Origin of the sequence: Halomonas hibernica, from assembly GCF_013183775.1 — a bacterium.
GTDB lineage: Bacteria > Pseudomonadota > Gammaproteobacteria > Pseudomonadales > Halomonadaceae > Vreelandella > Vreelandella citrativorans.
Genome location: NZ_VIFN01000004.1, coordinates 115,344 through 173,014 on the forward strand (window position 1 = coordinate 115,344; position 57,671 = coordinate 173,014).

The 57,671-nt window shown below is 54.7% G+C and carries 48 protein-coding genes and 5 tRNA genes (2 of these 53 cut by a window edge); 34 read left to right on the top strand and 19 right to left on the bottom strand.

Going from position 1 to position 57,671, the window contains the following annotated elements:
• Positions 1-713 carry the 3' portion of a phosphoribosylaminoimidazolesuccinocarboxamide synthase gene (gene purC, locus FKN99_RS08215; protein WP_172117407.1) on the top strand. 4 nt of this gene lie to the left of the window's left edge, so 713 of the gene's 717 nt are visible here — the last part of the coding sequence; its start codon lies off the left edge, out of view; its stop codon occupies positions 711-713.
• 9 nt (positions 714-722) lie between these two features.
• Here the strand turns inward: purC and tsaA are convergent, their stop codons facing one another.
• A complete protein-coding gene (tsaA, locus tag FKN99_RS08220) occupies positions 723-1,454 on the bottom strand; it encodes a tRNA (N6-threonylcarbamoyladenosine(37)-N6)-methyltransferase TrmO (protein WP_172117408.1) in 732 nt (243 codons plus the stop codon).
• Between the two features lie 100 nt (positions 1,455-1,554).
• Between tsaA and FKN99_RS08225 the strand changes: the two genes are divergently transcribed.
• A complete protein-coding gene (locus tag FKN99_RS08225) occupies positions 1,555-2,085 on the top strand; it encodes a GNAT family N-acetyltransferase (protein ID WP_172117409.1) in 531 nt (176 codons plus the stop codon).
• A 24-nt stretch (positions 2,086-2,109) separates the two neighbouring features.
• On the opposite strand, the gene nadC is transcribed toward FKN99_RS08225, so the two are convergent.
• Positions 2,110-2,964, bottom strand: a complete 855-nt coding sequence (nadC, locus tag FKN99_RS08230; RefSeq protein WP_172117410.1) for a carboxylating nicotinate-nucleotide diphosphorylase — start codon at positions 2,962-2,964, stop codon at positions 2,110-2,112.
• A 107-nt stretch (positions 2,965-3,071) separates the two neighbouring features.
• Here nadC and ampD point away from each other — a divergent pair, with 107 nt between their 5' ends.
• The 7 genes from ampD (at position 3,072) to FKN99_RS08265 (ending at position 12,451) form a co-directional block, all read left to right on the top strand.
• Positions 3,072-3,656, top strand: coding sequence for a 1,6-anhydro-N-acetylmuramyl-L-alanine amidase AmpD (gene ampD, locus FKN99_RS08235; RefSeq protein WP_172117568.1), 585 nt, complete (start codon positions 3,072-3,074; stop codon positions 3,654-3,656).
• Between the two features lie 382 nt (positions 3,657-4,038).
• Complete coding sequence (aceE, locus tag FKN99_RS08240) at positions 4,039-6,711, top strand: pyruvate dehydrogenase (acetyl-transferring), homodimeric type (protein WP_172117411.1); 2,673 nt, start codon at positions 4,039-4,041, stop codon at positions 6,709-6,711.
• 59 nt (positions 6,712-6,770) lie between these two features.
• A complete protein-coding gene (gene aceF / locus FKN99_RS08245) occupies positions 6,771-8,801 on the top strand; it encodes a pyruvate dehydrogenase complex dihydrolipoyllysine-residue acetyltransferase (protein ID WP_172117412.1) in 2,031 nt (676 codons plus the stop codon).
• Positions 8,802-9,111: 310 nt separating this feature from the next.
• A complete protein-coding gene (gene adk / locus FKN99_RS08250) occupies positions 9,112-9,765 on the top strand; it encodes an adenylate kinase (protein WP_172117413.1) in 654 nt (217 codons plus the stop codon).
• Positions 9,766-9,870: 105 nt separating this feature from the next.
• Positions 9,871-10,569 (top strand): tRNA (adenosine(37)-N6)-threonylcarbamoyltransferase complex dimerization subunit type 1 TsaB, encoded by a 699-nt coding sequence (gene tsaB / locus FKN99_RS08255; RefSeq protein ID WP_172117414.1) that lies wholly within the window; start codon positions 9,871-9,873, stop codon positions 10,567-10,569.
• On the top strand, positions 10,566-11,273 hold the full coding sequence (locus FKN99_RS08260; RefSeq protein WP_172117415.1) for a class I SAM-dependent methyltransferase: 708 nt from the start codon (positions 10,566-10,568) through the stop codon (positions 11,271-11,273). Before tsaB ends, FKN99_RS08260 begins: the two co-directional genes overlap by 4 nt.
• 50 nt (positions 11,274-11,323) lie before the next feature.
• Entirely contained in the window at positions 11,324-12,451 is a 1,128-nt protein-coding gene (locus FKN99_RS08265) for a phospholipase D-like domain-containing protein (protein WP_172117416.1), read from the top strand.
• A 26-nt stretch (positions 12,452-12,477) separates the two neighbouring features.
• Here the strand turns inward: FKN99_RS08265 and FKN99_RS08270 are convergent, their stop codons facing one another.
• Entirely contained in the window at positions 12,478-13,146 is a 669-nt protein-coding gene (locus FKN99_RS08270; protein WP_172117417.1) for a YecA/YgfB family protein, read from the bottom strand.
• A gap of 69 nt (positions 13,147-13,215) precedes the next feature.
• Here FKN99_RS08270 and FKN99_RS08275 point away from each other — a divergent pair, with 69 nt between their 5' ends.
• From FKN99_RS08275 to FKN99_RS08285, 3 genes are all read left to right on the top strand, one after another.
• Positions 13,216-13,797 carry a SprT family zinc-dependent metalloprotease gene (locus FKN99_RS08275; protein ID WP_172117418.1) on the top strand — a complete coding sequence of 194 codons (582 nt, stop codon included), beginning with the start codon at positions 13,216-13,218 and terminating at the stop codon, positions 13,795-13,797.
• Positions 13,798-13,967: 170 nt separating this feature from the next.
• A complete protein-coding gene (acs, locus tag FKN99_RS08280) occupies positions 13,968-15,917 on the top strand; it encodes an acetate--CoA ligase (protein ID WP_172117419.1) in 1,950 nt (649 codons plus the stop codon).
• A 272-nt stretch (positions 15,918-16,189) separates the two neighbouring features.
• On the top strand, positions 16,190-16,852 hold the full coding sequence (locus FKN99_RS08285) for a LuxR C-terminal-related transcriptional regulator (RefSeq protein WP_016916171.1): 663 nt from the start codon (positions 16,190-16,192) through the stop codon (positions 16,850-16,852).
• Positions 16,853-16,925: 73 nt separating this feature from the next.
• On the opposite strand, the gene FKN99_RS08290 is transcribed toward FKN99_RS08285, so the two are convergent.
• From FKN99_RS08290 to FKN99_RS08305, 4 genes are all read right to left on the bottom strand, one after another.
• Complete coding sequence (locus FKN99_RS08290; protein ID WP_172117420.1) at positions 16,926-20,870, bottom strand: hybrid sensor histidine kinase/response regulator; 3,945 nt, start codon at positions 20,868-20,870, stop codon at positions 16,926-16,928.
• Between the two features lie 90 nt (positions 20,871-20,960).
• Complete coding sequence (locus tag FKN99_RS08295) at positions 20,961-21,482, bottom strand: hypothetical protein (RefSeq protein WP_172117421.1); 522 nt, start codon at positions 21,480-21,482, stop codon at positions 20,961-20,963.
• Between the two features lie 102 nt (positions 21,483-21,584).
• Positions 21,585-23,381: a sodium:solute symporter family protein gene (locus FKN99_RS08300; RefSeq protein ID WP_172117422.1), complete on the bottom strand. Its 1,797-nt coding sequence runs from the start codon at positions 23,379-23,381 to the stop codon at positions 21,585-21,587.
• Between the two features lie 6 nt (positions 23,382-23,387).
• On the bottom strand, positions 23,388-23,648 hold the full coding sequence (locus FKN99_RS08305) for a DUF4212 domain-containing protein (RefSeq protein WP_172117423.1): 261 nt from the start codon (positions 23,646-23,648) through the stop codon (positions 23,388-23,390).
• A 734-nt stretch (positions 23,649-24,382) separates the two neighbouring features.
• Between FKN99_RS08305 and FKN99_RS08310 the strand changes: the two genes are divergently transcribed.
• The 3 genes from FKN99_RS08310 (at position 24,383) to ttcA (ending at position 27,939) form a co-directional block, all read left to right on the top strand.
• Complete coding sequence (locus FKN99_RS08310; protein WP_172117424.1) at positions 24,383-26,197, top strand: putative nucleotidyltransferase substrate binding domain-containing protein; 1,815 nt, start codon at positions 24,383-24,385, stop codon at positions 26,195-26,197.
• 8 nt (positions 26,198-26,205) lie between these two features.
• Entirely contained in the window at positions 26,206-26,856 is a 651-nt protein-coding gene (locus FKN99_RS08315) for a 3'-5' exonuclease family protein (protein ID WP_172117425.1), read from the top strand.
• A 171-nt stretch (positions 26,857-27,027) separates the two neighbouring features.
• Positions 27,028-27,939 (top strand): tRNA 2-thiocytidine(32) synthetase TtcA, encoded by a 912-nt coding sequence (ttcA, locus tag FKN99_RS08320; protein WP_172117426.1) that lies wholly within the window; start codon positions 27,028-27,030, stop codon positions 27,937-27,939.
• Here ttcA and fnr read toward each other — a convergent pair.
• From fnr to FKN99_RS08340, 4 genes are all read right to left on the bottom strand, one after another.
• Positions 27,926-28,678, bottom strand: a complete 753-nt coding sequence (gene fnr, locus FKN99_RS08325) for a fumarate/nitrate reduction transcriptional regulator Fnr (protein ID WP_172117427.1) — start codon at positions 28,676-28,678, stop codon at positions 27,926-27,928. The genes ttcA and fnr overlap by 14 nt on opposite strands.
• A 62-nt stretch (positions 28,679-28,740) precedes the next feature.
• Positions 28,741-30,168, bottom strand: a complete 1,428-nt coding sequence (hemN, locus tag FKN99_RS08330; RefSeq protein WP_172117428.1) for an oxygen-independent coproporphyrinogen III oxidase — start codon at positions 30,166-30,168, stop codon at positions 28,741-28,743.
• 84 nt (positions 30,169-30,252) lie between these two features.
• Positions 30,253-30,978 carry a sulfite exporter TauE/SafE family protein gene (locus FKN99_RS08335; RefSeq protein ID WP_172117429.1) on the bottom strand — a complete coding sequence of 242 codons (726 nt, stop codon included), beginning with the start codon at positions 30,976-30,978 and terminating at the stop codon, positions 30,253-30,255.
• Complete coding sequence (locus FKN99_RS08340) at positions 30,975-32,831, bottom strand: heavy metal translocating P-type ATPase metal-binding domain-containing protein (protein ID WP_172117430.1); 1,857 nt, start codon at positions 32,829-32,831, stop codon at positions 30,975-30,977. Before FKN99_RS08340 ends, FKN99_RS08335 begins: the two co-directional genes overlap by 4 nt.
• Before the next feature lie 144 nt (positions 32,832-32,975).
• Here FKN99_RS08340 and FKN99_RS08345 point away from each other — a divergent pair, with 144 nt between their 5' ends.
• From FKN99_RS08345 to FKN99_RS08370, 6 genes are all read left to right on the top strand, one after another.
• On the top strand, positions 32,976-33,713 hold the full coding sequence (locus FKN99_RS08345) for an alpha/beta fold hydrolase (RefSeq protein WP_172117431.1): 738 nt from the start codon (positions 32,976-32,978) through the stop codon (positions 33,711-33,713).
• Positions 33,714-33,801: 88 nt separating this feature from the next.
• A tRNA-Val gene (locus FKN99_RS08350) sits at positions 33,802-33,877 on the top strand.
• A 59-nt stretch (positions 33,878-33,936) separates the two neighbouring features.
• Positions 33,937-34,013, top strand: a tRNA-Asp gene (locus tag FKN99_RS08355).
• A gap of 38 nt (positions 34,014-34,051) precedes the next feature.
• A tRNA-Asp gene (locus FKN99_RS08360) sits at positions 34,052-34,128 on the top strand.
• 39 nt (positions 34,129-34,167) lie between these two features.
• Positions 34,168-34,243: transfer RNA gene (locus FKN99_RS08365), tRNA-Val, on the top strand.
• 56 nt (positions 34,244-34,299) lie between these two features.
• Positions 34,300-34,376: transfer RNA gene (locus tag FKN99_RS08370), tRNA-Asp, on the top strand.
• Between the two features lie 90 nt (positions 34,377-34,466).
• On the opposite strand, the gene FKN99_RS08375 is transcribed toward FKN99_RS08370, so the two are convergent.
• From FKN99_RS08375 to glcD, 4 genes are read right to left on the bottom strand one after another with little or no spacing between them, the layout of a single operon-like run.
• On the bottom strand, positions 34,467-34,868 hold the full coding sequence (locus tag FKN99_RS08375) for a GlcG/HbpS family heme-binding protein (protein ID WP_172117432.1): 402 nt from the start codon (positions 34,866-34,868) through the stop codon (positions 34,467-34,469).
• A 29-nt stretch (positions 34,869-34,897) separates the two neighbouring features.
• On the bottom strand, positions 34,898-36,133 hold the full coding sequence (glcF, locus tag FKN99_RS08380; RefSeq protein ID WP_172117433.1) for a glycolate oxidase subunit GlcF: 1,236 nt from the start codon (positions 36,131-36,133) through the stop codon (positions 34,898-34,900).
• Positions 36,134-36,147: 14 nt separating this feature from the next.
• Positions 36,148-37,248 (bottom strand): glycolate oxidase subunit GlcE, encoded by a 1,101-nt coding sequence (gene glcE, locus FKN99_RS08385; RefSeq protein ID WP_172117434.1) that lies wholly within the window; start codon positions 37,246-37,248, stop codon positions 36,148-36,150.
• A 17-nt stretch (positions 37,249-37,265) separates the two neighbouring features.
• Positions 37,266-38,765: a glycolate oxidase subunit GlcD gene (gene glcD, locus FKN99_RS08390; RefSeq protein WP_172117435.1), complete on the bottom strand. Its 1,500-nt coding sequence runs from the start codon at positions 38,763-38,765 to the stop codon at positions 37,266-37,268.
• 213 nt (positions 38,766-38,978) lie between these two features.
• Here glcD and glcC point away from each other — a divergent pair, with 213 nt between their 5' ends.
• A complete protein-coding gene (glcC, locus tag FKN99_RS08395; protein ID WP_172117436.1) occupies positions 38,979-39,755 on the top strand; it encodes a transcriptional regulator GlcC in 777 nt (258 codons plus the stop codon).
• 131 nt (positions 39,756-39,886) lie between these two features.
• Entirely contained in the window at positions 39,887-40,411 is a 525-nt protein-coding gene (locus FKN99_RS08400; protein ID WP_172117437.1) for a gamma carbonic anhydrase family protein, read from the top strand.
• Positions 40,412-40,539: 128 nt separating this feature from the next.
• Here the strand turns inward: FKN99_RS08400 and FKN99_RS08405 are convergent, their stop codons facing one another.
• Positions 40,540-42,231 carry an L-lactate permease gene (locus FKN99_RS08405; protein ID WP_172117438.1) on the bottom strand — a complete coding sequence of 564 codons (1,692 nt, stop codon included), beginning with the start codon at positions 42,229-42,231 and terminating at the stop codon, positions 40,540-40,542.
• Between the two features lie 489 nt (positions 42,232-42,720).
• On the opposite strand from FKN99_RS08405, the gene FKN99_RS08410 reads away from it, so the two are divergent.
• The 3 genes from FKN99_RS08410 (at position 42,721) to FKN99_RS08420 (ending at position 44,896) form a co-directional block, all read left to right on the top strand.
• Entirely contained in the window at positions 42,721-43,416 is a 696-nt protein-coding gene (locus FKN99_RS08410; protein ID WP_172117439.1) for a glutathione S-transferase family protein, read from the top strand.
• Positions 43,417-43,613: 197 nt separating this feature from the next.
• Complete coding sequence (locus FKN99_RS08415; RefSeq protein WP_172117440.1) at positions 43,614-44,012, top strand: phasin family protein; 399 nt, start codon at positions 43,614-43,616, stop codon at positions 44,010-44,012.
• A 167-nt stretch (positions 44,013-44,179) separates the two neighbouring features.
• Positions 44,180-44,896, top strand: a complete 717-nt coding sequence (locus FKN99_RS08420) for a GntR family transcriptional regulator (RefSeq protein WP_087111895.1) — start codon at positions 44,180-44,182, stop codon at positions 44,894-44,896.
• A 33-nt stretch (positions 44,897-44,929) separates the two neighbouring features.
• Here the strand turns inward: FKN99_RS08420 and ilvY are convergent, their stop codons facing one another.
• The gene (ilvY, locus tag FKN99_RS08425; RefSeq protein ID WP_172117441.1) at positions 44,930-45,808 is read right to left on the bottom strand and encodes an HTH-type transcriptional activator IlvY; all 879 of its coding nucleotides are present in this window, start codon (positions 45,806-45,808) and stop codon (positions 44,930-44,932) included.
• A 195-nt stretch (positions 45,809-46,003) separates the two neighbouring features.
• Here ilvY and ilvC point away from each other — a divergent pair, with 195 nt between their 5' ends.
• Both ilvC and modF read left to right on the top strand, forming a co-directional pair.
• Positions 46,004-47,476 (top strand): ketol-acid reductoisomerase, encoded by a 1,473-nt coding sequence (ilvC, locus tag FKN99_RS08430; RefSeq protein WP_172117442.1) that lies wholly within the window; start codon positions 46,004-46,006, stop codon positions 47,474-47,476.
• A 125-nt stretch (positions 47,477-47,601) separates the two neighbouring features.
• Positions 47,602-49,104, top strand: a complete 1,503-nt coding sequence (gene modF / locus FKN99_RS08435; protein ID WP_172117443.1) for a molybdate ABC transporter ATP-binding protein ModF — start codon at positions 47,602-47,604, stop codon at positions 49,102-49,104.
• 199 nt (positions 49,105-49,303) lie between these two features.
• On the opposite strand, the gene FKN99_RS08440 is transcribed toward modF, so the two are convergent.
• Both FKN99_RS08440 and FKN99_RS08445 read right to left on the bottom strand, forming a co-directional pair.
• Positions 49,304-50,662, bottom strand: coding sequence for an NCS1 family transporter (locus FKN99_RS08440; protein WP_172117444.1), 1,359 nt, complete (start codon positions 50,660-50,662; stop codon positions 49,304-49,306).
• A gap of 136 nt (positions 50,663-50,798) precedes the next feature.
• Positions 50,799-51,551 (bottom strand): aspartate/glutamate racemase family protein, encoded by a 753-nt coding sequence (locus tag FKN99_RS08445; protein WP_172117445.1) that lies wholly within the window; start codon positions 51,549-51,551, stop codon positions 50,799-50,801.
• Between the two features lie 271 nt (positions 51,552-51,822).
• On the opposite strand from FKN99_RS08445, the gene puuE reads away from it, so the two are divergent.
• The 6 genes from puuE to FKN99_RS08475 form a co-directional block, all read left to right on the top strand.
• Positions 51,823-52,761, top strand: coding sequence for an allantoinase PuuE (puuE, locus tag FKN99_RS08450; protein WP_172117446.1), 939 nt, complete (start codon positions 51,823-51,825; stop codon positions 52,759-52,761).
• Between the two features lie 11 nt (positions 52,762-52,772).
• Complete coding sequence (locus FKN99_RS08455; RefSeq protein WP_172117447.1) at positions 52,773-53,603, top strand: bifunctional allantoicase/(S)-ureidoglycine aminohydrolase; 831 nt, start codon at positions 52,773-52,775, stop codon at positions 53,601-53,603.
• A gap of 30 nt (positions 53,604-53,633) precedes the next feature.
• Complete coding sequence (locus FKN99_RS08460; RefSeq protein WP_172117448.1) at positions 53,634-54,125, top strand: ureidoglycolate lyase; 492 nt, start codon at positions 53,634-53,636, stop codon at positions 54,123-54,125.
• Between the two features lie 84 nt (positions 54,126-54,209).
• Positions 54,210-55,679: a pyruvate kinase gene (gene pyk / locus FKN99_RS08465; protein WP_172117449.1), complete on the top strand. Its 1,470-nt coding sequence runs from the start codon at positions 54,210-54,212 to the stop codon at positions 55,677-55,679.
• A 13-nt stretch (positions 55,680-55,692) separates the two neighbouring features.
• Positions 55,693-56,229, top strand: a complete 537-nt coding sequence (locus tag FKN99_RS08470) for a DUF192 domain-containing protein (RefSeq protein ID WP_172117450.1) — start codon at positions 55,693-55,695, stop codon at positions 56,227-56,229.
• Positions 56,230-56,751: 522 nt separating this feature from the next.
• On the top strand, positions 56,752-57,671 hold the 5' portion of the coding sequence (locus FKN99_RS08475) for a TAXI family TRAP transporter solute-binding subunit (RefSeq protein ID WP_172117451.1). Its footprint extends 61 nt past the window's final position; 920 of the gene's 981 nt are visible here — the first part of the coding sequence; its start codon is at positions 56,752-56,754; its stop codon lies off the right edge, out of view.

Genomic DNA, 57,671 nt, shown 5'->3' on the forward strand with positions numbered 1-57,671 from the left:
AAAAGCGCCAAGAACTTTATGCCGGTAAGGCAAAATCTGTATATCACACCGATGATCCGGATCTGCTGGTGCTGCAGTTTCGTGATGACACCAGCGCTTTTGATGGTAAGAAGAAAGAAGCGCTGGCCCGTAAAGGGATGGTCAATAACGTCTTCAACGCATTTATTATGGAGCGTTTGCAAGAGGCCGGTATCCCTACGCATTTTGAAAAACAACTCTCCGATACCGAGAGCCTTGTTAAGAAAATGCAGATGATTCCGGTCGAGTGCGTGGTACGCAACATCGCTGCGGGTGGGCTGGTAAAACGTCTGGGCGTTGAAGAAGGTGTTGCACTTACGCCGCCTACCTTTGAGCTGTTCTTGAAGAACGACGAAAAAGGCGACCCGATGATCAACGAGTCGTTGGCAGAAACCTTTGGTTGGGCAACGCCCGAGCAGCTGGCCAAGATGAAAACGCTGACCTTCAAGGTTAACCACGTGTTAAAGCAACTGTTTGCCGAAGGCGATATGCTGCTGGTGGACTACAAGCTTGAGTTTGGCGTGTTCAAAGGCGAAGTGGTGCTGGGCGATGAGTTCTCTCCGGATGGCTGCCGCCTGTGGGATGCCAATACCCGAGAGAAGCTGGATAAAGACCGCTTCCGCCAAGGCCTGGGCGGCGTGATCGAAGCCTACGAAGAAGTAGGTCGGCGTCTGGGAATCACCTTTCCTGCCTGATCGCCCGTACTAGCCAGTCATGATGTCGATAGCCACCACTTCTAACGTGGTGGCTTCGTCGTTGTGTAGGGCTCGAAACTTCACATCGACATCGCGCAGCCTAACGCCGTAGACACGCCCAGGCACCTCGCTTTGCTTGTAAGCGGGGCGTGGGTCTTGCCCAAGCACTTGCTCGATCAAGGCATACAAGCTTGCGCTATCAACGCGGCGTGCCAAGGTATCCAGCGCATCGTGGCTGAACGTGACGGGCAGCAACACGGGGGCTTGCGGTGCAAAACCGGCGACAGCTTCAGGGCGTGCTTCGGCCCAGGGCAGGTAGGGCTTGATATCGACCACCGGGGTGCCGCTCACCAAATCGCAGCCTTCGAGTCTTAAACGAACCCCTTGGTGTGTGTCGATACCGGCCAGCGTTACCAGCGAGAGGCCCAGCCGGTTAGGTCGATGGGTACTGCGGCTGGCAAATACGCCTACCTTGCGGTTGCCCCCAAGCCGTGGTGGGCGTACTAATGGCGTCCAACGCTCTGGGCTTTGATGAAAAATAAATGACACCCAAAGATGGCTAAAATCCTCCAGTCCACGCACCGTTAAGGGGTCGTTATAGGGTGCCGTTAGCACGAGACTGGCGTTGGCCGCCTGCGCCAGGCCCGGTTGGCGGGGGATGCCAAACTTGTCCGGGTAGTCGCTAACAACGTAACCGATAGGCGTCAGCGTAAAGGACGCACTTTCAGGGGCATTGTGCATGCTACTGCCTTATGCTGAGATAGGCGGCCAAGTATAAAGCAGGCTGACGTTATACGCCGAATGCTTGATCCCCATTTCGATAACTGCTTAGAGGTGATGCATGCCAACGACCGAGGAGCTTTCTGCGCCAAAAGCCCCGGCGGCGAGGGTGACCTACCGCGCTGCTTTAGCGCGCGACGCCGCCGACCAGGCAGAAGTGTTTTACCATGCGGTCATGCAAGGCGCAGCCAGCCACTATGAGCTTAGCCAGCGGCGCGCCTGGGCCAATGCGCTGCCCCGTGAAGCCAGCGCCTGGGCGGTTCGCCACGCGCTTTACACTACACTGGTGGCGGTGTGCGACGGGCGCTGTGTGGGCTTCCTTGAGCTTGATGTGAAGGAAGGGCGTATCGAAACGCTGTATGTGTGGCCCTCGCTGACCGGGCGTGGTATTGGCACCACACTGTTGATTCATGCTGAGCGTATGCTGTTGGAGCAGGGAGTTGATCGCATAGAGATTGAGGCGAGCCTGATGCTTTATGACCGCCTGCTGCGCCGAGGCTGGGAAAACCTGGGCGAGCAGTGGGTTGAACGAAGCGGTGAGTCACTTCAGCGCTATCGGATGGAAAAGCGCCTGAGTGCGATTGAAACCTGAGCTTGAGACTAACTCTGACCCTGGCTATACGCTATAGCTGCGGGTAATTCGCATGGAGAGATCAATGGACTGGATATCTTTGGTCAGCGCGCCGCTGGAAATACAGTCGATCCCCGTATCGGCAATCGCTTTGAGCGTAGCCGCATCGACATTGCCTGAGGCCTCAAGCGTGGCGCGCCCGCCGTTCAGTTCGACTGCTACGTACAAATCTTCAAGTGCGAAATTATCCAGCATGATGATGTCAGCCCCGGCCGCCAATGCCTGGTCAAGCTCTTCAAAGGTCTCTACTTCCACCTCTACCGGCACATCCTTGGCAAGTGCCCTTGCATGACTCACCGCGGCCTTGATGCCGCCGCATGCCGAAATGTGGTTCTCCTTGATTAAGAATGCATCCCAAAGACCTATTCGATGATTGTGGCCTCCGCCACACGTAACAGCGTATTTTTGCGCCAAACGCAGGCCGGGAAGCGTTTTGCGGGTATCGAGCAGGCGAACGCCGGTACCCTCAATCAAGTTGACGTAGCGGCGCGTTGCGGTTGCCGTGGCAGACAGCGTTTGTAACATGTTGAGCGCCGCGCGCTCCCCGGTTAACAAACTACGTGCCGGGCCTTCCAGTTCCAAAAAGCCTTGGCCTTTATCCAGCAAGTCGCCGTCAGCGGCTAGCCAGCGAAGCGTGACGCGCGCATCCAACTGCTGAAAAATTTCATCGACCCACGCAGTCCCACACAGCACCGCAGACTCACGGGTAATCACCGTCGCCGTTGCCCACTGGTCCTCGGGAATTAGCTGGGCAGTAATATCGCCTGAGCCTATATCTTCGTTAAGCAGGCGAGTCACGCAGGTGCTGATCTCTTCAGCTAGCGCATTTTGGTTATTCATGGCGGTGAGCTCTCTGGGCATGATCAAATGAGACCGGCATTATAGTAAAAGAGAGCCGCTAATGAGAGCAGTGAAAAGAGCGCGACGTAAAGGAGACTTTGTGGGTGATTAATGACCAGACACACGACGGCTGGTGGGGCAGGGCGCGCAGGGTTGACTCGCCCAATTATGATGCGCGACCTACTGATGACGTATCGTTATTGGTACTGCATGCGATCAGTTTACCTCCTGGGCAATTTAGTGGTGATGCGATAGAGGCGCTGTTCACTAATCAACTGGCAACGGACCAGCACCCTTTTTTTGCCGAGATTGCCCATTTACGCGTTTCAGCGCACCTGCTTATCCGGCGTGATGGTGAGTGCGTGCAGTTCGTGAATACGGATCAGCGCGCCTGGCACGCTGGGCGTTCACGCTGGTGGGATAGCCACGCCATGCAGTGGCGGCAGGCATTGAATGACATTTCACTGGGCATTGAGTTGGAAGGTGATGACATAACGCCCTTTACCAAGGCGCAGTACCACGCGCTGGCAGAAGTCACTCAGTGGTTAATGGTTCGCTACCCAGCGCTTGATGCGTCACGAATGACGGGCCATGCGCATATCGCGCCGCTGCGTAAAACGGACCCAGGGCCCGCCTTTGATTGGGCCTACTTTTACCAGTGTTTGGCGAAAACCCACCTTGATACGCTTTAAAAAGAGCGATTAAGTTGTTCAACGACAAGAAAATAAAACGGTAGTTTAGCTACACTGCCTACGCATAAAGAGTAATAGGAAGCACTGTCGAAGCGTCTATGTTGCAGTGCAATAGTTTGTTTTCGATACGCTTTTCCACTACTCCGGAATTGGCAGCGTGGCGACTTTGCGGTATCTTCCTATATACAAAAGGCTAACTTTTACGACATTTATGTAGCTTTACTACATTCAGTGGTCTGTAGCTCGTTGAATATAGAGCTAAAAAAACATTAGCGTTACCGCGCAAATGCTTTTCTGCGGTGGCCATCAATCACCGCAGCTGCCCCAAACCCGTACGGGTTGGCGGGGCTCATGTCATTTATCGTCATTCGGAGAGACCTCTATGAGTCTGGAGACAAGAGAAGATCTCGATCCGGTCGAAACCACGGAGTGGCTGGAATCCCTGGAATCGGTGCTGGATCGTGAGGGCGAAGATCGCGCCCGTTACCTGATGACCCGCCTGGCGGATCGATTGCGCCGGGATGGGATGAAGGTGCCCTTCTCGGTGACAACCCCGCACCGCAACACGATTCCGCTGCATCGTGAAGCGCGGATGCCTGGTGATCTGTTCATGGAGCGGCGCATTCGCTCCTTGATTCGCTACAACGCGATCGCCCAGGTCATTCGTAATAACCGGGCCAACCCCGGGCTTGGCGGCCACATTGCCAGCTTTATGTCATCGGCAACCCTTTATGATGTGGGCTTTAACCACTTCTTCCGTGCGCCTAAAGATGACTTCGCTGGCGACCTGATCTACATCCAGGGTCACGTAGCGCCGGGCATTTACGCACGCTCCTTCCTGGAAGGTCGTCTGTCTGAAGATCAGATGGATAGATTCCGTCAGGAAGTAGATGGCGATGGCTTGTCATCGTATCCGCACCCTTGGCTGATGCCGGATTACTGGCAGTTCCCGACCGTCTCCATGGGCCTTGGCCCAATCCAGGCGATCTACCAGGCCCACGTGATGAAGTACCTGCATCATCGTGAAATGAAAGACATGTACGATCGCAAGATCTGGTGTTTCATGGGCGATGGCGAGTGTGATGAGCCGGAATCCTTGGGTGCCATCTCACTGGCAGGTCGTGAGAACCTGGATAACCTGATCTTCGTTATCAACTGTAACTTGCAGCGTCTGGACGGCCCTGTACGCGGTAACTCTCGCGTTATGGACGAGTTTGAAGGCGTTTTCCGCGGTGCCGGTTGGAACGTAATTAAAGTCGTTTGGGGTCGTCACTGGGATCCGTTGTTTGAGAAGGATAGTAAAGGCGTCCTTCAAAAACGTATGGATGAAGCGGTCGACGGTGAGTACCAGAACTACAAGGCTAACGGCGGCTCTTACACCCGTGAGCACTTCTTTGGTAAGTATCCTGAAACCGAAGAAATGGTTAAAGATCTTTCCGATGATGATATCTGGAAGCTCAATCGCGGTGGCCACGACCCGTTCAAGGTCTATGCGGCCTATCATGAAGCCGTTAACTCCACTAACGGTAAGCCGACGGTTATCCTGGCGCATACGGTAAAAGGTTACGGTATGGGTAGCGGCGATGGCGAAGCAGCCAACGAAGCGCACCAGGTGAAAAGCATGGAGTACGAAGCACTGCGGACCTTCCGCGACCGCTTCGGTATTCCGCTTTCCGATGAGCAGCTCAAGGAAGTGCCTTACTACAAGCCAGAAGATGATTCGCCCGAGCTTAAGTATATGCACCTGCAACGCGAGCGCTTAAACGGCTACCTGCCGAGCCGCAAAAGCGATTTTGAAGCGTTGGAAATCCCCACGCTTGAAGACAAAACCTTCGCCACGCAAATGGCGGGTTCAAAAGGTCGTGAAGTATCGACCACCATGTCCTTTGTGCGTGTGCTCAATGGCTTGGTTAAAGACAAGAAGCTTGGCAAGCTGGTCGTTCCGATTATCCCTGATGAAGCGCGTACCTTCGGTATGGAAGGTATGTTCCGTCAGCTCGGCATTTATACCGCCGAAGGCCAGAAGTATGAGCCGATGGATAAAGGCCAAATCATGTACTACCGCGAGGACCAGAAAGGCCAGGTTCTCGAAGAAGGTATTACGGAAGCCGGCGCGATGTCCGCGTGGATGGCGGCTGCCACGTCTTACAGCAATAACCACCTGACGCTGTTGCCGTTCTACATCTACTACTCGATGTTTGGCTTCCAGCGCATTGGCGACTTGGCTTGGGCCGCAGGTGACCTGCAGGCACGTGGCTTTATGGTCGGTGGTACCGCCGGGCGTACGACGCTTAATGGCGAAGGTTTGCAGCACCAGGATGGCCACAGCTTAATCCAGGCGTCGACCATTCCTAACTGCCGTAGCTACGACCCCACGTACGGTCACGAAGTCGCTGTCATCGTTCAGGATGGTTTGAAGCGCATGTTCACTGATAAAGAGAACTGCTTCTACTACCTGACCGTGATGAACGAGAACTACGAGCATCCGGAGCTTGAAAACGTACCGGTCGACGATATCGTCAAAGGCATGTACCTGCTGCGTGAGACGAAGGGCGACAAGGGCCGCGTTCAGCTGATGGGGTCTGGCACCATTCTGCGTGAAGTGGAAGCCGCCGCTGAGCTGCTCGAACAAGACTGGGGTGTTGGCGCTGACATCTGGAGCGTGACCAGCTTTAACGAACTGCGTCGTGAAGCGCTGCTGCTTGAGCGTGAATCCTTCCTGAATCCGGACGCTGAGGCCAATAAGCCGCACGTGACGAAATGCCTGGAAGGCCGTGACGGTCCGGTCATTGCTTCGACGGACTACATGAAGCTCTATGCGGATCAGGTCCGTGCATGGGTACCAGGCGACTATACTGTTCTGGGTACCGATGGCTATGGTCGTTCGGACACGCGTAAGAAGCTGCGTTACTTCTTCGAGGTGGATCGCTACTTCGTTGTTGTAGCGGCCCTGCGTGCACTGGCTGAGCGTGGCGAGATTGAACGTAAGCAGGTTGGCGAAGCCATGAACAAATATGGCATCGACGCTAACAAGCCGAACCCGCTGACCAGCTAAACCGCTGCCCGGCGGGTTAAGTACCCGCCGGCTCGATCCGATTTGAAAGGAGCGCGACCTTGAGTAGCGAAATCATCAAAGTGCCCGACATCGGCGGTAGCGAAGGTGTCGAAATCATCGAGATCGCGGTGTCGGAAGGCGACGTCATTGCAGCGGAAGACACCCTGATCACGCTGGAGTCTGATAAAGCCAGCATGGATATACCGGCCCCGAAGGGCGGTAAAGTCGTTAAAGTGCTGGTTAAAGAAGGCGATACCGTTTCCGAAGGTGACGATATCGTTGAGCTGGAAGCGGAAGGCAGCGGCGATGCCGAGGAAGAGGTCGACAAGCAAGCGTCCGAACCCGAGCAGAAAGAAGCCCCTGCGGCCGAAGAGAAGCCCAAGTCCGAGCAGAAAAGCGCCAGGAAATCCGGTGGCGGTAAGCAAACCGTGGATATCAAAGTGCCGGACCTAGGCGGCTCTGACAACGTTGAGATCATCGAAGTTGCGGTGAGTGAAGGCGATAGTATCGATGCTGAAGATACGCTGATCACCCTGGAGTCTGATAAAGCCTCCATGGATGTGCCGAGCCCGCATACCGGCAAAATTGTCGCGTTTACCGTTAAAGAAGGCGACACGGTTTCTGAAGGCGATGTTATCGGCCAGATGGAAATCGAAGGTGAAGGTAGCGACGAGGCCGACGATGAAGCGCCTGCTGAGGAAGAGGCGAGCGCCTCCAGCAGCGAGCCTGAAGATACCCGCAGCGACGACAGCGAAGACGACGCGGCCAGCGGCGAGCCAGAGCGCAAGGAGATCCGCGTTCCGGATATTTCCGGCTCTACCGACGTACCGATTATTGAGATCGGTGTGGCAGTAGGCGATGAGATCAGCGAAGAAGATCCGTTGATTACGCTGGAATCTGATAAAGCCTCCATGGACGTCCCCAGCCCCTATAAAGGCAAGCTCCTTGAGCTGACCGTTAAAGAGGGTGATACCGTTTCTGAAGGCGATATCATTGGTTATATGGAAGTAGCGGGCGCGAAGAAAGCCGCTTCCAAGCCAGCGCCGAAGAAGGAGACTGCTCAGAAAACCGCTGAGAAGAGCACTGCCAAGCAGGGCGCATCAACCGTAGGCGGTACGCCCAGCCCTGAAGCGCAAATGGCCGCGCACAAGCCGCGTGATGGCAAGTTGGTACACGCAGGCCCAGCCGTGCGTATGCTGGCCCGCGAGTTTGGCGTCGACATTGGCCTGGTTAAGCCCAGCGGCCCCAAAGAGCGCGTGCTCAAAGAGGACGTTCAGGCCTATGTGAAGCAGGTCATTGCGAACCAGGGCAAGGCGCAAGCATCGGGCGGAGCAGCTGCCGCCACGGGTGGCGCCGGTATTCCGCCGATTCCGGACGTCGATTTCAGCCAGTTCGGTGAAGTGGAAGAGAAGCCGATGGGCCGCCTGTTGAAAATGGGCGCGACCAATCTGCATCGTAGCTGGCTCAACGTGCCCCACGTGACCCAGTTTGACGAAGCGGATATCACCGAGCTTGAGAACTTCCGTAAGTCGATGAAAGCCGAAGCTGAAGCGCAGGGGGCCAAGTTAACCCCGCTGCCCTTCCTGGTGAAAGCGTGTGCTTTTGCGCTGCGTAAGTTCCCGCAGTTTAACGTCAGCTTAAAAGGCGACGGCGAAACGCTGGTATGGAAGAACTACGTTCATATCGGTATTGCTGTTGATACCCCTGATGGCTTGATGGTGCCGGTACTGCGTGATGCCGATAAGAAGTCCTTGATCGAGATTGCCAAGGACATGGCAGAGCTGGGTAAAAAGGCACAAACCAAGAAGCTCAAGCGGGAAGAGATGACCGGTGGCTGTTTCACTATTTCGAGCCTGGGTTCGATTGGTGGCACGGCGTTTACGCCGATCGTGAATGCGCCTGAGGTGGCTATTTTGGGTGTTTCCAAAGCCCAAATGAAGCCGGTTTGGGATGGCGGTGCCTTCCAACCGCGCTTGATGATGCCGCTGTCGCTTTCCTATGATCACCGGGCAATTAACGGTGCGGATGCTGCGCGTTTCACGGCATTCCTGGCGGATGTGTTGACCGATATTCGCCGCTTGTTGCTGTAATCAGGTTGTCGGCATGATGTGGATTGTCGTGGCGCCGTTTGATGCGGTATCACGGCAATCCACGCAGCAGTATATGAGAAAGTAGCTGCAAATTAGGTTTAGTCAACGGCGCCCAGTGATGGGCGCCGTTTGCGTTTAGCGCTTCAAACGAGGCGGTCGGTGCGCCTGGCGTGCATCACTTGGCTGTTTTATTTAAAAAAATCTTACAAAAATACCCTTCTCAGGCTTTTGGGGAGTTGTGCCGCATGAGTGGCCCGGTTATTGTCGGTTAATTCATTTTATTGCGTTTTACTTTCAAGGAGCAGTGGCCATGCGTTTAATCCTGTTGGGTGCCCCCGGCGCGGGGAAAGGGACTCAAGCTCAATATATTTGCGAGCAGTTCAAGATTCCTCAGATTTCCACCGGGGATATGCTACGCGCGGCAATCAAAGACGGCACCGAGCTGGGGCTAAAAGTTAAAGAGATAATGAACAGTGGTGGCCTGGTGTCTGATCAGATCATTATTGACTTGGTGAAAGAGCGTATCAGCCAGCCAGATTGCGAGAATGGGTTCCTGTTTGACGGGTTCCCGCGGACCATCCCTCAGGCCGATGCCATGAAAGAGGGTGGCGTGAAGATTGACCACGTGCTTGAGATCGCTGTCCCGGATGAAGAAATTGTCAACCGCTTGGCGGGTCGCCGCGTTCACCCGGCGTCCGGGCGTGTTTACCACGTCGATCATAATCCGCCTAAAGAGCCTGGCAAAGACGATGTAACGGGCGAGCAGCTTATTCAGCGTGAAGATGACCAGGAATCAACCGTGCGTAACCGCTTGTCGGTTTATCACGATCAAACGGCACCGCTGGTGGATTACTACCAGCAGTGGGCAAACAAGGACGCTGAAGCAGCGCCCCAGTACCACCGTGTTGAAGGCGTAGGCAGCGTTGCCGATATTACGCGCCAGGTAAAAGAAGCCCTTGGCTGATGACACGATGCTCGCTAAGCCGATGGCCCGCCAAGCGCGGGCCATCGTCGTATGGGCGCACTAAAGGTATAATGTTCGACTACTTATCACGAGTGCGGAATTGCTATGTCGTTACACCTTCTTGCGCTAGATGCCTCATCCAGCGCCTGCTCGGTAGCACTGCTACGTCAGAACGGCGCTGACCGCGAATGTCTAGCGCGCTACGAGATGACGCCGCGTGCGCATACTCGGCGGTTAATGCCGATGGTGGACGAGCTGTTAGCGCAAGCGCAGATTACACCGGCGGCGCTCGACGCCATTGCCTTTGGACAAGGGCCGGGCTCATTTACCGGGCTGAGAATCGCTACCGGAACGGCACAAGGCCTGGCCTTTGGTTTGGACCGGCCATTACTCGGCGTCTCAACGCTCAAGGCGTTGGCTCTCCAGGCCCACCGGCGCTTTCACTTTCGCTATATCGTCACTGCTCTGGATGCGCGTATGGGCGAGATCTACGCGGCCACATGGCACTGTTTGAACGATAGCGTGAGTCTGGAACAAGCTGAAGCCGTGTTGGCCCCGGAAGCGTTTTCGCTACCTGAAGCTGAAACTGACTGGGTCGGCGTAGGCTCAGGTTTTACGCTTTGGGAGCGCTTTGCAGCCACGGTGCAAGTGAGCATGAGCCAGCACCTGGTTGATATGGAACCTCGTGCTGAAGAGATGGCCTGGTTGGGTGCCGATGATTTAGCGGCAGGGTTAGGTCAGCCGGCGCATCTGGCTCAGCCGGTGTATTTGCGCAATAACGTTGCCTGGAAAAAGCCGGCATGAGCCTGCCTGAAAAGGCCGTACTCCCAGAAGGACTGGCGCTTACGTATTGCGAGGGACGTTTAGTGCTGGCAGGGGATGAAAAACGCTATGGTAAACCGCTAAGCGTTGATTTCGTGACGGGTAAAGCAGCCCATCGGCGTCAGTTTGGCGGTGGGCGAGGCCAACTGGTTGCCAAGGCGTGCGGGCTTGCTAAAGGCGTGACGCCAAGCGTTGTCGATGCGACGGCAGGGCTTGGGCGGGATGCCTTTGTACTGGCTGCACTGGGCGCTCATGTGCTGCTGGTTGAGCGTGTCAGCGCGATTGCCGCGCTGTTGGAAGACGGCCTGCTGAGAGCCGCTAAAGCGCATGATATCGCTGATATCATCGCTCGCATGACCTTACGCCATGGCGACGCGGCTCAGTCGCTTGAAGCGTTGGTTGCCAAGGCCGCGTTTGATCCACAGGTCGTGCACCTGGACCCGATGTTTCCGCATCGGGAAAAGTCGGCGCTGGTCAAAAAAGAGATGCGCCTGTTTCGCGAATTGGCGGGCGATGACGATGATGCGCCGCGTTTGTTGGAAGCCGCTCTGGAGGTAGCGACACACCGGGTGGTGGTAAAACGTCCCCGTAAAGCCCCTCCGATTGCAGGCCCCGCGCCTCAGCATGTGTTGGAGGGAAAGACCAGCCGCTATGATCTCTATGTTAAGCAGTCGCTTCATCGTTGAGTCGATACCCATTACGCATTAACGAGGTATTTCATCAGGAGCAGAGCGCTATGAAGTATCAGCCCCTGACATGGCATGCGGGCAATCGATTTACCCTGCTGCCAGAGGCGTCTCGCTTTCTACCCGCCATGCTTGAAGCCATCAACCACGCCAATCACTATGTGTTGGTTGAGCTTTACTTGATGGAGTCGGGAGCGCTTGCTGACCAGGTGATACAAGCACTAACAACGGCAGCCCAGCGGGGTGTAAGGGTGTATCTGCTGTTGGATGGCTTTGGTTCCAAGGGGCTTGCTAGCAGCGACCGCGAGCGGCTTCTTGACGCGGGCGTGGCGCTGCGCTTTTTCAATCCGGTGGGGCTCCACTCACTGGCCCGGAACCTTAGTCGTGACCACCGCAAAATTATAGTGGTCGATGGACAAATAGCCTTTACCGGTGGGTTTGGCGCCGTCGATGAATTTTTAGAGGCATGGTACGACATTGCCGTGCGTATTGAAGGCCCGGTCATCGCCGACTGGGAGATGCTTTTTCGCACCCTTTGGCGTTCGCGCTTAACACGCGCAGAGGATAAGCGTCCTCCGGCGCCTCTTCCTCAACAGCGCCAGGCAGAGGCGTTTGAAGGCGGGGCAATCGGCCGAGCCATACAGGGCCGAGGCTACCGGTATCAGGCGATTCGTCACTCGCTTTACCGCCGGGTGCAGGGCGTTCAAGGGCGCCTTTGGCTCTGTACGCCCTATTTCGTGCCTACGTTTACACTGCGCCGTCGCTTGGCGCGGGCTGCAAAGCGGGGCGTGGATGTACGCCTTTTGCTGCCCGGCGCGAAGCATGACCACCCCAGCGTGCGTTACGCAGGACAACGTTTTTATCAGTCGATGCTTAAAGCGGGCGTACGCATTTACGAATTCCAGCCGACGTTTATTCATGCCAAATTTGTACTCGCGGATGACTGGGTGAGTATTGGCTCGTGTAACTTCGATCACTGGAATCTGCACTGGAACCTGGAGGCCAATCAGGAAGTGATGGACGAGCGGCTTGCTCAGGATGTGTGCGCTATGTTTGAGCGTAATTTTTCGGCCAGCAAGGAAGTGCTGGCCGAGGAGTGGGCCGCGCGCTCCTGGAAGCAGCGCGCCTTTGAATGGATATTTGGTACGCTGGATTCAGTGATTACCCGGCTTAAGTAACGATACCGGGTTGAATGAACACTGACTTAGCGACGCTTGCGGTTCTTGGCAGGCGTTTTTTTGCGCGGCTTGGGTTTGGGCGTTTCCGGTGGAACGCGGTAATGCAAATACAAATCAAGCACGAGCTCTGGCAATTGCGCTACCAGGCTTTCCTGGTGTGCCGTGTCGCTTGCCATCTCGGCCATGTCGGGCTCATCATCAAATAGCCCGGAAAGCAGCATAAAGGGCAAAAGCAGTGTTGCCGCGGCTTCTTCATCCTCCTGGAACCACGCGCTTTCATCGCTGAAGACGCCTTCCATAAAGCCCGCGCACCAGTCGCCAATCGGTGTTTCTTCCGCAGGCAGCCCATCCAGGGTTAAATCAAAAGGCAGTTCAGGAAGTCCGCCTTGCTCCAGCACGGCCATTGCATTGTTGCGCAGCAGGGTTAGCAGATTAACAATTTCATTGCGCTCGTTATCATCGGCATAGCGCGGTTCGCCTTGAAACAGCTCAACGAGCCACTGGGCCGGTGATACTTCGCTGGGGGCTACCGCGAGTGCCACGAGAAAGCCGTGGGCGGAGATCACGTCCAGCGCGTCTTCATCGACCTGGTCTGAGTCGAGGAAATCATCCAGCCTGTCGAGCTGCTCATCGGTCAGCAGTGGCTGCGGAGGGACAGTCTCTGGCGCGTTTGCATCGTCGGGGCGCTCTGCCATAGCAAGCCTCATGAGTTGGGTCGTTTAAAAAATGATACTAATGGGTAACCATCATTTAGGCATTCATTAATGACAAGTTTATCACTAATAGGCGCATCGCTAACGGGTACATTGCCGCTGCCGCCCTGGCCGGAAGATGAATTGGCGGCGCTGTCACCCGAGGCGCTACAAAAAGCGGCATTAAGCCGGGTCGAGCAAGCGTGGCAGCGCTGCCTGGAAGTGTATCCGCAGTTGCCGCGGCCCCGGGTATGGTTTGATTTAAAGGGCGCTTCAGCGGGGCAAGCCCATTGGGGGCGCGGTGGCCTGAGGTTTAATTTTATTTTGCTTAGTGACAATCGTACTGCGTTTTTTAACGATGTGATTCCGCATGAGATGGCGCATTGGCTGGTGTTTCATCTACGTGACGGGCGACGCTTAAAACCACACGGGCAAGAGTGGAAAACCGTGATGCGGGACTTGTTTGGGCTAGCCCCTCACGTTACCCACCGCTTCGACGTTCATAAGGCTCAGCCTGCACCTTACCGCTATCAGTGCGCTTGCCGTGAACACCTGTTGACGGCCAGGCGCCATGCGCTAGTTAACAAGGGGCGCCGCTATCGTTGTCGTCATTGCCAGGAGACGTTGGTCTATATCGCTTACGATAATCGTTGAAAGTCATCCAGGTTGCTGTTTTTTAAATAAAAAATGTTAATACCAATGTCTAAGAGGAAGCCGCCTAAGGGAGGTTTATGCTAGGGGAACATTCAGTGGTGTCGGGGCAACAAAGAATAATACCGACTACATTCCTATTGAGAGTGCGTTTCTACGGACATGAGGCAACTATGAGCGAACATCAAAACGTCTATCCGGTGCGCGATGCTATCGCCGCCAACGCCTGGGCCGATAAAGAAAAGTTCACGGCCATGTACCAGCAGTCCAAGGATGATCCCGAAGGTTTCTGGGCAGAGCAGGCCAAGCGTCTTGATTGGATTAAAGTGCCAACCATCATCAAGAACACCTCATTTAAACGGGATAATGTGGATATTCGGTGGTTTGAGGACGGCGTACTCAACGTGAGTGCCAACTGCCTTGACCGGCACCTTGAACAGCGCGGTGATCAAACGGCGATTATCTGGGAAGGCGATAATCCTGATGAATCCAAGCACATTACCTATCGTGAACTGCATGAGCGCACCTGCCAATTGGCCAATGCCCTGAAGTCGCTGGGTGTTGAGAAAGGCGATACGGTGACGATGTACATGCCCATGATCCCTGAAGCGGCCATGGCAATGCTTGCTTGTGCGCGGATTGGTGCGGTTCACTCGGTCGTCTTTGGTGGCTTTTCGCCCGATGCGGTAGCCCAGCGGATTGTTGGTGCCGATTCCAAACTGATTATTACCGCCGACGAGTCAGTGCGTGGTGGCAAACACGTGCCGCTCAAGGAGAACGTCGATTCAGCACTTACTCGCGAAGGCACCGATGTCTGCAAGAACGTACTGGTCGTAAAACGTACCGGTGGTGACATCGACTGGAAAGAAGGCCGCGATCTCTGGTTTGATGAATTGGTTGATCGACAGCAAGCGGTGTGCGACGCCGAGCCGGTGGGCGCCGAAGATCCGTTGTTTATCCTGTATACGTCCGGCTCAACAGGTGCGCCTAAAGGCCTTAAGCACACGACGGGTGGCTACCTTACCTACGCCGCCATGACTCACCAGTATGTGTTTGATTACCAGGAGGGTGAGGTCTATTGGTGCAGCGCTGATGTGGGCTGGGTGACCGGACACAGCTATATCGTCTACGGGCCGCTTGCCAACGGTGCGACCACGTTGATGTTTGAAGGCGTGCCCAGCTATCCGACTCACGGGCGCTTGGGTGAAATTGTTGATAAGCATAAGGTCAACATTCTGTACACCGCGCCCACTGCCGTGCGTGCCCTGATGGCCCATGGTGACAACGTGATGAGCACCAGCTCACGCGACAGCCTACGCCTGCTGGGTTCGGTAGGCGAGCCGATTAACCCGGAAGCCTGGGAGTGGTTCTATCGGGTGATTGGCAACGAAAACTGCCCCATTGTGGATACCTGGTGGCAAACGGAAACCGGCGGCATCATGATTTCTCCGCTGCCCGGCGCAATGGATCTAAAACCTGGCTCTGCCACGTTGCCCTTCTTTGGCGTACAACCAGCCCTGGTGGACAACGAAGGCCACCAGCTTGAAGGCGCCGCCGAAGGCAATCTAGTGATCCTTGATTCCTGGCCGGGGCAGGCGCGCTCTATCTGGGGCGATCACGAACGCTTTGTGCAGACCTACTTCTCCACCTACGATGGCATGTATTTCACCGGCGACGGCTGCCGTCGTGATGAAGATGGCTATTACTGGATTACCGGACGTGTGGATGACGTGCTTAATGTGTCGGGCCATCGCATGGGCACCGCAGAAATAGAGTCCTCGCTGGTTGCGCACTCGGCGGTGGCTGAAGCGGCGGTGGTAGGTTTCCCCCACGATATCAAGGGGCAGGGCATCTATATCTATGTAACACTGAACGATAGCATTGAGCCATCTGATGAGCTTAAGAAAGAGCTGACTCAGTGGGTGCGTAAAGATATTGGGCCTATTGCCTCCCCCGATGTGATCCAATGGGCGCCGGGGCTGCCTAAAACGCGCTCGGGCAAGATTATGCGGCGTATCTTGCGCAAGATAGCGGCCAACGAATGTGATGGCCTGGGGGACACAAGCACGCTGGCTGATCCCTCAGTGGTTGACGAATTGATTGAGCATCGAGCCAATCAATAGTAGCTTACTACTCAGTGGCTTAAGCGTGATGAGTGCTACGTAAGTTGATGAGTGTCAGCCAAAAAGAGCGCAAATAGCAGCATGCTGCGCTTATGCGTTGTAGTGCCGACCAGAGGGTCGGCACTGTTGCGTTTAAAAGGGTGACATAATGATGACAAAATATGCAGGTATGCTTGGGCATGAAGAAACCTTGGGGTACCATGCGTTGACCGTTTGAGCCTAGCGTCGTAGCGGCACGTATTTCCGCTGCACGAGGAACCGGAGGAATATCCATGGCAGTAGCCCATAAGTTTATCGTTGCAGACGACCATCCGCTGTTTCGTGCAGCGCTCACTCAGGCCTTGCGCCAATTAGCCCCGCAGGCTGAGATTGTCGAAGCCGACACCATGGAAGCCACAACGGAAGTGGTTAATCGCCATCCTGATGCCGACCTGATCTTGCTGGACTTGCACATGCCAGGTGCGCATGGCTTTTCAGGGCTCATTCAGTTGCGTGGCCAAATGCCGGATATTCCGGTGGCGGTGGTGTCGGGCAGTGATGAACCTTACGTCGTGCGGCGGGCAATTGACTACGGTGCTTCGGGCTTTATTCCTAAATCATCGTCGTTGCAGCTGATTGCTGAAGCGGTAGGCGAAATTCTTCAGGGTGAAGTCTGGCTGCCAGAGGCGTTGGCTAACGTGTTGGAAGAGACCAGTGAAGAGGAGTCGCGCTTTGCTGAAGCGATTGCTTCGTTAACGCCCCAGCAGTTTCGTGTGTTGAATATGCTAACCGAGGGGCTGCTCAATAAGCAGATTGCCTACGAGCTCAACGTTTCTGAAGCAACGATTAAAGCTCATGTGACGGCGATTTTACGCAAGCTGGGCGTTCATTCGCGCACACAAGCGGTCATTGCGGCGCAAAAACTGGAAGTCGAGCCGCCTAAAGTCGAGTCATAAACGCTCTCGTGGCGTGATTAAAAAAAACCGCTTACGCACAACGTAAGCGGTTTTTTTCTGCGGTACATATAGGCTAGGTATTGGCCCGGCTGGCCTGTAACGTGCGGGTCAATAGCGCGCGAAGGGCGGCAGGTTTTACCGGTTTCAGCAGCAGTTGATAGCCGTCGCGTTTGACCTTGTCCGCAACGGCTTCGGTACGGTCAGCGGTAATCACAATGCCGGGCACCGCGCCCGATAAACGCTCGCTCAGTGCGTCCAGAGCCATCAAGCCGGTCACTTCATTGTCCAGGTGGTAGTCAGCGAGGATCGCATCCGGGTCGCCATCCATGTTGCGCAGGATGGATTTAGCGCCCCCAATGCTGGTGGCGGTAAAGACTTCACACCCCCAGCCGCTGAGCATGGCGGTCATGCCTTCCAAAATCAGGGTTTCATTGTCGATACACACAACGCGCGCACCGGCTAGCTTATTGCCGCTGCGCCGGTTGGTAGGCTCTTGCTGCTCGGCAGCGGTGATTGCCCTGGCCGCTACTACAGGCACGCTGACGGAGAACACGGTACCAGTACCTTCCCAGGAGCGAACCTTAATCGGGTGGTCAAGCACTCGGCTCATGCGGTCAGCAATCGAGAGCCCAAGCCCCAGGCCTTTTTCACTCTCCTTGTGACGCGATACCTGATCCAGACGGCGGAACTCCTGAAAGATTTCCGTGAGCTTGGACTCGGGGATGCCGGGGCCGCTGTCCCAGACTTCTATTAAAAGCCGCTGCCCTTGGCGACGACAGCCCAGCAGCACATGCCCATCCTGCGTATAACGCACCGCGTTGGAAAGGAAGTTTTGCACGATCCGGCGCAGCATCTGCGGGTCCGAATCAACCCATAGCTGGGTTGGCACAACGTTGAGATCCAGGCCGCGGTTATCGGCCATGACTTCAAATTCAGCGCGCAGCGGGCGGAATATATCGGCGAGTGCAAAGTGGCTGCGGCGCGGTGTCAGCGCGCCGGCGTCCAGTTTGGAGATATCCAGCAACGTGCTCAACAGCTCTTCAGCGGCCTGTAGCGAGTTATCAATATGCCCGATGGTACGCTGCGTATCCGGAGTGGTTACGTTTTGCATAAGCGCTGACGTAAACAGCCGAGCAGCATTCAGCGGCTGCAATAAATCGTGGCTTGCTGCTGCTAAAAAGCGTGTTTTAGAGGCGTTGGCATCTTCCGCCAGTTGCTTGGCCTGGCGCAGGGCCTGCTCGGCCTCGGCGCGAACACGGTTCTCCTGACGCAGGGCGGCGTTGGCTTCAGAAAGTGCTTGGGTACGCTCGCGAACGCGCTCTTCTAGTGTTTCATTGGTCTCTTCAAGCGCTATTTCAGCTTGTCGACGCTCAGTAATGTCTTGATAAAGCGAGAAAAAGCCCAGAATCGACTGGCTGTCGCCAAAGTGAGGGGTATAGGTGACCAGCATATGGCGCATGACATCGTTGACGTGCATGGAGACTTCAAAACTTACCCGTTCTCCATTCAGTGCTCGGGCGACCCAAGGGCCACGCTCTTCTGACTGCTTAAGTGACAGCACATCCTCAAAGCGCCGGCCAATCACCGCATTACGATCAATGTTAAATGCTTGCTCATAGGCGCGGTTGGTAAACAGGTAGCGGCACTCTTTATCAAAGTAGGCAATGAGCGCAGGGACATTATCGGTGTAAATACGGATATTGTTTTCGGAACGAATCAGTGCCTCTTCAATCCGCTTTTGCTGGGTAATATCCTGGTACGTGTAAACAAATCCACCGCCGGGCATCGGGTTACCCTGAACTTCCAGCACGCTGCCATCCTGACGATAGCGTACGTAGCGATGAGGGTGACCTTCGCGAATATTATCCAGCAGTAGCTGGACATGCTCTTCGGGGTCGCCCGGGCCATATTCGCTGTTATGAGCGTTATAGCGGAAGATGCGATCAATTGGCGCGCCGACGCGAATTAAATGGTCGGGAAAGCGGAACAGCTCAAGATAGCGTTGGTTCCAGACGACCAGGCACAGATTTTGGTCAACAACGCTAATCCCCTGGTTAATGTTTTCGATAGTGGCCTGCAGCAGTGCCCGGTTGAACTCCAGTACCTGTGACGCTTCATCCACAATAGAGATAACATCGGAAATGCCGATTCCGCGTCCTTGTAGCGCTGAGTTAACGACAATGCGTGCCGAGGATGCGCCGAGTACCGAGGCAAGAAACCGCTCGGTAAATTGAATAACATCAATGGAGGCGCGTGTGCTGTAGTCCAGTGGCTTGCCCAGGCGGCGCGCGTAATCCTCAAATGCCCGTTCCACCTGGCTTGCGCCCAAAAAGCGCTCACATAATACTTTTAGGTCGCCCACCGTCGTGGCACCTGTCCACGGGCGGTTCACCGAGGTCTGGCGCGTTTCAACACTATCGACAAATAGCGAGGCCTGGATACGCTCAACCACTCGCTGCGAGGTCACCTGGGAGATGAAGATATAGCAAAACAGGTTAACGCCCAGCGATAGCATGACGCCATGGGTAAAGCTATCCCCCAGGTTCAGGCCAAAAAGGGCAGTGGGAGAGAGCCAGGCAATCCCCATCGGGCCGTCAGAGAGCCATGCCAGGGGCAGCACGCCGGCATTCGTCATGGCGGGCAACAAGAGGCTGTAAACCCAGATGGCAAAGCCTGCGTTCATTCCCACGATAACGCCCAACCGGTTACCGCGTTTCCAGTAAAGCCCGCCAATGACCGCAGGGGCAAACTGCGCGGCGGCCGCAAAGGAGAGCATGCCGATAGAAGCAAGCGAAGTGAGCTCGACGATGAGTCGGTAAAAGCCGTAGGACATCGCCAACACGACAGCAATGGTGATGCGACGGGCTCGCAGGACCAGGCGTCCGTAGTCGCGGGCTTTGGTATCAAACCAGCGCAACCGGAACAGGGCCGGGATAACAATTTCATTGGAAATCATGATGGAAACGGCGACTGCTGCAACAATCACCATGCCGGTGGCGGCTGAAAACCCGCCAATGAAGGTCAGCAGCGTTAACCACTCATGGCCCGAGGCCATGGAAAGCGCCAACACATAGGTATCAGGCTCGACGCCGCTCTCTGAAAAGAGCAGTAACCCGGCTGCGGCCAAAGGCACAACGAAAAAAGCGATAGCCAACAGATAAAGCGGAAACAGCCAGCGGGCTTTGGTGGCGTCATCCGGGTGAATATTTTCAACCACGGCGACATGAAATTGACGTGGCAGGCAGAGAATCGCCAGCATCGCGAGCAGCGTTTGTGCCCAAAAGCTTTGGCCGAAGTCCTGGTTGGCGAGCTGACGCTGAAGGCCAAGCTGGCTCTCTGCGTGCCCCATTAGCTCGCTCAAGCCATCGAACATGCCCCAGGTAACAAAGGCGCCTAGCACAATAAATGCGACAAGTTTGACGATGGATTCAAACGCGACGGCATGAATCAAGCCTTCATGGTGCTCGGTCGCATCGGTATGACGGGTACCAAACAAAATGGCAAACACTGCCATAATAACGGCTATATAAAAGGCGGTGTCGCCAAAGAGCGGGCTTCCCACGCTATCGCTGGCATCGGTTAGCACGCTAAACGTGGACGAGACAGCCTTTAGCTGTAGCGCGATATAGGGAAGCGTTCCGATCAGCGCGACCAGGCTTGCAAACGCGGCAAGCGACTGCGTCTTTCCGTAGCGCGAGGCGATAAAGTCCGCGATAGAAGTGACGTTTTGGTGTTTGGCAACGCGGATCATTTTGGCGAGAACCGGCCAAAACAGTAAAAATGTCAGGATAGGACCAACAAAAATACTCGCAAAGGACCAGCCTGCCGTGGCTGCCTGGCCTACCGCGCCGTAAAATGTCCAGGAGGTGCAGTAAATGGCCAGCGCCAAGCTATATATGAAGGGGCGTCGGCGGCTGGAGCCGTGGGTGCGGGCACGGCGGTCGCCGTGCCAGGCAATACCGAAGAGAATCGCGATATAAAGAAAGGATACCGCGACCAGCAGCCCACCGTGAAACATGCCTATTTCCCCCACCAACGTTTATCTCGCCCAGCGAGCGGCGCGTGTAAAGAGCCCCATTCTAGGCGAAGAGCAACGCTTGCGTCTCTCCTATGCGTCGGCATTCCCGCATACGGTGGCTAACAGCGTGGATGTTTCGCGCAAGAGGCGAAGTTCGCTCAACTGCGCCTCGCCAGCCTCGTTGCTTAGCGGCACCAGTTCACGGCTTTCGCAGTTCAGCAAGTAGGGTTGAGTAGACACAAAATCAGTATGACGGCGAATGAACTGGTAAAGAATAAACTCTACCACCTGGTCGCCTTCAATATCGCGGGTAATAATGTTGTCGCTATCCACCACGCTAAACTGGGTCGTGATGGGGAAAACAAACGTCCATGGGCGCCATACTTCTGTTCCGGTGGCACTACTGACGATGACGGATGATTCAGGTAACTGGTGTTGTTTGTGCTCAAACCACGAGTACTCCACGTGAATCTGATAACCGAGCATACCCAGCCCCGCAAACACCGGCACTATCCATTTAGGAAGCCGGTTGCGAGATAGATTGCGCAGAATCAAACCAATCCCCGCAGCGGCCAGTGCAGCAAAAATAGCGGCAATCAAGTGCCATATCATAAAGCGATTTCCTGAAAGAGAACGGGCTTCCCAAAGGAAGCCCGGTTCGACATGGGTTCCGTGAAATGTGCTCTGGCGAGCGCATTCAGGAACGATTATGGCTTAGTGATCAACTGCGGCACCAGCACCTTTTGGATAGCGTACGCTTTGCACTAGCTCCTGGATCTCTTTAGGCGGCGGCGCCGTCATGCTAGAGACAAGGAAGGCAACGGCAAAGTTGATCATGGCGCCCACCGCACCGAAGGAGAGCGGGGAGATACCGAACAGCCAGTTATCCGGGGTATTGGGCAGCATGTTGGTGCCCGGGATAAAGAACCAGCCGAGGTAGGTAAAGATATACAGCAGGGTACACGCCAGGCCTGACAGCATACCGGCCACGGCTCCGGTGCTGTTCATGCGAGTTGAGAAAATACCCATCATCAGTACCGGGAACAGCGAGGCGCCGGCAATACCGAAGGCCAGGGCGACGGTCTGTGCCGCAAACCCTGGCGGGTTCAAGCCAAGATAGGTGGCCAGCAAGATAGCCCCGCCCATAGAGATACGTGCTGCTAACATCTCCTTCTTCTCGCTGATATTCGGATTGATCGTGTTCTTGATTAAGTCATGACTGATCGCCGACGAGATAGCGAGAAGCAGACCCGCCGCTGTCGAGAGGGCGGCCGCAATACCGCCCGCCGCGATCAAGCCAATTACCCAGGCGGGTAGGTTGGCGATTTCTGGGTTAGCCAGAACCAGAATGTCATTGTTGACCGTCAGCTCATTGCCTTCCCAGCCGCGACTATCAGCGATAACGTCAAACTCAGCGTTGGCATCGTTATAGAACTGGATGCGGCCGTCATCGTTAAAGTCAAAGAACGTGATCAGGCCAGTCTCTTCCCAGGTGCGGAACCACTCAGGACGATCCTCGTAGAAGATTGGCTCGGCACCGGCCTCCTCATAATTCTCAACCTGGCCGGTTAGCTCAGGATAAACGGTGGTCATCAGGTTCAGACGCGCCATGGAGGCTACGGCTGGCGCTGTTAGGTACAACAGCGCGATGAAGACCAGCGCCCAGCCCGCAGACCAGCGTGCGTCAGCCACCTTGGGAACCGTGAAGAAGCGAATGATAACGTGGGGAAGGCCAGCGGTACCGATCATTAGCGAGAGCGTGAACAGCACCATATTCAGCTTGTTGTCGACGTCGGCGGTGTAATCCTGAAACCCAAGTGCCATGACGACATCATCAAGCTTTTGCAGCAATGGCAGGCCAGATTCCGTGTGGGAGCTGAACATACCGAACATGGGGATGGGGTTGCCCGTCAACTGCATGGAAATGAACACAGCCGGGATGGTGTAGGCCACAATCAGTACGATGTACTGGGCGACTTGAGTATAAGTGATGCCCTTCATACCGCCGAAGACGGCGTACAGGAAAACAATCCCTGCAGCGATCCAGATGCCCCAAGTGCTGGGTACTTCCAGAAAGCGTGAGAAGGCAACGCCAGCCCCGGTCATTTGCCCGATTACATAAGTAACCGATGCGATAATCAGGCAGATAACCGCGACGACCCGAGCGGTACGGCTATAGAAGCGCTCACCGATAAAGTCTGGAACGGTAAACTTGCCGAATTTACGCAGGTAGGGAGCGAGCAGCATAGCCAGAATAACGAAGCCGCCGGTCCAGCCCATCAGGTAGGTTGAGTTGGCGTAACCGCCAGAGGCGATCAGGCCCGCCATGGAAATAAACGAGGCCGCTGACATCCAGTCGGCCGCTGTGGCCATACCGTTAGTGATCGGGTGAACACCACCGCCAGCCACATAGAACTCTTTTGTGGAGCCCGCGCGCGCCCATATCGCGATACCGATATAGAGCGCAAAGGAGGCGCCTACAAAAAGCAGGTTGATTGCAAATTGGCTCATTCTGACTTACTCCTCAAGGCCAAATTTCTTATCGAGCTGATTCATTCTCCAGGCGTAGAAGAAGATCAGAGCAATAAAGGTAAGGATCGAGCCCTGCTGAGCAAACCAGAAGCCCAGGTCTGTTCCCCCTATGTGAATGCTTGCTAGAAGCGGTCTAAACAAAATCGCACATCCGTAAGACACGAACGCCCACACAATAAGGCACCCGGTAATTAAACGAACGTTGGCTTTCCAGTATTCCGCAGCATTGGATTTGTCATCTGCCATTGTGTTGCTCTCCACTTGTGTTTTTAGGTTTGGAAAGTTCACCAGGAATAGCGTTTAGCATGTCAGGGTAATGGCACGCTAAAACTACCTACCGCTTGGTCTTGCCTCTTGGTTGGTTATTGGTTATTACCGTTGATACAAGCGTTTTATAAGGTTTTGGTAAGTTTTGGTTAGCGCTGTGCAATTACCCTGAATGATGCATTGTCAATACTGAACAATAATCGCTAAAAAATAATCCCAGACTTTGGTATCACTATCTATTGTAGACTAAATAAAGTGTTTCAAATGGCTGAATATTAGCGTTTTTACGTATATTTTTTCAGCAGACTACCCGTTAGTTGAACGATGGTCTAGGGTTTGGTTAAAAGATAATATTTGCTACTTTAAAATAGCGTTCAATGCTAACGGTTAGTTGCTAGGGAGGTGCTACTTTAGTCGTTTAAACCAACGTCGGGGCGACGTTGGAATAATAGATAAAGGTATATAGAGTAGTATGTGTTTCTTGGTGGAAGGTTTTTAGTGGCAGGTTTTTGTACAGGCTTGTTTGGGTTAGTTGGCTTGTTTTATTGAGAAGGACTTATGCTAGGCAGTCGTCTGACGCTACCGTTATTAATAAAAAGTAGTAGGCTGGCTCTTAAGCACCGTAAACCAGAAAGAAGTACTTCACCCGTTGATTGACGTACTTCCAATTTTACGGACGTCGCTTTTTTCTTTTGTCGTGTAAGGACATGCCCATGGTTGATGTTGATCTGTCCCAACTGCCATTTACCTTGCTTGATGACACGGGGCGCGAGCATGTTCGTCGAGGCATGGACCTTGCCTATTTTGACCGCGATGACATTATCCTGGAAATGGGCGAGCAGGGTGCTTACGTTTTTCTTATTCATAAGGGAGACGTCGCTGAGATAGATCCCTCCTTGCCTGCGGCAAGTGCTCACATTGGGCACTACACGGCAGGGGACTTGTTTGGCGCCATTAGCATCTTGAACGGAAAAAGCCGCTACCGCTTTCAGGCTGAGCAGGAGTGCCTTTGCTACACCATGCCCAGCCTCCTGTTTAGCCAGCTGTGTCGCCAGTACCCTCCTTTTGAGCAGTTCTTTAGGCAGTCACTTGCTCACAAGGCGCGCTTGTTGACAGAAAAGCGCGCCGACGGTGGCGTCACCATGGCAGGCTTTATGCTGGCCCGCATTAGTGAATGTATGCGAGCGCCCCTACTGATGGATGCTTCTACCACTATTGCCGGGGCGGTTGAAAAGCTTAACGAAAGCCATGCTGACAGCCTGCTGGTGGAAACCCAAGGCAAGCTTGGCATGGTGACGAAAACCGATTTGCTCAATGGCCTGGTCGTGAGCGGCTTCACGTCAGCCACTCTGGTGGGTCAGGTGGCGCACTTCTCCCTTGTCACGGTAACGCCTGAGCAGTACCTGTTTGAAGCCCTGGTGTTAATGACTCGGCACAAGGTTACCCGCGTTGTGGTGATGGAGCAGGCCGCGTTAAAAGGCGTGGTCGAGCTGACGGATGTGCTGAGTTATTTTTCCAGCCGAAGTTACGTTGTTAGTCTGCAGGTGGAGCAGGCTGATGACTTGGAAACGTTGGCAGTTGCTAGTCATCGCACCCCTGAACTTGTCACAGCCCTGATGGCACAAGGCGTTAAGCTTAATTTTGCCATGGACCTGCTGGCGGCCTTGAATGGCCGGATTATGAGCAAGGCCTGGGATTTTGTTATCAATGAGGAGCATCATCAGCATAGCTGCCTGATGGTGATGGGGAGTGAAGGGCGCGGCGAGCAAATTTTGAAAACGGATCAGGATAATGGTCTGATTTTAGACGACGACGCCCAGTGGCCAAGTGTCGCCGATGATATGCAGGCCTTAACCGAGACGCTCATAAAACTGGGTTACCCGCCGTGCCCTGGTAATATTATGGTCTCTAACCCCGAGTGGGTTGCCAGCGTTTCTCAGTGGAAGAAGCGTATTGCTCAATGGGCCAACGTGCGCGATGGCGATAGTTTAATGAAACTTGCCATTATGCTGGACGCTCATTCAATGGCAGGGAATCCATGTTTACTTGAAAGCGTGCGCGAGGCGCTATTTGCGCGCTGTGCCCATGATGAAATTCTGCTTTCCTACTTTGCGCGTGCGGCTCTGCGTTTTTCAACACCGCTGACGCTTTTTGGTTCGCTTAAAAAGCCTCAGCACGGTATCGATATCAAAAAAGGCGGCATTTTTCCGATTGTCCACGGTGTACGTACCATGGCGCTTGAGCGGCGCATCAGCGTAACCTCGACGCTGGGCAGGTTGGAGGCACTGGTTGATGATGGCCGCCTTGAACGGCGCACAGCTGATGATTTAGGAGAGGCACTTTCACTGTTGACCGAGCTGCGTCTTAAACAGCAACTTAGCGGGCAGGATATGGACGATGCGCGCTCCAATCACGTGGTGGTGCAAGAGCTCTCGTCACTTGAGCGCGATTTATTGCGCGAGTCGCTACATATCGTTAAAGACTTTAAACAGCGCCTCTCCTATCGTTACCATTTAGAGTATTCATGAGCAGCGCTATGCAAGGCAGCAAAAAAGGCATGGCACTGCTGGGGCAAACGCTGCGCAGAATGTTTAAGCGTGAGCGAGATCGGCGCCGCTATGCGAATTCGCCTTACGCCTGGCTTTTCCAGCCCTATATGGGGGAAGAGCTAGTGGCGCTGGCTTGCGAATCAATACCCGGTGAAACGTCGGTATTAAGTGTGGCTGCTGTGGTACTTAATCAACAGCAAGTGCACACAAGCCAGGCGTGGGTGGCGACGTTTGCCGACCCACAAACGGTTGACCAGACGGCGCTGCGCCAGCATCAGCGGCTTTACAATCCCGCCACGGCGGTACCCCTCTGTGCCGAGACACTGCATGCGTTTACCGATTTTATTGGCAACCGGCCGCTGGTCGGGTGGCAACTGGACCAGCAGTTTTGCATGCTTAATAGAGCCTTTAGAACGCACCTCGGGTTTGGGCTGCCTAATGTTCAGGTCGATGTGGCCAAACTGCATCAACGCCAATTGCGCCGTTTACACCCGTTAGTGGAGTCTTCCCAACCATTTTCCGAGGCGCTGGCCTGCTGGCAAGTGCCTGCTATCTCGACCCAGAGGTTGTTAGGTAAAGCCACCGCAAGCGCCTTGCTGTATATGCGCTTACAGCGTGATATGGCGCAATCGGGTTAGCTTCAAGCGTAATGGCGCCTGTGCCGATGGCCGTATTGATAACCGTATTGATAACCATAGTGATGACCGTAGTTATGACCATAGTAACGACGTGATTTTGCCAGTTGGGTGAACGGCGGGAGTATTGTTAGAATAGCGGCTGCTCCTTCTACCATTGGCAGTGCTTATATCATGCAACACCTTGATCATTTTGACCCCGCCGCGGCAACCGTTGCACCGACGCCTGACCTGCAAGGCCAGCCGGCGCTTGAGGACGCCAAACAAAAACGCGAATTCAACAAGTTGCAAAAGCGACTGCGGCGCGAGGTAGGTAATGCGATTATCGATTACCAAATGATCAATGAGGGTGATCGGATCATGGTCTGCCTGTCGGGTGGTAAAGACAGCTACACCATGCTTGAGATTTTACGCAACCTGCAGCGCAATGCGCCGGTGAATTTTTCACTGGTGGCGGTCAATATGGACCAAAAGCAGCCTGGTTTTCCTGAGCATATACTGCCCCGGTATCTGGAAAAACTCGGCGTGGAGTACCGCATTCTGGAGCGCGACACATACTCGGTAGTGAAAGAAAAAACGCCGGAAGGCAAGACAACTTGCGCGCTTTGCTCGCGGTTAAGGCGCGGGTCGCTTTACGGGTTTGCCGAAGAAATCGGCGCCAACAAGATCGCCCTTGGCCATCATCGTGAAGATATTCTGGAAACGCTGTTTCTCAATATGTTCTTTGGCGGCAGCCTGAAGGCAATGCCGCCCAAGCTGCTTTCCGATGACGGCAAGAATGTCGTGATTCGTCCGCTGGCCTACTGTAAAGAGGCGGATATTGCGGAGTTTTCGCGCCTGATGGAGTTCCCGATTATTCCCTGCAACCTGTGCGGTTCGCAGCCGAACATGCAGCGTCAGGTCGTTAAGGAAATGCTGGCCGAGTGGGACAAAAAGTATCCGGGGCGTTTGGAAAGCATGTTTAAAGCGGTCACTAACGTCGCGCCTTCGCAGCTAGCTGACCGCGACCTGTTTGACTTTGCGGGACTGGAAGCCAAACAGGAAGCACTCATGGCGGGGCGTATTGAAGCATTTAACGTGAGCTAATCACCGGCTCTTCCTCTTCAGCAAGCGCTATAAGCCGCTGCATATCGAGGATGTTAACCTCGCGCCCTGAGACGGCCACCACGTCTTGCTGCTGAAAACGGCTCAAGATACGGCTGACCGTCTCAACCGCCAGCCCCAGATAATTGCCGATATCCGCACGCGCCATTGAAAGCCTAAAGCTGTAAGGCGAGTAACCCCGACGCCGAAAACGCTCTGAAAGCGTCAGTAGAAAACTGGCCAGCCGCTGGTCGGCGGTTTTGCGCGACAACAGGCGCATCATGCGCCGGTCATCGCGAAGCTCCTTGCTCATACTGCGGTACAGCTGACCACGAAGCTCCGGCAGCTCCTCTGAAAGCAGGTCCAGCCGATCAAAGGGAATTTCGCAGATGGTGGTGGTTTCAAGGGCAATCACGCTGCCTGGGTAGTGCTCTTCGTCAATGCCGTCCAATCCGACAAGCTCGCTGGGCAAAAAGAAGTTAGTGAGCTGATCGTTGCCATTACCTTCGCTGGTTACCTGTTTTAGGCTGCCTGAGCGAACGGCATACACACTGGTAAAACGGTCGCCTTGACGAAACAGTGTTTCGCCCTTTTTCAGCGGTGCTCGGCGTCTGATGATGGCATCAAACTGCCCCATGCCTTCAAGCTCAAGCGCTAGTGGAAGGCAAAGCGAGCTTAGGCTGCAGGTCTGGCAGCGTGCTTCTTGAAGAAGCGAGCGTCGTTGGCTTGTCGAGGGTAGCATGACTATCTCCCTGTTTCTCTTTTGCCTAAATGGCTATCTACCGCAGGCGTTGATGCCGCCGGTTAAACGATTCTTGAGTAGCGTTGGCCTGAGTGCCCCGGAAGGTAAGCATCAAACGCCATGGCCAGTTGGCGAATCAGTAAACGGCCCATTGGCGTCGCCTCAAGCGTATCATCCAAGCGAACGATTAGCCCGTCCTGTTCAGCAGTGCGTAGGCTTTCCAGCGCACTGGCAAAGTAGTCGTTGGCGTTAACCTGCCATTGCCGGCTAACCGCTGCTAAATCCAGGCGCATATCGCACATTAAACGTTCGATAACGTCGGCTCGTATTAGGTCATCCTGATTTAATCGTACGCCTTTCACGGTAGCCAGTCGACCTTGATCCAGGTTCTCTTCGTAGCTAGCCAGGTCAGTAGGGTTTTGCGCATAGCTATCGCCTATTCGGGAAATAGCTGACACGCCCAGACCGATAAGATCGCATCTGGCATGGCTGGAGTAGCCCTGAAAATTGCGCTGTAGGGTGCCGTTGGCTTGGGCAACCGCCAGGCTGTCATTGGGTTTGGCAAAGTGATCCATCCCAATATGTTGATAGCCCGCAGCGGTCAGCATGTCGATGGTCGTACGCAGAATCGAAAGCTTTTCATCCGCACCTGGCAGGTCATCCACGCTGATACGTCGCTGAGGCTTGAAGCGTTCAGGCAAATGCGCGTAATTAAACACGGATAAACGCGCCGGATTTAACGCGATCACCTGTTCAAGCGTCTTGGCGAAGCTCCTTTCCGTTTGAAAGGGCAGACCGTAGATTAAATCCAGATTCAGCGAGAGAAAGCCCAACCGGTGTGCTTCATCCATTAGTGTTTCGGTAAGCACGCGAGGCTGATGACGGTTAATCGCCTTTTGAACGCGTGGGTCCAGGTCCTGTACGCCAAGGCTCAGGCGGTTGAAGCCCAAAGACTGCAGGTGGCGCAGGGTTAAAACATCGGCTTCGCGCGGGTCGATCTCAATGGCGTAGTCACGCTCTGGTGCGTTTGAAAGACCGAAGCGTGCGTCCAGGCGGTCAATCAAGTCGCCCATCTGCTCCAGTGAAAGAAACGTAGGGGTGCCTCCGCCCCAGTGCAACTGATTGACAGGGCGCTTTGTATCCAGATGACGGGCCGTCAGGACCATCTCACGATCTAGCCGATAGAGATACGACTCGGCCAGGGCGGTGTTCTTCGTGGCAATTTTATTGCACGCGCAATAAAAGCAGATTTTGCGACAAAACGGGATATGGACATAGATGGAGAGCGGGCGCTGGCTTGCGTTGCTGCGCTCAATGGCCTGGGTCGCATTTTCGGCGGTAAACCCTTCGTGAAAGGCCAGCGCCGTCGGGTAGGAGGTGTAGCGTGGGCCGCTTTTATCATAACGGCGCAGCAATGCTTCATCCCAGCGGGTGCTGGATGACGCGGTAGCAGTAACGGATGAGGGGACAGCCGTGGCACATACAGGCATGAAGAGGCGCTCCGGTAGCTGAAAATACGTTTTAAAAGCTACCGATAGGCTAGAGAACATAGCGCTGTAGTGCGTTGCGCCAGGTCAATGATTGGCGTGTGAGTGTCCGCCTGAATGCCCACCTGAGTGCATGTTGAGTGCCCAAAGCTGCCATACGGCAAAGCCGATAATGACGAGCGCAGCGATGGTTCTTGTCGCGGGGTGACGAATAAGATGTTTAAGCTTGCGTGCAGCAAGTCCTGTGGCCAGTAGTGTAGGCAGGGTGCCCAGGCCAAAAGCGCCCATTAATAAAGCCCCTTGAAGCGGCCGGGCCGTCGCCAGGCTCCAGGCCAGCATTGAATACACCAGCCCACAGGGCAGCCAGCCCCAAATGGCGCCTAGCGCGCATGCCTGGGGGAAATGAACCACCGGCATCAAGCGTCGGCCCCAGGGCTCAAGGTGACGCCATAATCGTTTGCCCACGGCTTCCACGCGCAAAAGCCCTTTCCACCAGTTAGCAATATACAGCGCCATGAGAATCAGCATGAGCGCTGCAACGCCTTGCAACAACTGGCGCGCCAGCAGTGAGGGCGAAAGCACGGTGCCCAACGCGGCTACCAGCGCGCCTGCCGTCATGTAGCTTAATATTCGGCCCAAGTTGTAGCTTAGCAGTAGGCCGCCCATACGCGCCGAGCTACGCATGCTGGGCGGAATGGCAAAGGTTAATGCGCTCATGACGCCTCCGCACATGCCGATGCAGTGGGCCCCGCCCATCAATCCAAACACGAACGCGGCGATAAGCGGAGGAAGATCAAGCCCGGTCGGGTTCATGGCACGCCTTTGACTGCTGAAGTGGATAAATGGGAGGTGGATACGTTGGAAGTAGATAGCCTGTGTGAAAAGCGTAGCGTATTAGCAATGACGGCAAGCACACTGCCGCCAGCGCTCGTGATGGCGCCAAACGGCGATAGAGCGCCCACTGCCGCCAGGCAAAGCGCTATCACGCTGATGGAGGCCGCCATGCCCATTGAGTGTTGTATGCAGCGCTGCGTGGCGCGGGCAATGGCTAGGGTTTCTACGGAGCGCCCGCTTTGTGGGCTGAGTATGACCACGTCTGAGCAAGACGCTATCGCCTCATCTGCAGGCTGCGTTGTTGTGGCCAATGAAAGCAGGGCGCGAGGATTCGTTATCACCACGCCTCGTGCACGTAACTGCTGGTAAGCGACCGTTAGCGCCGCTGGGGTTGCCAACGCCAGTGCGCACGGGCTGCCTGCTATTAGCAGCGAAAGCAGTACATCCAATGCCATTAGCGGTTTAAACCACCACCAGAGGGCTGTCACCCCCAGCGCTATGATAAGCAGGCCAACGGCCCATTTGTGCACGCCGCGTGCGTTAATGCTGGCCAGGTGCTTTCCAGTAAAAGCAGCGCCAACCAGGGCGCCTAGCGCTGTAATACGGGCGCGGGCAGGCGGTTGGACTACGTTAATCACCAGCGGGTTTTCGAGGTTTTGGCAGCCTGCCAGCACGCTATCTCCTTTCGCGTAACTCACCGGGAGCGGTTCGCCTGTGAGCTGTGAGGTGTTCAGGCTTGATGTGCCTTGCTCGATAATGCCGTCAGCAGGTATCCGCTGCCCCGCGTTCACTACGATACGATCACCTGGGCAAAGCTCACTCGCGGGTAAAATTCGTTCGCTTTCATCGGGGGTACGTCGAATGGTCGTGGCGGGTAGGGCTCCTTTAAATGTGTCTTGAGGGCTTCTTAAAATGGGTAATGATCGAGCGCAGCCAAAAAGGAGTAACAGCGTTGTGAGCAGCGCAATCATGCCAACGTACATGCCAACGTAGTGCTCCCCTGTGTGAAAAAACGATGCGTAGCCGCTGGCCAGGTAAGCGCAGCCCAGTGCCAGGGCAATAGGCACGGCCGGACCCAACAAGCCACGCTTTATATCGGCAAGCGCTTGTCGAAAAAAAGGCGGCGTGGCAAACAGCATGACAAGCGTTGCCAGTACCATGGGAAGCCAGTGAAGCAGCGTAGTAGTACGCGTATTGAGATCCCCTCGTACTTCACTCGGCAAAAAAAGCATGAGCAGCGTGATACCGAGAAGGCACGCCCCCGATACTCCCAGCCGCCAAGCACACAGGCGCTTTTTATAGCGCCCGCGTTCCTGTGCAGGGTCTGGCTCAAAAGGCAGGGCGCTGTAGCCAATACCGGCAAGCTCGGCCAGTAGCTGGGAAAGCTTAAGCTTGCTGGGGTGCCAGCTAACGTGAAGGCGATGCCGTGATAAATCGACGGCACTTGAGGCGATGCCCTTCAGCGCATTTAAGCGATGTTCAATTAACCAGCCACAGGCATTGCAGGTAATACCTTCTACCGCGAGCGTAGCGCTTAACTGGTCACTGTCGACGCCAAGGGGCAACGTTTTCCGGAATTTTGTTTCAAATTCAGGGCTGTCGAAATACGCCCAGGCATCGCTATCGAGAGACTCTCCGGCAGGCGTTTCGGGCAGCTCAGTGCGCTGCTGGTAATAGCGCGCCAGGCCGCCCTGTACAATGGCATGGGCAACGGCCTCGCAGCCTGGGCAGCACAACGGGTACGTGGTGGCATCCAGCGTTATATGCCAAGGCGCATTGCTCGGAACAGGGCTGCCACAGTGGTAACAAGAGGAGGCCGGTAACGTTGTCATGGCTTCGCTGCCCGTGCTTTAAATAACCGTATCATCAACGTTTTATCAGGCAAGAGTGTTTCCTTAAGGTAGCAGCCATCGGAAAACTCTTGAATGAATAGTGAAGGTTTAACGGATTAAAATGCCAGGAGAAAGAAAACAGTGATGCCAGACGCTTATGCAGGATATTTGCCCCTTCCGCCAGACGCGCTGGAAGATACCTTGGCGAAAACTGAAGCCCCCGGCTTCTTTTTGGTGGAGGGGCTTGGGCCGCTGGCAGTGGTGGGGCGGGCGCATATCGGGCGAATTTTATGGGCGCATGGCGCAGGCGCTGGGCATCAGTCATCTTTTATGCAGCGCATGATCAATGGGCTGGCAGCCCAGGGGCTTCAGGTGTTTGCGATTGACTTTCCCTATATGCAGCAGATTAATCAACAGGGTAAACGCCGCCCGCCACCGCCGGTTGCTCACACGGTAGCGCATTTTACTGCCTGGTATCGTCTGCTTGCGCCATTGGCGGCATCGCCACTGTGGGTGGGCGGAAAGTCAATGGGCGGACGAATTGCGACGATGTTGGCCAGCCAGCGGGCTTGCCCTGGTGTTATCGCCGCGGGCTATCCGTTTCATCCGCCGAAAGCGCCTGAAAAACGTCGGTTAAGTCACTGGCCTGATATTCACTGTCCGGTATTGGTACTGCAAGGCGAGCGTGACCCGTTTGGTACGCGTGAAGAAGTAATTGGCTATCCATTAACGCCTCAAACCAGGCTTGACTGGTTAACCGATGGTGACCATGACTTTAAGCCACGGCGCGCTTCTGGATTAAAACATGAGTTTTTGATTGACGAGGCGGCCTCACTTGCGGCATCCTTCGTCCGCGCTCATGGAACGCCTTCGGGAATGTGAGCAACGCGCTGGTTTAAATCACAAAGTTTAAACATAACGTGTTGACATTCAGCGAGGCTTCTGTAGAATGCAGCGCCACGTGACCAGCGGGTGGTTAGCTCAGTTGGGAGAGCACCAGCCTTACAAGCTGGGGGTCACTGGTTCGAACCCAGTACCACCCACCATCGAAAGATGGCCTGGAAACGTAAAGCAGTACCAAAGTAATATCAGCATGATGTAATGCGGACCGGTAGTTCAGTTGGTTAGAATGCCGGCCTGTCACGCCGGAGGTCGCGAGTTCGAGTCTCGTCCGGTCCGCCATCATCATACGGTTTACTTTGTAGCAGTTATCGCTATTCGGACCGGTAGTTCAGTTGGTTAGAATGCCGGCCTGTCACGCCGGAGGTCGCGAGTTCGAGTCTCGTCCGGTCCGCCACGATAACTTGCAGATTCGTTGATTAAAGATCAACACCCTGGGTGGTTAGCTCAGTTGGGAGAGCACCAGCCTTACAAGCTGGGGGTCACTGGTTCGAACCCAGTACCACCCACCATTTAAAGTCCTTTTAAATGGTTGTCATTGTAATACCGCGTTAAGTGCCTTATATGTGGACCGGTAGTTCAGTTGGTTAGAATGCCGGCCTGTCACGCCGGAGGTCGCGAGTTCGAGTCTCGTCCGGTCCGCCATTAAGCACCTTCGGTTTATACCGAACGAATTCTAAAACCCCGGATCATTGATCCGGGGTTTTTCGTATGTGCGCTGGTTGGTTACGCCAGTCAGGCAACCGCGCTAACACCTGCCTTGGCAATCTGGACGTCCTGCTCAGGTTTTACACCGGAAATGCCTACCGCGCCGATCACTTGCCCATCGACGATCACCGGAATGCCACCTGACAATAAGCCAGGGAAGGGCGCGGAAACAAATGCAGTGCGGCCACCGTTAATCATCTCTTCAAACACCTGCGTTTCCTTGCGGCCAATAGCGGCATTACGCGCTTTATGAGAGGCGATTTCCGCGCTAAAGGGCGCGGCTCCATCCAGGCGGCGTAGCGCCAGCAGGTGGCCGCCATCATCAGTGACCACAATCGTCACCGGCCAGCGGTTGTGGTCAGCTTCTTGTTGCGCAGCATCAAGTATCTTGTTGATATCGGTAAGCGTCAGTACGGCTTTGGTTTGCATAGCATTTCCTGTTGGTTGGTTAATGAGTGTTATTGAGCAAGTGCGGCGTCTACCACTTCGACCCAGTGGCGAACCGGCGTCCGGTTCGCGCCTGCCAGGTGCGTTTGGCAGCCAATATTAGCCGTTACGATAAGCGCTGGGTTGCCTGCCTCCAGAGCATTGAGCTTATTGTCGCGCAGCTGTGTGGCCAGTTCCGGCTGGGTGACCGAGTAGGTGCCCGCTGATCCGCAGCAGAGATGAGCATCCTGCACCGGGGTCAGCGTAAACCCTAACGTGGTTAGTACGCCTTCAACCGCGCCGTTAAGCTTCTGGGCGTGTTGTAGCGTGCAAGGGCAGTGAAAGGCCAGCCGCTGAGTCTCTTTTACCTGAAGGGCGTCCAGGGGTTCCTCTCGAAGTATCTCAACAATGTCTTTTGCCAGCGCACTGACTCTCTGGGCTTTTTCAGCATAGCGCGGGTCATCCTTGAGCATATAGCCATACTCTTTGATAAATGCCCCGCATCCACTGGCCGTTTGAACAATAGCTTCTGCTCCTTGCTCAATATGTGGCCACCAGGCATCAATGTTGGCGCGCATGCGTGCTCGGCCGTCATCCTGGGCATTGAGGTGAAAGTCAATGGCCCCGCAGCAGCCCGCTTCTGTGACGGGCGTTAAGCTAATATCCAGTCGGTCCAGCAGCCGCGCTGTGGCGGCGTTGGTATTGGGCGATAACCCAGGCTGTACACACCCCTCTAGCATCAGCATTTTCCGAGTATGCTGCGTACTGCCCGGCCGTTTGCCGGCATCAATGGGCGCGGCTGGCATTTTATTGCGTAGCTTGCCTGGCACCAGCGGCTTGAAGGTTTGGCCCAGTTTAAGCAGCGCCTTGAAGCGCGTTGGCTCTACCATCATTTTACGCAGCGTATAGCGCTGGGCACGCTCGGCTGGCGGACGCGGTACTCGACGCTCAATTTCAGCGCGGCCGATATTTAACAGCTTGTGATACTCGACCCCGGAAGGGCAGGTCGTTTCACAGTTCTGGCAGGTTAGGCAGCGGTCCAGGTGCAACCGGGTTTCCGCGGTGACCTGGTCATCGTCGTCGCGGCTTTCCAGCAGCTCCTTCATCAGGTAGATGCGCCCGCGGGGGCCGTCACGTTCATCGCCCAGCAACTGGTAAGTGGGGCAGGTCGCGTTACAGAAACCGCAGTGTACGCAGGTGCGCAAAATGCGCTCCGCCTCCTGAATATGCGGCTTTTGAAGATCCGCATCGGTAAAATGCGTTTGCATATCAGCTCTCCTGATTAAAGCGCCGCATAAAGACGACCGGGATTAAAAATAGCGTGAGTATCCAGCTCCGCTTTCAGCCTACGGTGATACTTTTCAACCACGCTGTTTAACGGCGTAAAGGGCTCAGCGGCCCCACCTTGCGCCTGCGGGGTGTAGCAGGTAGCGTGCCCGCCGGCGGCCTGGCATGCCTTGCGTAACGTTGCTGCATCGAGGGTGGTTTTTACCCAGCGCTGGCTGCCGCCCCAGTCGTAAAAGATATCTTGCTGGGGAATATCCAATGCAAGCGGGGCAGTGTTCGGAGGGAGTGAAAGGCGCCACAGCGGTGGGTCATCGCGGTACTTAAAGAAGTCATGGGTATGATCACGCAGCGAGGCCCAAAAGCTGGCCTCCAGTGGTTCGCCACCCAAGCGCTCACGGGTCGCTTTTACCGAGCTTTCGCCCCCCTCCAGGCGAATAAACAACTCGCCTGAGTGCCAGGCAGCGGCAGTGATGGGTAGCGGCTCACGGCCAAGTTCAGCCAGTTTGTGTAAGGCCGCTTCAAGGCTTAGTGACAGGCGCAGACAGTGGCTTGCTGTGGGAACAGGCAGCACCTTAAAGGAGATATCGGCCAGTACGCCAAGCGTGCCTTGGGCACCGGTCATTAAGCGGGAAAGATCATACCCTGCCACGTTTTTCATCACCTCGCCACCAAAGCGCAGCAGCTTGCCCTCTTGGGTAATAATGCGTGTGCCGAGCACAAAGTCGCGTGCGGCACCCGCCCAGGGGCGCCGGGGGCCAGAAAGCCCGGTGGCTACGGCGCCGCCAATGGTGCTGTTCTCACCAAAGGAGGGCGGCTCAAAGGGGAGCATTTGATGGTGTTCGGCAAGCGCTGCCTGAAGCACGCTTAATCGTGTGCCCGCCCGCACGGTGACTACCAGCTCTACGGGGTCGTAAGAGACGATGCCGCTGTGCTCTGCCATGTGCAGCGGCTGGCCTTCCACAGGGCGGCCATAAAACGCACGAGTGTTCCCCCCTGCAATACGCAGTGGCGTGCGCGTTTCATACGCGTTACGCACCTGGTCACACAGGCGCTCAGAGATATCGCGGTCTGCGGCGTTAATCGCTAGATCGGTCATGAGTGTTCCTTATGCCATCAAAAACGCGGAAGCTCCGGGTGCGGCAATTCATTGTTATGCACATGCATGGCGCCAAATTCGGCACAGCGAGCAAGCGTAGGGATGTTTTTACCGGGGTTGAGCAGGCGCTTTGCATCAAACGCGGCTTTTAGCGCATGAAAAATGCGGATCTCATCGGCCTGGAACTGGCTGCACATCTGATTGATTTTTTCGCGCCCCACGCCGTGCTCGCCGGTAATGGACCCGCCCGCTTCCACGCAAAGCTCCAGAATCTTGCCGCCAACGTCCTCGGCAAGCGCAAGCTGCCCCTCTTTGTTGGCATCAAACAGAATCAGCGGGTGCATGTTGCCATCGCCTGCGTGAAACACGTTGGCCACGGCCAGACCACTCTGTTCAGAAAGTGCGGCGATCCCCTTGAGTACGCGCGGCAATTCGCGGCGCGGGATCGTGCCGTCCATGCAGTAGTAGTCTGGCGACATACGGCCAACCGCTGGGAAGGCATTTTTACGTCCGGCCCAAAACATGGCTCGCTCAGCCTCATCGCGGGCCTGTTGAATCTGTGTGGCGCCTGCCTTTTCGAGTACCCGACGTACCGTTTCACAGTCGTCATCTACATCTGCCTCAACGCCATCCAGCTCACAGAGCAAAATGGCTTCAGCATCCATCGGGTAACCCGCTTTAACAAAATCTTCAGCCGCTTTAATGGCTAGCCTGTCCATCATTTCCAGCCCGCCTGGAATGATGCCTGCGGCAATAATGTCGCCCACCGCTCGGCCCGCTTTTTCAATATCGTTGAAGCTTGCCATCAAGACCTTGGCGGTTTCCGGCTTGGGCAGCAGCTTAACGGTAATTTCAGTCACCACACCGAGCATGCCCTCTGAACCATTCATCAGTGCCAGAAGATCAAAACCCGGCGCATCCAGCGACTCGGCGCCCAGCGTCATGTGCTCGCCTTCAATAGTGAGCACATCAACACGGAGTACGTTATGCACTGTGAGCCCGTACTTTAAACAGTGCACGCCGCCTGCGTTTTCCGCCACGTTGCCGCCAATTGAGCAGGCGATTTGAGATGACGGGTCAGGGGCGTAGTAAAGCCCGTAAGGCGCGGCCGCTTCAGAAATAGCCAGGTTGCGTACCCCCGGCTGTACACGCGCCAGGCGGGCGTCCGGGTCAACGCTTAAGATACGATTAAAACGCGACATTACCAGCAGCACACCTTGTTCCAGCGGAAGTGCGCCGCCAGAAAGGCCGGTGCCCGCACCGCGCGTCACTACGGGGACATCCAGTGCGTGGCAGCGCTTTAGCAGGGCTTCAACCTGCTCAAGGTTCTCGGGCAGCGCCACCAGCATGGGTAGCACCCGGTACGCCGCCAAGCCATCGCACTCAAAAGGGCGCAGGTCTTCTTCCCGATGGAGCAGGGTCATGGAGGGCACTGCCTGCTGTATCTCGCTTAAAACCTCGGCTTTATCGCGGTGGACAAGCTCGCCGTCAAGGCGCTCATCAAAGAGAATATTCATCACAACTTCTCTGGTTTTTTTATCGTTAAAGGTAACCGCACGGTCAATTTGCTATGGCATCAATCTGAGCTTTTTTTGTGCGGCTGTCCAGGGTGTGGTGCAATGGTCAGACCAGTAATTAGTCGATGTTGAAACGCGCTGCCGCCTGCTTGCCAACGGGTAAATCGTACCTTGCCATGGGCGACCAACCAGCGCCTGGATGAGAGAAAACAGATGTCCTTTTCCAATCAAGAACCTGTACTTGGCCTGCGTACGCCTGACCATGTTGCCGCCCGTTTGGAGCGCTTGATTCTGGATGGCGTCTTTCGGCCAGGCCAACTGCTGCCTTCTGAACGGCGCCTCTGCGAGCGGCTTAAAGTATCCAGAGCCTCGCTGCGTGAAGGCCTGCGCATTCTGCGTAGCAGAGGTGTGATTGAAACTCGCCAAGGGCATGGCTCAACCGTGGCATCGCTTCTCCCCATGCAGGATAAAAGCCCGTTGATGCACCTGTTCCATGATCACCCGCGCACGCTGTTTGATCTGCTCGAAGTGCGCGCTCTGCTGGAAGGAGAGTCGGCTTTTTTGGCGGCGACGAGAGGTACCTCCATGGACCGCGTGTTGATTACCCGGCGCTACCAGGAGCTGGCGGATTATGCCGAGCACGCCGAGTGCATTGACGTTGAGCGGCTGGCGCGGCTTGACCACGCCTTTCATCTCGCCGTCTCCCAGGCATCGCACAACCCGGTGCTGGTACATACACTGCAAAGCCTGACCGATCTGCTGCTAAGTTCGGTATTTGCCTCGGTTAAGCATCTTTACCACCGTACGGGCCCGCGTGAAATGATCAACCGCCAGCATGCCCGGCTGCATGATACGGTTATCGCAGGCGACGCCGAACAGGCCAGGCAGGTGGCGCTGGAGCATCTCACCAGCATTACCGAGCTGCTACGGGAGCTGGAAGTAGAGAGCGAATGTCTGGAGCGCTCAGCCATGCGTATGGAGCCGTGGTAATGATTTGCTGATGAAAATACCTGGTTGATGAAAATGCTGGCTTGATAAAGTACCTGGCTAAAAGATTCACATTGCTCAGCGGCTGACACAGACGCTAGCCTAGGCGATGACAATAATCAAAGGAGAGCGATGTGGCTATTTACCAGTTCGGTGAGCACCAGCCTGATATTCATGACGACGTGTACGTTGCTGAAACCGCAGACGTGATAGGGCAGGTAACCTTAAAAGCGCGCTCCAGCGTCTGGTATCAAGCGGTGTTGCGCGGTGACAGCGACCTTTTGGAAATAGGCGAAGAGAGCAATATTCAGGATGGCGCGGTATTGCATGCCGACCCAGGATATCCTCTCAAAGTGGGGCGCGGTGTCACGGTGGGCCACCAGGCCATGCTGCATGGTTGTAGCGTAGGCGATGGCTGTTTGATCGGTATTCAAGCCGTGGTGCTTAACGGCGCGGTGATCGGCGAAAACAGCCTGGTAGGTGCGGGGGCATTTATTAAAGAGGGCGCTGTGTTTCCGCCCAACTCGCTGATTGTGGGCTCACCTGCGCGGGTAGTACGCACGCTTTCTGCTGATGCCATAGAAGGGCTTAAGCTGAACGCGCAAAGCTATGTCATACGCGGCCAGCAGCATGCCACCTCGCTAAAACGCATCGATTAGCACGTCAACTATTACATTAGCGATCACATCAACGAATGCGCGGCTTTCTAACGACGTTCCTTGCGTTTAAAGCACGACACCCCAAGGCAGGCTTGGGGTGTCGTAAAGGGTGACGCTAGTCAGATGTTCTACATAAGTGGGTCCGTAACGCCAAGCACATAGAACGCTACCATCGCAATAATGCCCGCGAAGACAAGATAGTAGATGGTGGGGATAATAGTCTTACGAATGGTCGTACCTTCACGGCCCAACAGGCCAACGGTCGCAGAAGCCGCCACAACATTGTGAATCGCAATCATGTTACCCGCAGCGGCACCGACTGCCTGCAGAGCCACCATCATGGCAGTTGAAACACCCAGCGTTTGGGCGACGTTAAATTGGAACTCTGCCAGCATCAGGTTAGAAACCGTATTGGAACCTGCAATAAAGGCACCCATGGCGCCCACAGTGGGGGCGAAGAAGGGATAAATGTTGCCCATGCCATGAGCAACTGCCTGCGCCATCATTACCGGCATTGACACCAGGTCCGCCCCGTTAACCCCTGAATTGATCAAAATACGTACCATGGGTACGGTGAAAATCAATACAAAGCCTGCGCCCAATATCGTTTTGGTGGATTCTGATACCGCCGCGCTTATTTTGCTCGGATTCATCTTGTGCAGGAAGTAGGTCACGATCACTACCGCCAAAATAATCCCGCCTGGCAGGTAAAGCGGCTGTACACCCCCGCTAACGCCCGTTTCGCCTAGAATATTGTTCCAGTCCAGACTGATAGAGGTGAGCGCCACCCGCAGCGGTTCAATGGTTCGTGAGGCTACCAGGAACAGCGCAAGCAATACGTAGGGAACCCAACCCATAAAGGTAGACATCGGGGCTTTTCCGGCCACATCTTCAAGCTTGATTTGCAGGTTGCCAATCCACTCATCCGGCCAAGAGGTTGATTCCGGAAAGTCCCAGGTATCTTTGGGAAGTAAAAAGCCTTTACGCGCTGCCGGTACAACAATCGCTAGGCCGACCATAGCGCCAATCATGGAGGGAAATTCCGGGCCCAGGAAAACGCCCACCAGCATATAAGGAATCACAAACGAAATGCCGGTGAAAAGGGCAAACGGTACAATCGAAAGCCCCTCTTTCCAAGAGCGGTTGGCGCCGAAGAAACGCACCATCACCAGTACCAAAATAAGCGGCATGCAGATGCCGATGATGCCATGCGTAATAGCCACTTCGCTGGTGATCAGTTGGAAAAATGTGCCCCAAGTGGAGCCATCCGCTTCCAGTTGTGTCGTTATGCCCGCACGGTCCAGCCCGCTGCCCACGCCCACGATAATAGGCGTGCCCACGGCGCCGAACGACACCGGGGTAGATTGGATCATCATGCCCACCACGACAGCGGCAAGTGCCGGGAAGCCCAAGGCAACCATTAGCGGTGCGGCCACGGCAGCGGGGGTGCCGAAGCCAGAAGCGCCTTCAATAAAGCAACCAAATAGCCAGGCAACGATCAGTGCCTGAACGCGGCGGTCTGGACTGATGCCTGAAAAACCATTGCGAATAGCGGTAATGCCCCCTGAATGCTTCAAGGTATTGAGTAGCAAAATGGCGCCAAAAATAATCCACAGCAGGCCTGCTGTTTGGATAAGGCCTTGGATCGTCGAGGCGGCCACGCGGCTAAATGACATATCCCAAGCCGTCAGCCCAATAGTGGCTGCGGTGAGGAATACAATCGGCATCGCTATTTTGGCCGGTATTTTAAAACCAACGAGTAAAATACCTGCCAGCAGTAATGGCAAAAAAGCCAGAAGAGCAAGTGTTGTTTCGTTCATAAGAAAACCGCCTTTTTATTTATGGGTATGCGCTAACTCTGTCTAATGGTTTAAGTGCTAAGAAGCCTCTGATTAACTATTGCGCTTGGTCATACTGCGTTAAAAATCATCTTAAAATGCTCATTTACAGATTGTAAATTCCGCTTTTTCGTTGATTTTTGCCTTGTCTGACCTGTGCTCATTACGTTAATCAGAGGCTTCCTAAGCGCAACATTGAAAAGATACGGCTCAGAGCAAAAAATAACACTATTACGAAACAGGTCTTGCCAAAAGGGGCAAGTTTGTAAGGTCTATATAAGCTCTTTCGTGAATTTTAAATGATTGTTTTATATGCATTGTTAATTGTTTTTAAGCTTCATTGAAGAGGGTCGTTATTAGACTAAAAGACAGTGCTGGGGCTCGCTACTTCTCCATCCAGTGCTTTAATCTCAATGGCGATGAATGCGCCATTTTAAATTTCCTCTTTTCATTAACGGTAAGGGCAAAAACATGACACGTACGCTCTATGACCTATGTGGCCGTGACGAACGACTGCGTTTTTCTCCCTATTGCTGGCGCGTGCGTATGGCGCTTGCTCATAAAGGTCTGGCCTATAACACCATCGCTTGGCGATTTGAGGACAAGCAGGCGCTGGCGTTCGCCGACTACGATAAAGTCCCGGTGCTGTGCGATGGGGATCAGGTCATTACCGATAGTTTTAAGATAATGCGCTACCTGGATAAAGCCTATCCCGATGCCCCTGTTTTGGGTGAAGGAGTGGCGTACCAACGCGCGCTATTTTTTAAATACTATGTCGAGCGCAGCGTAACGCCTGCCCTGTTTCGTAGCGTTGCACTGGATTTATTGGCCGCCATTCACCCTGATGATCGTGATTACTTTCGTAAAACCCGTGAAGCGCGCTTTGGGGCACGCCTGGAAGATGTGCATAACCCCGAGCAGGGCAAGCAGCAGCTTTACCAAGTGCTGGCGCCGGTACGTGATCAGTTACATGGCAGTCCTTTTCTAGATGGCGAAACACCCAGCGGTATCGATTACTTACTGTTTGGAAGCATGATGTGGACACACACCGTCTCGCTTGAGCCGTTGACCGAACCCGATGATCCGGTCACCGAGTGGTTTACGCGTATGTTGGATGCTCATAATGGGGTTGCGCGCCAGGCAATCACGATTCGTGATTTAAATTAAAAATCGAATAACCTGCTGATTTAAAATCATATTGAGAGCTGTAGAGGCATGTGGCGCACGAGAATATAAAAAACCATGTTGCGATGCACAAAAGGCGCTGCTAGGTTTACGTACAGCAGCGGCAAATGCCAACGCAATAGCAGCGCCTCCACGACTAACGGGCGGCGGCCTGCTAGCTAACTCAAGGAGATGTCGTGATGATGAAGACTGCAGAGAATAACACCCAACAGTTCGAGTCTGCCTTTGTGTCACCTATGCGTTCTTACACGCATGCAGCGCTTGATTACTATGAAAAGCTGATGGGTGCTCAACTTGATGCTGCCCGCGCTTATTCAGATATGACCATTTCCCAAGCACGTACCTGGCTGGAAGTTAAAGATGCCGATGGCTTTAAGAAAGCCATGGAAAGCCAGCAGCGCGTTGCAAGTGACTTCATGGAGCGGGTGAAAGGGGATTCTGAAAAAGTAACCTCTATCAGCCAGAGCTTTATGCAGGACAGCGCCAAAATGGCCGAAGAAAATGCCCAGAAGGCGAGCACTGCCACGCAGAAAGCGGCTGATAACGTTCAGAAGTCAGCAGAGTCGGCAAAAAAGTAAATCCCTGTTAAGCCATTTGCATGGCGCTGAAAGCGCTGCGATCCTCTGGACGCAGCGCTTTTTTATTGCTCATCATTAGCCGAACGTCATGTAATATCGCCCACTCAAGCAAGGCCAAGCGCGATATCATGACGCGATGCAAAGTAAGGAGGCGATAGGAGAGCCACATGAGTGATGCGCAGGCGACCGCGAAGCGGGTTGCTCCAGAAAAAGAGGGCGATGAACGTCACGATGCTATATATCGTGCGGTAAGCGATGCGATTGTTGAACAGCGCCTAAAGCCCGGTGCCAGGCTGCGTGAAGATGCGCTTGCCGACGTGTTTAGCATTAGCCGTACCGGCATACGCAAGATTTTACAGCGCCTTGCGCTGGAGCAATTGGTAACCCTAACGCCCCGCCGTGGTGCCAGTGTTACCCGACCCACCGCCGATGAAGCCAAGGATGTTTTCGATGCCCGCCAGCTTGTCGAGTGCGGATTAATGCCCGATGTGGCAAAGCGAATCGGTGAAAAAGAAGCTGCTGAACTGCGCGAGATGGCCCGCGAGGAGCGTCACGCGCTGCGCAGTGGTCAACAGAGCACTGCTATTCGCCTGTCAGCAGATTTTCATGTGCGCCTCGCCCAGCTTTCTGGCAACGCCACGCTTGCCGAATTTGTAGAACGCCTCTGCTCGCGCTCATCGCTTATTCTTGCGGTATATGGCCACCGTGGCCACCTGGGCTGCGAATCCCACGACCATGACGACCTGATCGGCTATCTGGAGTCCGGCAACGGCGAGCGCGCCAAAGCCTTTATGAGCCGCCACCTAAAAGCGATTGAAGCCTCGCTCTCCATGGTCGAAGAAGAGGAGAGCGCCCCGGACCTACAGCAGATATTTGGGGACTGAAGTGAGCTTAATCGCTAACGCCGCGAACAGGGCTTACATCAAGCTCCAGAACGCCTCGACCAGCGGGTTTTTCAGGTTCTTCTTCAGGGTAAACAAGCCAATATCGTAGGGTGCTAATTCCGGCGCTACGTCGAGTACTCGAATGCGACCCACCAATGGGCTGTTGTCGAGGACGATTTTAGGCACCACGCCAATACCAAAGCCCAAGCTCACCATGCTGACAATGGCTTCATTACCGGTGACCTGGGCATAAATACGTGGCGAGATGTCCAGCTTGCGAAACCACTCATCTACACGCGCTCTGGAAACGCCGCTTTCCGATAGAATCATAGGCGTGTTCGCCCATTCTGCTGGTGTGAATGGTGTGCCGGTTGGCGCATTCGGCACTTGCTGTTCCAGCGGGGCAATAAACAGCAACGGCGACGTAGCGATGGGCTTAAAGGCCAGGCCTCGCGGTAGATGGGCAGGCTTTGCTGCGATGCTAAGGTCTTCTTTACCATCCAGTACGTGCGCAATGGCGTGTTCCGGGTCACCGGTGCGCAGTTTGATTTCAATGGCCGGGTAGGCGATACGAAAGCGGCGAAGCAGCTCGTGCAAAAAGCTGTAGCTTGCCGTCACCGAGCCATACAAACTGATTTCACCGCTTAATTGGTCAAGATTGTCGGTTAACTCATGACGAATCAAATTCCATTGGCTGCTGGCATCGCGGGCATATTTGAGGAATTTTTGCCCTTCCTGAGTCAACACCACGGTCCGGTTGTCGCGGTTGAACAGCGACACGCCCAGTTCGTCTTCCAAATGGCGGATGTTGCGCGAAAGCGCAGAAATGCTGACGTAGCACTCATCGCTTGCACGGCCGAAATGCAGCGTTTCGGCCAGCGCGAGGAATTGTTTCAAAAGTTTAAAGTTCATAAGCGCCATGATAATAGCGTTTTGTGAAAATAGGGACGTGTTGTTGCAAATATATCAATTTAAGAAATAGTCGTTTTTGGTTAGATTGGATTCACTTACATAGCGCTGGATCCCGTATTGAGCGGCTGTGTCACTTTTTTCGTGTCGGTGTGTCGTGCATCGATAGCGTGATGATACTTAATCAGGATGTAAACGATGGCTAACTATTTCAATACCTTGCCGCTACGCGAACAGCTGGCTCAGCTTGCAAAATGTCGTTTCATGTACAGCTCAGAATTTGCTGATGGTGTCGACGCGCTGAAAGGCAAGAAAATGGTAGTGATTGGCTGTGGCGCGCAAGGTCTCAACCAGGGGTTGAACCTGCGCGACAGCGGCCTGGACGTTTCCTACGCACTGCGTCCTGAAGCCATTGCGCAAAAGCGTCAGTCCTGGAAGAACGCCTCTGAAAACGGTTTCGTGGTGGGTACTTATGAAGAGCTGATCCCGACGGCGGACGTGGTTCTGAACTTGACCCCGGATAAGCAGCACACCGCAGTGGTGAACGCTGTCATGCCGCTTATGAAAGAAGGCGCTTGCCTGTCTTATTCCCACGGTTTCAACATCGTAGAAGAGGGCATGCAGGTGCGTGATGACCTGACCGTCATCATGGTGGCGCCCAAGTGCCCGGGTTCTGAGGTGCGTGCTGAATACGTTCGTGGTTTCGGCGTTCCTACCTTGATCGCTGTGCACGAAGCCAATGATCCCAAAGGCGAAGGGCTTGCGCTAGCGAAAGCCTACGCAGTGGGCACTGGCGGCCACAAAGCGGGCGTGTTGATGTCCTCTTTCATCGCGGAAGTTAAATCCGACCTGATGGGCGAGCAGACGATTCTTTGCGGTATGCTGCAAACCGGTTCTATCCTCTGCTTTGATAAAATGATCGAAGAGGGTATTGAGCCAGGTTATGCCTCCAAACTGATTCAGTACGGCTGGGAAAACATCACCGAGGCGCTTAAGTACGGCGGCGTGACCAACATGCTGGATCGTCTTTCCAACCCGGCCAAGATCAAGGCCTTTGATCTGGCGGAAGAGCTGAAAGACATCATGCGTCCGCTGTACAACAAGCACCAGGACGACATCATGAGCGGCCACTTCTCCCGCACGATGATGGAAGACTGGGCAAACGATGATGCTAACCTTCTGAAATGGCGTGCAGACACTGCCGAAACCAACTTCGAGAAAACGCCTGCTGGCGACGTTGAAATTTCCGAGCAGGAGTTCTTCGACAACGGCATCTTGATGGTCGCCATGGTGAAGGCGGGCGTTGAGCTTGCGTTCGAAACCATGACCGCAGCGGGCATTATCGCCGAGTCTGCCTACTACGAGTCGCTACACGAAACGCCGCTCATCGCGAACACCATCGCGCGCAAGAAATTGTACGAAATGAACGCGACGATCTCTGATACCGCAGAGTACGGTTGCTACCTGTACAACCACGCCTGTGTGCCGCTGTTGGCAGACTTCATGAAGGGCATTAAATCCGATGTCATCGGTAAAGGCCTTGATCTGGACGACAACGGTGTCGATAACGCACGATTGATCGAGGTCAACGATGCGCTTCGCGCTCACCCGGTGGAAGCTGTTGGCGCCGTGCTGCGTGGCCACATGGCGGATATGAAGAAGATCGTTTAACCCACGGGTTAACCGTTAGCTAGTCAATGGAAAGCCGAGATATCCACCACGATATGCTCGGCTTTTTTGTCCCTGGATAAAGACTTTCCAAACCCTGATTTTTTACCAATGTAAGGAACATGTTCATGGAGCCTTCAATCCGCTTGGCGAGCATTCAGCTAAACAATGCGACGATCAGCTTCGATGATCGATTCACTCTAAGCGAGATTGACTGGACCATCGAACCTCACCAGCACTGGGTCATCACCGGCGCTAACGGTTCCGGTAAGTCGGCCCTCGCGGCGGCACTGGCTGGTATTGGCAAGATTGAAGCGGGCACTGTTCAAGGGCTTCCCGAGCGCGTCGGGCTGGTCTCTTTTGAAGCGCAAGCCGAGCTTATCGCAGAAGAGCTGAAAAAAGACGATGCCGACATCATGGATGTCGTGTCGCTCGGCACGCCGGTCAGTGAAATGATTTTCGAGCACTGCGAGGATGCCGAACTGGCTTACGAACTGGTGGAGAAATTCGGGCTGACGAAACTCCTCGACCGCGCCTTTCGCAAACTCTCCACGGGTGAAACCCGCAAAGTCATGCTGATCCGAGCGTTGGCTAACAAGCCCGATTTGCTCATTCTGGACGAGCCGTTCGATGGCCTGGACGTCGACACGCTCGCCATGCTGCAAGCCCATCTTGCCTCTATTATCGAAAGCGTCCCCATGGTGATGGTGCTCAATCGCTTCGACGAAATGCCGGACTTCATCACTCATGTGGCTTACCTGGATAAAGACCGGCCAGACCCGGGGCAAGAGAATAAAAAGCAAGGCAATAGAGCGCGTAGGGAAGGTGGGCGACTGGCGTTCACAGTAGACCGCCAGGATGAGGCCGCCTTCAACGAGCTTTACCAACTGCTGCATTTGAAAACGACTGACTTAAGCGTGCCCGAGGCCGACCCTGCCCATCAGTTGCCCGCGCTCGACCCTAACCAGCCGTTAGTAAAGCTTAAGCAAGCGACGATTAAATACGGCGATACTGTAATCGTGGACTCGCTCGACTGGACGATCGAACGCGGGCAACACTGGCAACTGAGTGGTCCTAACGGCAGCGGTAAAACCTGCGTGTTGTCCTTGATCACGGGAGACCACCCGCAATGCTATACCAACGATATTTTCGTGTTTGGTTTCCAGCGCGGTAACGGTGAAAGTATCTGGCAGATCAAGCAGTTCATCGGCTATGTCTCCACGGCCCTGCAATGGGAGTATCGTGTCAGCACTAGCTGCAGGAACGTCATCATTTCGGGCTTTTTTGATAGTATCGGCGTTTACACAAAATCTACCGATAATCAGCAAAAGATTGCCGACCAATGGCTTGATTTACTGGGTATGAAAACGCGTGCCGACCAGCCGTTCAATAAGCTTTCCTACGGCGACCAGCGGTTGCTACTGATTGCCCGTGCCATGGTGAAGCACCCGCCGCTGCTGATACTCGACGAGCCCTGCCTGGGCCTTGATGACATGAACCGCCAACTCGTTCTTGCGCTCATCGAGAAAATCTGTGAAGGCAAGGAAACCACGGTGCTCTACGTCAATCACCACACGGAAGACAGGATAAAGGAAATAGACAACCATTTAACGCTTGAGAAAAACCACTAGGCGCTGACGTTTTCGTTGCTGCCTGCACTCTAAAAAAGCGCCATCGGCACAAAGCCGATGGCGCTTTTACATCGTCTAAACTGTCGCATCAAGCCAAAGTAGAACACGCTGCCAGAGCTGAGGAGAATAGCTCCTGCATAGTCTCTCTGCATTAATCGTCAGCACGGCTGCACGTAGGCAGCCGTCGGATTGGGAAGGGTTAGCGTGTAAAACGCTGGCAGGCGGGCCAGTGTTTCATCAGCAGGTAATAGGTAAGGCCGGCGGGAATTAAACTGGCGTACCAGGAGACCGCAGAGAAAAAGAGTGCTGCCAGGATGCCCACCGCGGTTGCAACGAGAGCCGCTTTATTGACGCCTTGATAAGGGCCGGTGGGATCGTAGAGCTTGCTGATATCCAACGTGCGGCGGCGGATGATGTAGTAATCCACCACCAGAATGGCAAAGATGGGGCCCAGAAAGGCCGAGTAGGTTTGGACAAACAGCTGTAAACCGGCGGCCGAGCCCGGTTGAACCAGCTTCCAGGGGAAGGTGGCAAACGCTAACAGGCCGACAATGACGGTCGCGACCGGGAACTTGATCTTGAAGATGTCCATTAGTACATAGGTAGGCGGCACCACGTTGTTCAGTACATTGGTCGTGACCTGGGCAAAGGCGATAAACAGCAGAGTGGTCATTAGTAGCGGCGTGTTATCCACGGCATTGGCAAACACCTGAATGGGGTCTGCGGTGCCCGTAGCTTCCGACACCATATAGCCGATCAGGCCCATAAACAGCGTACAGGGTAGAATCGACATGGCGTAAATGGTGGTAAGCAGGCTCTGGGCCGTGCCTTTTTTATGCTCACGCGAGTAGTCGCTGACGTTAAGCATCATGGTGCTGTAGATGCCTAAAAAGAGCATGGTGGCGCCCCAGAATGGCATGCCCCAAGAGCCTTCCATGGTGAACAGGCTGGCGGATAATTCATCGCCATAGCGCTGCACCGTGGCGTAAAACATGTACATCAGCGAGGCCAAAATAAACGCGCTGCCGATATTTTCCAGCCACTTGATACCTTGAAAGCCCATCACCGAAAGGCCGATTTGCAGGAATTGGAAGGTAATAAAGTAAAACACCAGGTTATCAAAGCCGAACAGGGTTGCTGACACCATGTTGAGTGCGCCTGCGCCAATCCAGCTTTGAAAGCCGTACCACACCACGGCAGGTAACGCGCGAACCAGGCCGGGAATACGCGTACCGGTAAACCCAAATGTGCTGCGCGCCTGCACCATAAACGGAATGCCGTATTTGTAGCCCGCTGCACCGTTAATCGCCAGTGCAATGCCGATGACAAAGCACCCGATGGCGATGGCAAGCGTTGCCTGTAGCAGGTTTAACGTACCGACAACGCTTGAGCCCATGGCAAAGGTGCCGATGGAAACGCACCCACCAAACCAGGCCAGAAAGTAGGAGCCTCGCCCCATAATTCGGGTACCTTGGGGGGCCAGGCTTTCCTCCCCCAGGGCTTTGGTGCGCGCTGTAGAAGAGTCTTCTGACGCAAGAGCAGCATTTGAAATGCTCATGATGTCGTCCTCGCAAGATTATGAGTATTGTTGGTTTCTCAGGCTTTAGCCTGAAAGACGCTTGCGGCATGGCGTGCTACTGGACGTTCTGGTTCTTTTACTTGTGTGATGAAATACCGATATTCAGATGACCGTGCTATTTAAGCGGTAATTGAAGGTTGGATAGGGCTGCAAACTTGCCGGTAAAGGGTTTGGGTCGTGGGTAAGCAAGGTCGCCATGTTTGCTGGTATGCAGTCCCAAACCGACCAAGGACTCTGCAAGCTTCAAGGCTGCGCTTACGCCTTCAACGACGGGAATGCCCACTTCGCGGCTAATCTGTTGGGTGAGGTTTGCCATACCACCACAGCCCAGTACGATGGCGCCGATATCATCTTCGTCCCTGGCGCGGCAGCACTCCTCGACAATTCGGGTAAACGCCGCATCGGGGTGGTGCTCAAGGTCTAGTACCGGAATTTCAGCGGCTCGAATGCGTCGGCAGTGGTGGCGAAAGCCGTACTGCTCAAGCAGGTGCTCGGCAATAATGCCGGTACGCCCCAGGGTGGTAACAATGGAGAAGCGCGTGCTGATTAGCGTGGCTAAATGGAAGGCTGCCTCAGCAATGCCAATCACCGGGGCACGGGTTACTTCACGCGCGGCAAGCAGACCAGGGTCGCCAAAGCAGGCCACAATATAGGCATCAATACCGCCTTGTTGCTCACCTTTAAGTACTTCTTCGGCCACGCCTACCGCGCTTACCACTTCATCAAAATGGCTCTCAATGGAAACCGGACCTGATTCAGGTTGAGACGCGCTTATGCGGGTCCCCGGAGAAGCGTAAAGCTCAGCAGCCTGCCCAATGGCTTGGGTCATGGATGCCGTCGTATTGGGGTTAATAATATGTATGTGCACAGCACGCGATCCTGTAGGTAAACGATCCGATGTATCTTGTATACAAAAATAGGGGGCTTTATCGCCAAGAGCAAGGCCTTTACTCTCATTAAAAAGGCTAATAGATTCGTCTACACGCTCAGGTTTGGCGCTTTTTAAGTTATAAGAGATACGATGGGTTGATCAGCCAACCCTGGGAATATTGCCGTGGGCTATTAATATGTTTATTTTGTATACAATAATGGTCAATTAATTGAATTTATACGCTTGGTGATAACCGAAGGGCCCGCTGATGACGCTAACCACTGACCTCTGCTATCCGCGTGACTTAAAAGGCTATGGGCGTACACCGCCGCATGCCAACTGGCCAGGCAAGGCCAAAATCGCCGTACAGTTTGTCCTCAACTATGAAGAGGGTGGGGAGAACTGCGTGCTGCACGGAGATAATGGCTCTGAGCAGTTTTTATCCGAGATCATCGGCGCAGCCAGTTACGCTGACCGCCACTTGAGCATGGAGTCGATCTACGAGTACGGCTCTCGGGCAGGCGTGTGGCGTATTCTTCGCGAATTTGAGCGGCGGGGGCTGCCTTTAACGGTATTTGGTGTGGCGATGGCGCTAGAGCGAAACCCTGATGTCGCCCAGGCATTCAAGGAGTTGGGGCATGAGGTCGCGTGTCACGGCTACCGCTGGATTCACTACCAAGAAGTAGCCGAACACATTGAGCGTGAACACCTGCAAAAAGCCGTGGAGATATTTCAGCGCTTATACGGGGAGAAGCCAGCGGGGTGGTACACCGGGCGCGATAGCCCCAACACCCGTAAGCTGATTATGGATGAAGGCGGTTTTCTTTACGATAGTGACTATTACGGCGACGATCTGCCCTTTTGGACGACCGTTACCGACAGCCAGGGGAGTGATCACGCTCATCTGATTGTGCCCTATACGCTGGACACCAACGATATGCGCTTTGCTGCGCCGCAGGGCTTCAATACGGCGGATCACTTCTTTACGTATCTGCGCGATGCCTTTGATGTGCTGTATGAAGAGGGGGAAGAAGCGCCCAAGATGCTCTCTATCGGCATGCACTGCCGCTTGCTGGGACGCCCGGGACGTTTCCGCGCCCTACAGCGCTTTTTAGACTATATAGAGACCCATGATCGCGTATGGGTCGCTCGACGCGTCGATATCGCCCGCCACTGGGCGAAACACCATCCGCCCGTTACCTCATAAAAGGCCATTCAATGAACAATCCGGTTTACTATGCCCCTCAAGGCGGGCATCCACCGCAAACCCAAATAACGGCGGATCGGGCCGTTTTGACTGAAGCCTACGCGCTAATCCCGAAAGGCGTCATGCGCGATATCGTCACCAGTAACCTGCCGTTTTGGCAGGGTACCCGCGCTTGGGTGCTGGCGCGACCGCTCTCCGGCTTCGCCGAGACCTTCTCCCAGTACATCATGGAAGTGCAGCCCGGCGGCGGAAGCGACAAGCCTGAGCCTGAGGAGGATGCCGAAGGTGTGCTGTTCGTGGTCGAGGGCGAGCTGTCGCTGAGTCTGGACGGCGTGCGCCACGCCATGGCCCCGGGCGGCTATGCGTTTATTCCGCCGGGGGTGGAGTGGCGAGTGCGCAATGAATCCCGCGAAGCCGTTCGCTTTCACTGGATTCGCAAGGCCTTCGAGTACGTGGACGGCCTTGATGTACCGGAAGCCTTCGTCACCAACGAGCAGGCGATCACGCCCAGCGAGATGCCCTGCACGGAAGGGCGCTGGTCGACCACCCGTTTTGTCGACCCTAACGATGTGCGCCATGACATGCACGTCACCATCGTCAACTTCCAGCCCGGCGGCGTCATTCCGTTTGATGAAACCCACGTCATGGAGCACGGCCTTTACGTGCTGGAAGGCAAGGCGGTGTATCACCTAAACCAGCAGTGGGTGGAAGTGGAAGCAGGGGATTTCATGTGGTTGCGCGCTTTCTGCCCTCAGGCTTGCTATGCCGGCGGCCCGGGACCGTTTCGCTACCTGCTTTACAAGGACGTCAACCGCCACGCAAAGCTCAAGCTCTTTCGCTGAAGTAAAGGAGAAAGCCATGAGGAGGCCTGCATGCTGACTCTCACCGCCGAGCCGTTGACGCGTGAGGCCTTCGCGCCTTTTGGCGAGGTCATCGACGCGCGCGAGTCACCCTCGTTTGCCATTAACGCCGGGCGTACCCAGCGCCATCACGGCCTGGCGAAGGTGCAAACCCTGGGTGAAAACGCCCACACGCTGATCAATCTGTTTGTGAGTCAGCCCGTTTCCTTACCGCTTGAGTTAACCTTTTTAGAGCGCCATCCACTGGGCAGCCAGGCATTTATGCCGCTGCATCAGGAACGCTTTATTGTGGTGGTCGCACCGCCAGGCGAGACGATTGATCCAAAGACAGTGCGTGCGTTTGTTACCGACGGCCGTCAGGGCGTTAACTACCGAGCAGGCACTTGGCATGCGATACAGTCGGTGCTTGAGCGTGAAGGCGAGTTCTTAGTGGTGGATCGCGGCGGCGAAGGTAATAACTGCGAAGAGTATTCGCTCGAAATTACGGTCGATTTACGCGAATAACTTGTGCACACGCCTTACGGTTGTCATCCTGGTGGTCTTATACTGATAGGCTAATGACAAACCCCGTGATTGTTTAGGAAAACTATGAACGCACAGACACATATCCCGCTTCGCCGTACCAAAATTGTTGCCACCCTGGGGCCCGCCAGTGACCGTGAGGGCGTTTTGGAGGCAATGCTGAAAGCGGGGGTAGATGTCGTACGTTTGAACTTCTCCCACGGCACGCCCGATGATCATCGTCAGCGTCTTTTACGGGTGCGCGAAATTGCTGCCAAGCTGGGGCGTAGTGTGGCAGCACTGGGGGACCTCCAGGGCCCCAAAATTCGCATTGCCCGCTTTAAAGAGGGCATGGTGACCCTGAAAGAGGGGCAGCCGTTTGTGCTGGATATGGCGATGGACAGTGATGTAGGCGACGTTCATCAAGTGGGCTGCGACTACAAAACCCTTGCTCAGGATGTGGGCGCTGGCGACCGCCTGCTGCTGGATGATGGCCGTGTGGTGCTGGACGTTACCCGTGTAGAAGGCCAGCAGGTTCATACCCACGTGGTAGTGGGGGGCAAACTCTCCAATCATAAAGGCATCAACAAACAGGGCGGTGGGCTTTCTGCCCCGGCGCTAACGGATAAAGATAAACAGGATTTAAAAACCGCCGTTGAGATTGGCGTTGATTACCTGGCGATTTCTTTCCCGCGCCATGCCGAAGACATGCTGGAAGCGCGCCGTCTGCTGGGTGAAGAGGGCAAGGAGATTGGCCTAGTGGCCAAGGTTGAGCGTGCCGAGGCTGTTGCCGATGAGGCAACGCTTGACGGCATTATCGAAGCCTCTGAAGCGGTGATGGTGGCCCGGGGCGACCTAGGGGTTGAGATTGGTGACGCCAAACTGGTGGGCGTGCAAAAGCGCATGATCAAACGCGCCCGCTCGCTCAACCGTGCGGTGATTACCGCCACCCAAATGATGGAAAGCATGATCTCGGCGCCGTTACCTACCCGCGCCGAAGTGTTTGATGTGGCTAATGCCGTACTGGATAGCAGCGACGCCGTGATGCTGTCGGCGGAAACCGCCGCCGGCGACTATCCGGTGGAAACCGTGGAAGCCATGGCGCGTGTCTGTTTGGGCGCCGAGCGTGAGAAGGTGGCACAAGAGTCGGGCCACCGGATTCATGAAGGTTTTACTCGCCCCGATGAAACCATTGCCCTTTCCGCTATGTACGCCGCCAACCATATGACTGGTGTGGCTGCGATTGCCTGCATGACCGCCTCCGGTTATACCCCCTTGATTGCCTCGCGGATCCGTTCTGGTTTGCCGATTGTCGGCCTTGCCCATAACCCCATCGCCCAACGGCGTATGGCGCTATATCGTGGCGTCGTGTCGCTACCGTTTGATACCTCAGAAATGAGCGCGACCGAGCTTAATCGTCGTGCGCTGGAACTGCTGGTGCAACATAAGCTTGCCGAGCCGGGGGAACATGTCATCCTGACGCGGGGTGACCACATGAATGCTCATGGTGGTACCAATACGATGAAAGTCATGACGATTGACCAGCCTACCGATTAAAGGACCTGCCTCCATGAACCCGACTCGTCGTCTTATGCTAAAAGCTGCGTTAGGTTTGCCTTTGGTCGCGCTGCTTCCCGGTACGGTTTGGGGTGCGCTCGCCTGGGCTGAGGGCGCTGACCCAGAGAGCGATTTACTGCCTCTGGCTATTCATAGTGACGGAGGCCCGCACCGGCTGGAAGTGGAAGTGGCCAAAAGCGCGGCGCAGCGTCAGCGAGGGTTGATGGAGCGTGAATCGCTGCCTGAAAACCGCGGCATGCTGTTTCGTTTTGAGAGCGAGCAGCCTGCTGGCAACACTTTTTGGATGTACCGCACGCGCATTGTGCTGGATATCGCGTTTATCGATCAGGAGGGGCGTATCGTAGCAATTAACACCATGCCTCCCTGTGAGTCCAGTGTTCCGGCCAATTGTCCCTCCTATCCGGCAGGTGCCGCATTTTGGGCGGCCCTTGAGGTCAATGGCGGCTACTTCGCCGAACGCGGCATTAAAGTGGGCGACTGTATTTCGATTCCGGATCAAGCCGGCTTCTGCAAGCCCATCGATCAGTAAGTCTCTTCAAGGCGCGACGGCGCTTGCATTGCCATAAGAATCGGTAGAAAGGAACCACACCACGCTTAGGGCGTGGGTGGTTCTGGTCGTTGCCGGCGTGTAGGTAGCGAACCTCAGGGAGCCTCTGTGCGGGCTTTAGCGCCCAGGGGCATTTGGCTACCCCTGCCTATTGAGCTATACCTTATTAAGCAACCAACCCCTTGACGAGCCAGGCAGGTTTTCGGGAAGTTTGGTTGCTTATCTCATACCCCCTATGCAAAAGAGGCATAGCAATTAACGGTGACTAAACGTTACGTAGCGTTAGAGTCGTGTTTCAATAGGCGCCGCTCGCATACTTGAAGCCACGTATTGGCTTCGCTAATTAGCGGTTTTTTCGCTAAAGTAGTTAAGGTCGGCACTTCAGGATGTCGAACTATAACAGTTTGTCTTGAAAACGTTTTGGAAGAAAAATCACCCGAGGGAACAGATCATCGGTGGTTCCAAAACGCATAACGCTCACAACATCAAGATAGAGGTGTATCCATGAATCGCCATGTGTTTTCTACCGCCACTTTTTCTGGCGCGTTGATCGCAGCAGCTACGTTTGCTGCCCCCGCTGTTGCTCAAGAGCGCTATATTACAATCGGCACAGGTGGCCAGACCGGTGTTTACTACGTCGTAGGCCAGTCGGTCTGCCGTATGGTTAACCGTGGCAGCGAAGAGCACAGTATTCGCTGTAATGCGCCTTCTACAGGCGGCTCTGTTGCCAACGTGAATGGCATGAAAAGCGGTGAGTTGGATATGGGCGTTGTCCAGTCTGACGTTCAATACCGTGCTTACAACGGCGAAGCCAACTTTGAAGAAGAAGGCCCCTGGGGTGACATGCGTGCGGTATTCACCATGCATGGTGAACCTCTTACCGTTGTCGCGCGTGCGGATGCGGGTATCGACAATATCAGCGATTTCCCAGGCAAGCGCGTTAACATCGGTAACCCAGGCTCTGGCCAGCGCAACACCATGGATGTCGTCATGGAAGCGTTTGGTTGGGACGAAGGTACGTTCGCGCTGGCATCTCAGTTGGATGCGGCGGAACAGGCTTCAGCTCTGTCTGATAACAACATCGATGCGATGGTCTATGTGGTAGGCCACCCGAATGGCTCCATCCAGGAAGCCACCACCACGATTGATGCGAACCTGGTATCGGTCACTGGTGATGAAATCGATACGCTGATCGAAGAGTATCCTTACTACACGCGTTCTGTGATCCCCGGTGGTCTGTACCGTGGTAACGACGAAGACGTTGAAACCTTCGGTGTAGCAGCCACTTTCGTTTCATCGACGGACGTGGATGAAGAGGTTATTTACGAAACGGTTAAAGCGGTATTCGATAACTTTGATCGCTTCAAGCGCCTGCACCCGGCGTTTGAAAACCTTAACGAAGAAGACATGATTTCTGACGGTCT

Bases quoted from the DNA above. Each gene is read 5' to 3' on its own strand.
- FKN99_RS08310 (WP_172117424.1), top strand. From the start codon at position 24,383: ATGGTTGATGTTGATCTGTCCCAACTGCCATTTACCTTGCTTGATGAC.
- FKN99_RS08300 (WP_172117422.1), bottom strand. From the start codon at position 23,381: ATGAGCCAATTTGCAATCAACCTGCTTTTTGTAGGCGCCTCCTTTGCG.
- FKN99_RS08440 (WP_172117444.1), bottom strand. From the start codon at position 50,662: ATGAGCATTTCAAATGCTGCTCTTGCGTCAGAAGACTCTTCTACAGCG.
- FKN99_RS08295 (WP_172117421.1), bottom strand. From the start codon at position 21,482: ATGATATGGCACTTGATTGCCGCTATTTTTGCTGCACTGGCCGCTGCG.
- modF (WP_172117443.1), top strand. From the start codon at position 47,602: ATGGAGCCTTCAATCCGCTTGGCGAGCATTCAGCTAAACAATGCGACG.
- FKN99_RS08335 (WP_172117429.1), bottom strand. From the start codon at position 30,978: ATGAACCCGACCGGGCTTGATCTTCCTCCGCTTATCGCCGCGTTCGTG.
- tsaA (WP_172117408.1), bottom strand. From the start codon at position 1,454: ATGCACAATGCCCCTGAAAGTGCGTCCTTTACGCTGACGCCTATCGGT.
- glcF (WP_172117433.1), bottom strand. From the start codon at position 36,133: ATGCAAACGCATTTTACCGATGCGGATCTTCAAAAGCCGCATATTCAG.
- FKN99_RS08375 (WP_172117432.1), bottom strand. From the start codon at position 34,868: ATGCAAACCAAAGCCGTACTGACGCTTACCGATATCAACAAGATACTT.
- FKN99_RS08405 (WP_172117438.1), bottom strand. From the start codon at position 42,231: ATGAACGAAACAACACTTGCTCTTCTGGCTTTTTTGCCATTACTGCTG.
- FKN99_RS08265 (WP_172117416.1), top strand. From the start codon at position 11,324: ATGAAGTATCAGCCCCTGACATGGCATGCGGGCAATCGATTTACCCTG.
- FKN99_RS08305 (WP_172117423.1), bottom strand. From the start codon at position 23,648: ATGGCAGATGACAAATCCAATGCTGCGGAATACTGGAAAGCCAACGTT.
- ttcA (WP_172117426.1), top strand. From the start codon at position 27,028: ATGCAACACCTTGATCATTTTGACCCCGCCGCGGCAACCGTTGCACCG.
- hemN (WP_172117428.1), bottom strand. From the start codon at position 30,168: ATGCCTGTATGTGCCACGGCTGTCCCCTCATCCGTTACTGCTACCGCG.
- aceE (WP_172117411.1), top strand. From the start codon at position 4,039: ATGAGTCTGGAGACAAGAGAAGATCTCGATCCGGTCGAAACCACGGAG.
- FKN99_RS08225 (WP_172117409.1), top strand. From the start codon at position 1,555: ATGCCAACGACCGAGGAGCTTTCTGCGCCAAAAGCCCCGGCGGCGAGG.
- fnr (WP_172117427.1), bottom strand. From the start codon at position 28,678: ATGCTACCCTCGACAAGCCAACGACGCTCGCTTCTTCAAGAAGCACGC.
- FKN99_RS08420 (WP_087111895.1), top strand. From the start codon at position 44,180: ATGAGTGATGCGCAGGCGACCGCGAAGCGGGTTGCTCCAGAAAAAGAG.
- ilvC (WP_172117442.1), top strand. From the start codon at position 46,004: ATGGCTAACTATTTCAATACCTTGCCGCTACGCGAACAGCTGGCTCAG.
- FKN99_RS08275 (WP_172117418.1), top strand. From the start codon at position 13,216: ATGACAAGTTTATCACTAATAGGCGCATCGCTAACGGGTACATTGCCG.
- FKN99_RS08260 (WP_172117415.1), top strand. From the start codon at position 10,566: ATGAGCCTGCCTGAAAAGGCCGTACTCCCAGAAGGACTGGCGCTTACG.
- FKN99_RS08270 (WP_172117417.1), bottom strand. From the start codon at position 13,146: ATGGCAGAGCGCCCCGACGATGCAAACGCGCCAGAGACTGTCCCTCCG.
- puuE (WP_172117446.1), top strand. From the start codon at position 51,823: ATGACGCTAACCACTGACCTCTGCTATCCGCGTGACTTAAAAGGCTAT.
- acs (WP_172117419.1), top strand. From the start codon at position 13,968: ATGAGCGAACATCAAAACGTCTATCCGGTGCGCGATGCTATCGCCGCC.
- FKN99_RS08340 (WP_172117430.1), bottom strand. From the start codon at position 32,831: ATGACAACGTTACCGGCCTCCTCTTGTTACCACTGTGGCAGCCCTGTT.
- FKN99_RS08345 (WP_172117431.1), top strand. From the start codon at position 32,976: ATGCCAGACGCTTATGCAGGATATTTGCCCCTTCCGCCAGACGCGCTG.
- FKN99_RS08470 (WP_172117450.1), top strand. From the start codon at position 55,693: ATGAACCCGACTCGTCGTCTTATGCTAAAAGCTGCGTTAGGTTTGCCT.
- ilvY (WP_172117441.1), bottom strand. From the start codon at position 45,808: ATGAACTTTAAACTTTTGAAACAATTCCTCGCGCTGGCCGAAACGCTG.
- nadC (WP_172117410.1), bottom strand. From the start codon at position 2,964: ATGAATAACCAAAATGCGCTAGCTGAAGAGATCAGCACCTGCGTGACT.
- pyk (WP_172117449.1), top strand. From the start codon at position 54,210: ATGAACGCACAGACACATATCCCGCTTCGCCGTACCAAAATTGTTGCC.
- FKN99_RS08285 (WP_016916171.1), top strand. From the start codon at position 16,190: ATGGCAGTAGCCCATAAGTTTATCGTTGCAGACGACCATCCGCTGTTT.
- FKN99_RS08315 (WP_172117425.1), top strand. From the start codon at position 26,206: ATGCAAGGCAGCAAAAAAGGCATGGCACTGCTGGGGCAAACGCTGCGC.
- FKN99_RS08410 (WP_172117439.1), top strand. From the start codon at position 42,721: ATGACACGTACGCTCTATGACCTATGTGGCCGTGACGAACGACTGCGT.
- tsaB (WP_172117414.1), top strand. From the start codon at position 9,871: ATGTCGTTACACCTTCTTGCGCTAGATGCCTCATCCAGCGCCTGCTCG.
- glcD (WP_172117435.1), bottom strand. From the start codon at position 38,765: ATGAATATTCTCTTTGATGAGCGCCTTGACGGCGAGCTTGTCCACCGC.
- glcE (WP_172117434.1), bottom strand. From the start codon at position 37,248: ATGACCGATCTAGCGATTAACGCCGCAGACCGCGATATCTCTGAGCGC.
- FKN99_RS08460 (WP_172117448.1), top strand. From the start codon at position 53,634: ATGCTGACTCTCACCGCCGAGCCGTTGACGCGTGAGGCCTTCGCGCCT.
- FKN99_RS08290 (WP_172117420.1), bottom strand. From the start codon at position 20,870: ATGTTTCACGGTGGGCTGCTGGTCGCGGTATCCTTTCTTTATATCGCG.
- FKN99_RS08415 (WP_172117440.1), top strand. From the start codon at position 43,614: ATGATGAAGACTGCAGAGAATAACACCCAACAGTTCGAGTCTGCCTTT.
- adk (WP_172117413.1), top strand. From the start codon at position 9,112: ATGCGTTTAATCCTGTTGGGTGCCCCCGGCGCGGGGAAAGGGACTCAA.
- FKN99_RS08455 (WP_172117447.1), top strand. From the start codon at position 52,773: ATGAACAATCCGGTTTACTATGCCCCTCAAGGCGGGCATCCACCGCAA.
- glcC (WP_172117436.1), top strand. From the start codon at position 38,979: ATGTCCTTTTCCAATCAAGAACCTGTACTTGGCCTGCGTACGCCTGAC.